This window comes from Agromyces sp. NPDC029043 (assembly GCF_055564615.1).
In genome coordinates this window covers 1-57,189 of sequence record NZ_JBVHVX010000020.1, presented here as the reverse complement: position 1 = coordinate 57,189, position 57,189 = coordinate 1, and the positions used below count along the sequence as shown (strand labels likewise).

The 57,189-nt window shown below is 65.6% G+C and carries 53 protein-coding genes (1 of these 53 only partly in view); 34 read left to right on the top strand and 19 right to left on the bottom strand.

The window, feature by feature from the left end:
* The 3 genes in view from ACZ4TW_RS19760 to ACZ4TW_RS19750 are tightly spaced (at most 58 nt apart) and all read left to right on the top strand, a layout consistent with a single transcriptional unit that may run on beyond the window.
* A protein-coding gene (locus tag ACZ4TW_RS19760; protein ID WP_465545562.1) for an FMN-binding glutamate synthase family protein crosses the window boundary here: on the top strand, positions 1-541 show its final stretch. 791 nt of this gene lie to the left of the window's left edge; 541 of the gene's 1,332 nt are visible here — the last part of the coding sequence; its start codon lies off the left edge, out of view; its stop codon occupies positions 539-541.
* On the top strand, positions 538-1,728 hold the full coding sequence (locus ACZ4TW_RS19755) for an NAD(P)/FAD-dependent oxidoreductase (protein WP_465545560.1): 1,191 nt from the start codon (positions 538-540) through the stop codon (positions 1,726-1,728). Before ACZ4TW_RS19760 ends, ACZ4TW_RS19755 begins: the two co-directional genes overlap by 4 nt.
* Before the next feature lie 58 nt (positions 1,729-1,786).
* On the top strand, positions 1,787-2,434 hold the full coding sequence (locus ACZ4TW_RS19750; protein ID WP_465545558.1) for a helix-turn-helix domain-containing protein: 648 nt from the start codon (positions 1,787-1,789) through the stop codon (positions 2,432-2,434).
* Between the two features lie 121 nt (positions 2,435-2,555).
* Here the strand turns inward: ACZ4TW_RS19750 and ACZ4TW_RS19745 are convergent, their stop codons facing one another.
* From ACZ4TW_RS19745 to ACZ4TW_RS19730, 4 genes are all read right to left on the bottom strand, one after another.
* Positions 2,556-3,854, bottom strand: coding sequence for an MFS transporter (locus tag ACZ4TW_RS19745; RefSeq protein ID WP_465545556.1), 1,299 nt, complete (start codon positions 3,852-3,854; stop codon positions 2,556-2,558).
* Positions 3,855-3,888: 34 nt separating this feature from the next.
* Positions 3,889-4,338 carry a MarR family winged helix-turn-helix transcriptional regulator gene (locus ACZ4TW_RS19740; RefSeq protein WP_465545630.1) on the bottom strand — a complete coding sequence of 150 codons (450 nt, stop codon included), beginning with the start codon at positions 4,336-4,338 and terminating at the stop codon, positions 3,889-3,891.
* A 196-nt stretch (positions 4,339-4,534) separates the two neighbouring features.
* Entirely contained in the window at positions 4,535-6,565 is a 2,031-nt protein-coding gene (locus tag ACZ4TW_RS19735; protein WP_465545554.1) for a TPM domain-containing protein, read from the bottom strand.
* A 68-nt stretch (positions 6,566-6,633) separates the two neighbouring features.
* Positions 6,634-7,437 (bottom strand): LLM class F420-dependent oxidoreductase, encoded by an 804-nt coding sequence (locus ACZ4TW_RS19730; RefSeq protein WP_465545552.1) that lies wholly within the window; start codon positions 7,435-7,437, stop codon positions 6,634-6,636.
* Positions 7,438-7,465: 28 nt separating this feature from the next.
* Between ACZ4TW_RS19730 and ACZ4TW_RS19725 the strand changes: the two genes are divergently transcribed.
* Positions 7,466-8,629 (top strand): MalY/PatB family protein, encoded by a 1,164-nt coding sequence (locus tag ACZ4TW_RS19725; RefSeq protein ID WP_465545550.1) that lies wholly within the window; start codon positions 7,466-7,468, stop codon positions 8,627-8,629.
* 89 nt (positions 8,630-8,718) lie between these two features.
* Here the strand turns inward: ACZ4TW_RS19725 and ACZ4TW_RS19720 are convergent, their stop codons facing one another.
* Positions 8,719-9,372, bottom strand: coding sequence for a class I SAM-dependent methyltransferase (locus ACZ4TW_RS19720; protein WP_465545549.1), 654 nt, complete (start codon positions 9,370-9,372; stop codon positions 8,719-8,721).
* A gap of 108 nt (positions 9,373-9,480) precedes the next feature.
* Between ACZ4TW_RS19720 and dinB the strand changes: the two genes are divergently transcribed.
* Positions 9,481-10,689: a DNA polymerase IV gene (dinB, locus tag ACZ4TW_RS19715; RefSeq protein WP_465545547.1), complete on the top strand. Its 1,209-nt coding sequence runs from the start codon at positions 9,481-9,483 to the stop codon at positions 10,687-10,689.
* Between the two features lie 26 nt (positions 10,690-10,715).
* Here the strand turns inward: dinB and yczE are convergent, their stop codons facing one another.
* Positions 10,716-11,285 carry a membrane protein YczE gene (gene yczE / locus ACZ4TW_RS19710; RefSeq protein WP_465545545.1) on the bottom strand — a complete coding sequence of 190 codons (570 nt, stop codon included), beginning with the start codon at positions 11,283-11,285 and terminating at the stop codon, positions 10,716-10,718.
* A gap of 247 nt (positions 11,286-11,532) precedes the next feature.
* On the opposite strand from yczE, the gene ACZ4TW_RS19705 reads away from it, so the two are divergent.
* From ACZ4TW_RS19705 to ACZ4TW_RS19675, 7 genes are all read left to right on the top strand, one after another.
* A complete protein-coding gene (locus ACZ4TW_RS19705; protein WP_465545543.1) occupies positions 11,533-13,050 on the top strand; it encodes a CitMHS family transporter in 1,518 nt (505 codons plus the stop codon).
* A 30-nt stretch (positions 13,051-13,080) separates the two neighbouring features.
* The gene (locus ACZ4TW_RS19700) at positions 13,081-14,742 is read left to right on the top strand and encodes a sensor histidine kinase (RefSeq protein WP_465545542.1); all 1,662 of its coding nucleotides are present in this window, start codon (positions 13,081-13,083) and stop codon (positions 14,740-14,742) included.
* Positions 14,739-15,398, top strand: coding sequence for a response regulator (locus ACZ4TW_RS19695; protein WP_465545540.1), 660 nt, complete (start codon positions 14,739-14,741; stop codon positions 15,396-15,398). Before ACZ4TW_RS19700 ends, ACZ4TW_RS19695 begins: the two co-directional genes overlap by 4 nt.
* Positions 15,399-15,408: 10 nt before the next feature.
* Complete coding sequence (locus tag ACZ4TW_RS19690; RefSeq protein WP_465545538.1) at positions 15,409-17,775, top strand: phosphoketolase family protein; 2,367 nt, start codon at positions 15,409-15,411, stop codon at positions 17,773-17,775.
* Positions 17,776-17,853: 78 nt separating this feature from the next.
* The gene (nhaA, locus tag ACZ4TW_RS19685) at positions 17,854-19,689 is read left to right on the top strand and encodes a Na+/H+ antiporter NhaA (RefSeq protein WP_465545536.1); all 1,836 of its coding nucleotides are present in this window, start codon (positions 17,854-17,856) and stop codon (positions 19,687-19,689) included.
* Positions 19,690-19,794: 105 nt separating this feature from the next.
* Positions 19,795-21,093, top strand: a complete 1,299-nt coding sequence (locus ACZ4TW_RS19680) for a TrpB-like pyridoxal phosphate-dependent enzyme (protein ID WP_465545534.1) — start codon at positions 19,795-19,797, stop codon at positions 21,091-21,093.
* A gap of 16 nt (positions 21,094-21,109) precedes the next feature.
* A complete protein-coding gene (locus ACZ4TW_RS19675; protein ID WP_465545532.1) occupies positions 21,110-21,862 on the top strand; it encodes a DUF429 domain-containing protein in 753 nt (250 codons plus the stop codon).
* A gap of 73 nt (positions 21,863-21,935) precedes the next feature.
* Here ACZ4TW_RS19675 and ACZ4TW_RS19670 read toward each other — a convergent pair whose 3' ends face one another.
* Both ACZ4TW_RS19670 and ACZ4TW_RS19665 read right to left on the bottom strand, forming a co-directional pair.
* The gene (locus tag ACZ4TW_RS19670) at positions 21,936-22,295 is read right to left on the bottom strand and encodes a hypothetical protein (RefSeq protein ID WP_465545530.1); all 360 of its coding nucleotides are present in this window, start codon (positions 22,293-22,295) and stop codon (positions 21,936-21,938) included.
* A gap of 222 nt (positions 22,296-22,517) precedes the next feature.
* A complete protein-coding gene (locus ACZ4TW_RS19665; RefSeq protein WP_465545528.1) occupies positions 22,518-23,093 on the bottom strand; it encodes a GNAT family N-acetyltransferase in 576 nt (191 codons plus the stop codon).
* Between the two features lie 80 nt (positions 23,094-23,173).
* Between ACZ4TW_RS19665 and ACZ4TW_RS19660 the strand changes: the two genes are divergently transcribed.
* Complete coding sequence (locus ACZ4TW_RS19660) at positions 23,174-24,085, top strand: hydroxymethylglutaryl-CoA lyase (protein WP_465545526.1); 912 nt, start codon at positions 23,174-23,176, stop codon at positions 24,083-24,085.
* A 165-nt stretch (positions 24,086-24,250) separates the two neighbouring features.
* Here the strand turns inward: ACZ4TW_RS19660 and ACZ4TW_RS19655 are convergent, their stop codons facing one another.
* From ACZ4TW_RS19655 to ACZ4TW_RS19645, 3 genes are all read right to left on the bottom strand, one after another.
* Complete coding sequence (locus ACZ4TW_RS19655) at positions 24,251-25,678, bottom strand: acyl-CoA synthetase (protein WP_465545524.1); 1,428 nt, start codon at positions 25,676-25,678, stop codon at positions 24,251-24,253.
* 17 nt (positions 25,679-25,695) lie between these two features.
* Positions 25,696-26,325: an SRPBCC family protein gene (locus tag ACZ4TW_RS19650; protein WP_465545522.1), complete on the bottom strand. Its 630-nt coding sequence runs from the start codon at positions 26,323-26,325 to the stop codon at positions 25,696-25,698.
* 65 nt (positions 26,326-26,390) lie between these two features.
* Positions 26,391-26,999 (bottom strand): helix-turn-helix transcriptional regulator, encoded by a 609-nt coding sequence (locus ACZ4TW_RS19645; RefSeq protein WP_465545520.1) that lies wholly within the window; start codon positions 26,997-26,999, stop codon positions 26,391-26,393.
* Positions 27,000-27,053: 54 nt separating this feature from the next.
* Here ACZ4TW_RS19645 and ACZ4TW_RS19640 point away from each other — a divergent pair, with 54 nt between their 5' ends.
* Positions 27,054-27,914, top strand: coding sequence for an MSMEG_1198 family transcriptional regulator (locus tag ACZ4TW_RS19640; RefSeq protein ID WP_465545518.1), 861 nt, complete (start codon positions 27,054-27,056; stop codon positions 27,912-27,914).
* Positions 27,915-28,027: 113 nt separating this feature from the next.
* Here the strand turns inward: ACZ4TW_RS19640 and ACZ4TW_RS19635 are convergent, their stop codons facing one another.
* Together ACZ4TW_RS19635 and ACZ4TW_RS19630 are read right to left on the bottom strand one after the other, a co-directional pair.
* Positions 28,028-29,125, bottom strand: coding sequence for an inositol-3-phosphate synthase (locus tag ACZ4TW_RS19635; RefSeq protein WP_465545516.1), 1,098 nt, complete (start codon positions 29,123-29,125; stop codon positions 28,028-28,030).
* The gene (locus tag ACZ4TW_RS19630) at positions 29,118-29,768 is read right to left on the bottom strand and encodes a PadR family transcriptional regulator (protein ID WP_465545514.1); all 651 of its coding nucleotides are present in this window, start codon (positions 29,766-29,768) and stop codon (positions 29,118-29,120) included. Before ACZ4TW_RS19630 ends, ACZ4TW_RS19635 begins: the two co-directional genes overlap by 8 nt.
* A 166-nt stretch (positions 29,769-29,934) precedes the next feature.
* Here ACZ4TW_RS19630 and ACZ4TW_RS19625 point away from each other — a divergent pair, with 166 nt between their 5' ends.
* The 4 genes from ACZ4TW_RS19625 to ACZ4TW_RS19610 all read left to right on the top strand — a co-directional run bounded on the left by ACZ4TW_RS19625 (position 29,935) and on the right by ACZ4TW_RS19610 (position 35,306).
* Positions 29,935-30,321, top strand: a complete 387-nt coding sequence (locus ACZ4TW_RS19625; protein WP_465545513.1) for a DUF5318 family protein — start codon at positions 29,935-29,937, stop codon at positions 30,319-30,321.
* A gap of 185 nt (positions 30,322-30,506) precedes the next feature.
* Positions 30,507-32,780, top strand: a complete 2,274-nt coding sequence (locus tag ACZ4TW_RS19620) for a transglycosylase domain-containing protein (RefSeq protein WP_465545511.1) — start codon at positions 30,507-30,509, stop codon at positions 32,778-32,780.
* Complete coding sequence (locus tag ACZ4TW_RS19615) at positions 32,746-34,371, top strand: glycosyltransferase family 87 protein (RefSeq protein WP_465545509.1); 1,626 nt, start codon at positions 32,746-32,748, stop codon at positions 34,369-34,371. The genes ACZ4TW_RS19620 and ACZ4TW_RS19615 overlap by 35 nt, the downstream gene beginning before the upstream one ends.
* Complete coding sequence (locus ACZ4TW_RS19610; protein WP_465545508.1) at positions 34,368-35,306, top strand: hypothetical protein; 939 nt, start codon at positions 34,368-34,370, stop codon at positions 35,304-35,306. The genes ACZ4TW_RS19615 and ACZ4TW_RS19610 overlap by 4 nt, the downstream gene beginning before the upstream one ends.
* 25 nt (positions 35,307-35,331) lie before the next feature.
* Here the strand turns inward: ACZ4TW_RS19610 and ACZ4TW_RS19605 are convergent, their stop codons facing one another.
* Both ACZ4TW_RS19605 and ACZ4TW_RS19600 read right to left on the bottom strand, forming a co-directional pair.
* Positions 35,332-35,919 carry a GNAT family N-acetyltransferase gene (locus ACZ4TW_RS19605; protein ID WP_465545506.1) on the bottom strand — a complete coding sequence of 196 codons (588 nt, stop codon included), beginning with the start codon at positions 35,917-35,919 and terminating at the stop codon, positions 35,332-35,334.
* The gene (locus ACZ4TW_RS19600) at positions 35,916-37,373 is read right to left on the bottom strand and encodes a hypothetical protein (protein ID WP_465545504.1); all 1,458 of its coding nucleotides are present in this window, start codon (positions 37,371-37,373) and stop codon (positions 35,916-35,918) included. The genes ACZ4TW_RS19605 and ACZ4TW_RS19600 overlap by 4 nt, the downstream gene beginning before the upstream one ends.
* A 271-nt stretch (positions 37,374-37,644) precedes the next feature.
* Here ACZ4TW_RS19600 and rpsF point away from each other — a divergent pair, with 271 nt between their 5' ends.
* From rpsF to rplI, 4 genes are all read left to right on the top strand, one after another.
* The gene (gene rpsF / locus ACZ4TW_RS19595; protein ID WP_465545502.1) at positions 37,645-37,926 is read left to right on the top strand and encodes a 30S ribosomal protein S6; all 282 of its coding nucleotides are present in this window, start codon (positions 37,645-37,647) and stop codon (positions 37,924-37,926) included.
* A 114-nt stretch (positions 37,927-38,040) separates the two neighbouring features.
* A complete protein-coding gene (locus ACZ4TW_RS19590; protein ID WP_465545500.1) occupies positions 38,041-38,562 on the top strand; it encodes a single-stranded DNA-binding protein in 522 nt (173 codons plus the stop codon).
* A 27-nt stretch (positions 38,563-38,589) separates the two neighbouring features.
* Positions 38,590-38,847: a 30S ribosomal protein S18 gene (gene rpsR / locus ACZ4TW_RS19585; RefSeq protein ID WP_465545498.1), complete on the top strand. Its 258-nt coding sequence runs from the start codon at positions 38,590-38,592 to the stop codon at positions 38,845-38,847.
* A gap of 18 nt (positions 38,848-38,865) precedes the next feature.
* Positions 38,866-39,318 carry a 50S ribosomal protein L9 gene (rplI, locus tag ACZ4TW_RS19580; RefSeq protein ID WP_465545496.1) on the top strand — a complete coding sequence of 151 codons (453 nt, stop codon included), beginning with the start codon at positions 38,866-38,868 and terminating at the stop codon, positions 39,316-39,318.
* An 88-nt stretch (positions 39,319-39,406) separates the two neighbouring features.
* Here rplI and ACZ4TW_RS19575 read toward each other — a convergent pair whose 3' ends face one another.
* Positions 39,407-39,979: a hypothetical protein gene (locus ACZ4TW_RS19575; RefSeq protein WP_465545494.1), complete on the bottom strand. Its 573-nt coding sequence runs from the start codon at positions 39,977-39,979 to the stop codon at positions 39,407-39,409.
* 885 nt (positions 39,980-40,864) lie between these two features.
* Between ACZ4TW_RS19575 and dnaB the strand changes: the two genes are divergently transcribed.
* The 9 genes from dnaB (at position 40,865) to ACZ4TW_RS19530 (ending at position 47,693) form a co-directional block, all read left to right on the top strand.
* A complete protein-coding gene (dnaB, locus tag ACZ4TW_RS19570; RefSeq protein WP_465545628.1) occupies positions 40,865-43,033 on the top strand; it encodes a replicative DNA helicase in 2,169 nt (722 codons plus the stop codon).
* Between the two features lie 495 nt (positions 43,034-43,528).
* Complete coding sequence (locus ACZ4TW_RS19565) at positions 43,529-43,792, top strand: hypothetical protein (RefSeq protein ID WP_465545492.1); 264 nt, start codon at positions 43,529-43,531, stop codon at positions 43,790-43,792.
* Between the two features lie 67 nt (positions 43,793-43,859).
* Positions 43,860-44,234, top strand: coding sequence for a hypothetical protein (locus ACZ4TW_RS19560; RefSeq protein WP_465545490.1), 375 nt, complete (start codon positions 43,860-43,862; stop codon positions 44,232-44,234).
* Positions 44,235-44,245: 11 nt separating this feature from the next.
* A complete protein-coding gene (locus tag ACZ4TW_RS19555; RefSeq protein WP_465545488.1) occupies positions 44,246-44,806 on the top strand; it encodes an antirestriction protein ArdA in 561 nt (186 codons plus the stop codon).
* The gene (locus ACZ4TW_RS19550; RefSeq protein WP_465545486.1) at positions 44,806-45,105 is read left to right on the top strand and encodes a hypothetical protein; all 300 of its coding nucleotides are present in this window, start codon (positions 44,806-44,808) and stop codon (positions 45,103-45,105) included. Before ACZ4TW_RS19555 ends, ACZ4TW_RS19550 begins: the two co-directional genes overlap by 1 nt.
* A 449-nt stretch (positions 45,106-45,554) precedes the next feature.
* The gene (locus ACZ4TW_RS19545) at positions 45,555-45,842 is read left to right on the top strand and encodes a helix-turn-helix domain-containing protein (protein WP_465545485.1); all 288 of its coding nucleotides are present in this window, start codon (positions 45,555-45,557) and stop codon (positions 45,840-45,842) included.
* Positions 45,843-45,878: 36 nt separating this feature from the next.
* Positions 45,879-46,793 (top strand): hypothetical protein, encoded by a 915-nt coding sequence (locus tag ACZ4TW_RS19540; protein WP_465545483.1) that lies wholly within the window; start codon positions 45,879-45,881, stop codon positions 46,791-46,793.
* 31 nt (positions 46,794-46,824) lie between these two features.
* Positions 46,825-47,181 (top strand): hypothetical protein, encoded by a 357-nt coding sequence (locus ACZ4TW_RS19535; RefSeq protein WP_465545481.1) that lies wholly within the window; start codon positions 46,825-46,827, stop codon positions 47,179-47,181.
* Between the two features lie 17 nt (positions 47,182-47,198).
* A complete protein-coding gene (locus tag ACZ4TW_RS19530) occupies positions 47,199-47,693 on the top strand; it encodes a hypothetical protein (protein WP_465545479.1) in 495 nt (164 codons plus the stop codon).
* A 219-nt stretch (positions 47,694-47,912) separates the two neighbouring features.
* On the opposite strand, the gene ACZ4TW_RS19525 is transcribed toward ACZ4TW_RS19530, so the two are convergent.
* Positions 47,913-48,509 (bottom strand): hypothetical protein, encoded by a 597-nt coding sequence (locus tag ACZ4TW_RS19525; RefSeq protein ID WP_465545477.1) that lies wholly within the window; start codon positions 48,507-48,509, stop codon positions 47,913-47,915.
* Positions 48,510-48,701: 192 nt separating this feature from the next.
* Between ACZ4TW_RS19525 and ACZ4TW_RS19520 the strand changes: the two genes are divergently transcribed.
* Together ACZ4TW_RS19520 and ACZ4TW_RS19515 are read left to right on the top strand one after the other, a co-directional pair.
* Entirely contained in the window at positions 48,702-48,845 is a 144-nt protein-coding gene (locus ACZ4TW_RS19520) for a hypothetical protein (RefSeq protein ID WP_465545475.1), read from the top strand.
* A 127-nt stretch (positions 48,846-48,972) separates the two neighbouring features.
* Entirely contained in the window at positions 48,973-53,850 is a 4,878-nt protein-coding gene (locus tag ACZ4TW_RS19515) for a DEAD/DEAH box helicase (protein WP_465545473.1), read from the top strand.
* A 173-nt stretch (positions 53,851-54,023) separates the two neighbouring features.
* On the opposite strand, the gene ACZ4TW_RS19510 is transcribed toward ACZ4TW_RS19515, so the two are convergent.
* Positions 54,024-54,869, bottom strand: a complete 846-nt coding sequence (locus tag ACZ4TW_RS19510) for an SMODS domain-containing nucleotidyltransferase (protein WP_465545471.1) — start codon at positions 54,867-54,869, stop codon at positions 54,024-54,026.
* A complete protein-coding gene (locus ACZ4TW_RS19505) occupies positions 54,866-55,378 on the bottom strand; it encodes an SLATT domain-containing protein (RefSeq protein WP_465545469.1) in 513 nt (170 codons plus the stop codon). The genes ACZ4TW_RS19510 and ACZ4TW_RS19505 overlap by 4 nt, the downstream gene beginning before the upstream one ends.
* 336 nt (positions 55,379-55,714) lie before the next feature.
* On the opposite strand from ACZ4TW_RS19505, the gene ACZ4TW_RS19500 reads away from it, so the two are divergent.
* On the top strand, positions 55,715-57,010 hold the full coding sequence (locus ACZ4TW_RS19500) for a protein NO VEIN domain-containing protein (RefSeq protein ID WP_465545467.1): 1,296 nt from the start codon (positions 55,715-55,717) through the stop codon (positions 57,008-57,010).
* Positions 57,011-57,189 lie beyond the last annotated feature (179 nt).

Here is a 57,189-nt window from a genome sequence, read left to right as displayed (position 1 = left end):
CGCCACCCAGGACGTCTTCATCGAGCATGTCGGCATCCCCACCCTCGCGGCCATCCCGCAGGCGGTCCAGGCGTTGCAGGAGTTGGGAGTTCACCGGGAGGTGCAGCTCATCGTCTCCGGCGGTATCCGCAACGGTGCCGATGTGGCCAAGGCCATGGCGCTCGGTGCCGACGCCGTCGCCATCGGCACCGCCGCCCTGATCGCCCTGGGCGACAACGATCCGCGCTATGCCGCCGAGTACGAGAAGATCGGCTCTGCCGCAGGCTATTACGACGACTTCCAGGACGGAAAGGATCCGGCCGGCATCACCACGCAGGACCCGGAGCTCTCCGCACGATTCGACTCGGTCGAGGGCGGACGTCGCCTCGCCAACTTCCTGCGCGTGATGACCATGGAGGCCCAGACCATCGCCCGCGCCTGCGGCAAGGCGCACCTGCAGCACCTCGAGCCCGAGGATCTCGTCGCCATCACCATCGAGGCGTCGGCCATGGCCCGTGTCCCGCTCGCCGGCACCTCCTGGATTCCGGGGGCTGGGCTGTGACCACCGAGACCGCATCGGTCGTCATCGTCGGCGGCGGCCTCGAAGGGGTCGCGACCGCGTGGGCGCTCGGGCAGCGAGGTATCTCTGATGTCGTCGTGTGCGAACGGGATACCGTCGGCGGTGGCATGACCGGCAAGTCGTCGGGCATCGTCCGGTGCCACTACGGCGTCAGCTCCCTGGCCGCGATGGCGGCGCTCGGGTTGGAGATCTTCGAAAAGGCCGAGGAGATCTTCGGTACCGACATCGGGTTCCGGCAGACCGGCTATGTCGTCGGCGTCGGTGAACCCAACGTCGAGAATCTTCGGAAAAGTCTTGCCGCACAACGCGCCGTCGGTGTGCAGACCGAGTCCATCGACAAAGACGACGTCGCCCGCATGTGGCCGACCGCCGACCTCGAACCCTTCGCGGCGTTCGGCTGGGAGGAGCGCGGCGGGTACGGCGACGCCTATCAGACGGCCCAGGCGTTCGCGGCCTCCGCACGCGCGGCCGGCGTCCGAATCCGGCAGGGCACCAGCGTCTCCGGACTCATCGTCGACGGCGATCGGGTCACCGGCGTGACACTCGCCGACGGGTCGTCGATCTCCGCGGAGACCGTCGTCGTCGCGACCGGCGTCTGGACCAAGCCGTTCCTCGCCGCCCACGGCGTCGACGTCCCGATCGAGGTACACCGCGAACAGATCGTGATGATCCAACCGGGAGAGGACCTCGGTGATATTCCCGTCTTCTCGGATCTGGTGTCGCTGCAATATGTTCGGCCCGATGTGCGCGGTGAGATCCTGTTCGGCAACAGCGATCTGGCCGAGCTGGAGATCGCCGATCCGGACAATTACGTGAACCGGGCGCTCGAGGAGTTCGTGGATCTCACGGTCGACAAGGTCGGCACCCGCTTCCCCGGCTTCCCCGATCCGGCCATCACCTCCAGCTACGCCGGCTGCTACGACGTCACCCCCGACTGGAACCCGATCATCTCCCGGGGCCCGCTCGACGGACTCGTCATCGCGGCCGGGTTCAGCGGTCACGGCTTCAAGATCTCACCGGCCGTCGGACGCCTGGTGGCCGACCTCGTCGTCGACGGGCGCAGTGCCGATCCGCGAATCCCGGAGTCGGACTTCCGGTACGCCCGATTCGCCGAGGGGGATCTGCTGAAGACGCGGTTCCCGTACGTGGGGGCCGGAGAGATGCGCTGAGCGGAGAACTGCCGTGTGTCTCATGACAGTGAACACCGCCGGTGCCTATGCTGACGGGATGGCTGACGACCCGCTGCTCCGCAATCAATCCGGCACGGCCCGGGACCGCTCCGTCGACACTCCTGTCGAAGAGCTCGAACTCGAGACCGCGATCGCCGAGAACGTTCGACGGCTGCGTCGTCAGGAGGGGCTCTCCGTCGGCGACATGGCGGTGAAGGTGGGCATCTCCAAGGCGATGCTCTCGAAGATCGAGAACGCCCAGACCTCCTGCAGCCTCAGCACTCTTGCCCGGCTCGCCACCGCCTTCGACGTCTCGGTCACCTCACTGTTCCGCGGTGCGGATCTCGAGCGGTCGGCAGTGTTCGTGAAGGCGGGCGAAGGTCCGGCGATCATCCGCGAGGGCTCCCGCGAAGGTCACGAGTACGAACTGCTCGGCTCCCTGCGCGGTGAGCACAAGCGGCTCGAATGCCTGATGGTGACGCTCACCGAGAAGTCGGTGACACAGCCGCTGTTCCAGCATCCGGGCACCGAGTTCATCTACATGCTCGAGGGCACCATGGACTACGCGCACAGCCGCTCGGTGTACCGGATGAACCCGGGTGACGCCCTGCAACTCGACGGAGAAGGAGCGCACGGGCCGGTCGAACTCGTCGACCTGCCCGTGCGCTTCCTGTCGGTGATCGCGTTCCCGGACACGATGACCTGAGTTCTCCCCGGACACCGAGCGGGCACACACTCGCATCGAGCGGGCACGCACCCGTGCCGAGCGGGCACACACTCGCATCGAGCGGGCACGCACTCGACCGAGCGGGCACGCGCCCGGCTGCTCAGTACTCCTCGGCGCCGATCAGTGCGGCGTCGTCGGCCACCTCGTGCGAGTCGGCGGCCGTGTTCCGGACGAAGCAGATCGCTCCGATGGCGACGACGCAGTAGGCCGTCGCGAACCAGAACGGTGCGGCATACGAGCCGAACCAGTCGGCGAGGTGTGCGACGAGCACCGCGGCGATTGCCGCACCCATCCACCGTAGGAAGCTGTACCCGGCACTGGCCACCGACCGCGGCGTCCGCGGATCGCCCGCGGACATCGCGACACCGGTGAACAGGGTGTTGAGCACACCGGACGGCAGACCCGACAGGATGACGGCCAACCCGATCAGCCACACCTGCGACTCCAGCGTGCCGATCGCGGCGAGTGCCATGACCACGGCGTAGGCCGCGATCGCGGTCATCACCCCGCCCTTCTGGCCGATGCGGTCGGCGAGGGCGGGCGCGATGAAGACACCGGCGAGCGCGGTCAGCAGACCCCAGCCGAAGAAGATCAGACCGGCGTAGATCGGGCGCAGGCTCATGGCGATCGGCGCCCAGGCGATGACGGTGAACAGAGCCCCGGTGTAGAACGCCGAGCCGATCGACGTGACGAACAGGGTGCGGTTACGCAGGGCCTTGAGCGGGTCGATGATGGTGACCCTCGGACGTTCGCTCGACGGACCGTCGGTCGGCAGCAGGAACGCACAGAGAGCGGCGCCGATGAGCATCAGGATGGCGGTGCCGGCGAACGGTGCACGCCAGGTCCACTCGCCGAGAACCGCGCCGAGCAGCGGGCCGACGGCCAGGCCGGCGCCGAGCGCAGCCTCGTAGAGCATGATGCCGCCGGAGTGATTGCCGCCCTTACTTCCGCTCGCGCCCACGATGAACGCCAGTGCGGTCGCCAGGAACAGTGCGTTGCCCAGACCCCAGATGACGCGCAGAGCGATCAGCTGATCGATGTTCCCGGCGAAGGCGGAGACACCCGCGGCGATGACGATCAGCACCAGGCCGACGGTCAACGTGCGCTTGGGGCCGAAGCGGTATGCGGTCCAACCGGTCAGCAGCATCGCAACGCACTGGACGCCGACGTACACGCCGAATAGCAGAGTGAGCTTCTCCGGCGGCGCGTTGAGTGCTTCGGCGATGCTGTGCAGGATCGGGTCGACCAGGCCGATGCCCATGAATGCGATGACCGCGGCGAACGCCGTCACCCAGACGGTACGCGGCTGCTCACGGAAGGTCTCCATCAGGGAGGGTGTGTGGTCGGGAGAAACATCCGACGACGACTCGTCGGTCTCCTTGTTGCTGATGACGGTCACTTCTACCTCGAAATCGATTGTCGTATAAGGGTTTCTAGCGGGCTGCACTGCTGGTGTCGGGCGTCTTCTCCAGGTGTTCCTGCAGGGCTCGCAGCGCGGGAGCGGCGGCGGAAAGTGCCGCCCGTTGCTCCTCGGTGAGGGCTGCGAGCGCTGCGGTGAGCACCTCGTCTCGTTGTCCCCGGACGCGGTCGAGAACCTCTCGGCCGTGCTCGGTGACGGAGACCAGAACCGCCCGCCGATCCTCCGGGTCCGGCGACCGCTCGACGAGGTCGTTGCGGCGCAGGCCGTCGATCAGGGCGGTGGCGGTGGGCATCCGGATCGATTCACGGTCGGCGAATTCGCCCATCCGCATGGGACCATGATCGATCAGGGTGACCAGCGCCGATGCCTGAGCGGCGGTGTACTCGGGGATCGGGGTGTGTCGTCGGAGCGCAAGATAGAGCCGCGTCAACGACGGGCGGATGGCTCCGGCAAGGTCATACACATTCTCCGACACACTTAGTAACCCTAATACTTAGGGACACGAAATAAAAGTCTGGTCATCGATCGTGCACAACCTCACACCGATCGGGCACGCACCAGCAGTGAGTGGGCGTACTTTCGCGCCGAGTGGGCTCAGCGCGCCCACTCACGCTCAGACTGTGCCCGCTCGACGCTGGGGTGTGCCCGCTCGATGACGGTCAGAACCGACCTCCGGTGCCGATCCGCCCCGACGACCCGGACCCACCGAACGAGCCGGGGCTGCGGCCGCCGCTGCTGTAGCCACCGCCGCCGAAGCCCCCGCCGAAGCCGCCACCGAAGCCACCGCCCCGCATCCCGCCGCGCAGGAAGCTGTCGACGAGGATGCCGGTGAGTACCGCGCCGCTCGCCGAACCGCCCGATCGCTGCTGGGGAGGCTGCTGGCTCTGCTGCCACTGTGCGACGTCACCCTGCGCCGACATCAACGCCTGATCCGCCAATCCGCCTGCGCGACGGGCAGATTCGATTGCCGCGGCAGGGTCGCCAGCCGCGCCCGCGTTGGCCTCGGTCAGCAGACGTTCCGCTTCGGCGAGGCGAGTGCGGGCCGTCGACTGGATCGCGCCGCGTCGGGTGGCGATGAAGTCCGATGCCGCGCTGACCTTGGCCTGGGCGGAGGCGAGCGATGAGGTGAGCAGTTCGGCCCGCCGCTGGCGGTCCGCCGATGCCGCGCGTGCCTTGTCGAGGGCGTCGTCGAGCACGGCGTCGGCGTCGACGAGGGTGCTGAACGTTCCCAGCGGGTCGGCCGCGAAACCGGTGCGGGCGTGCCCGACCGCGGTCTGCGCGGCCATCACCGCATTCGCCAGCTCGGGCCCGCCGTCGATCCCGAGATTGGCGGCCTCGGCGAGCTCACCGTCGACCTCCTCGATGAGCGCAGGCATCCGCGTGTGTGCGGCCGTGATGTTCTCGTCGGCGTGATCGATGGCGTCGAGCAGTCTGCCGGCCTGCTCGATCGCGCCTTCCGCCGAACGGATCGCCGCGACCGCCGGACCCTGCTCGCCGGCCGGATGTGAGATGGCCTCGCGCCCCTGGTCGGCGCTGCTCTCGGCGAACCTGATCTGCTCTTCCGCCAGCTCCGGGTTGTGCGCGATTGATGCGAGCGTCGGCTCGCCGTGCTTGATGACCAGCGCACCGAGCTGTGCCCGCGATCCCTCGAGGCGCGCCCGCAGCGCCACCAACGACTGCGTGATGGTGTCGAATCGCTGCGGCGCGTTGATCAGCAGGTTGCGCATCTCGTCGAACGCCTTGACCTGCCCGTCCAGCTCGGCGTCGACCTCGGTGCAGGTGGTGATGATCTGTACCAGCATCGAGCGCTGTTCGTCGGGCGTCTCGGGGATGTTGTCGTCGAGACGCTGTCGCAAGGAGAACGACGACGCGAGTCCCTGCTTCGCGTTCGCCAATGCCTGCGAAAAGGGTTGGGTCTGCGCCTGACCGAACTCGCCGACGGCCAGCTTCAGCTCTTCCTCACTGGTGCGGATGGCGTTGTCGGTGTCGGTGAGGATCTCCCGCGACCACGGGTCGAGTACCTCCAGCGGCTGCGCCGCCAACTGATCGGCAGTCAGTTCGGACTCCTGCTCACGCAGACCCTCGACGCCCTGCTCGATCCCGCGACGCTTCCGACGCCGCGAGTACAGCAGTGCGCCGCCACCACCCACGACGACGACACCGCCGGCCACCCCGGCTGCGATCAGCCCGGTGTGCGACGGCGCCAACGCATCGGAGATCCCGGTGGCCGCGGCAATCCCCGCCTCCGCCCAGTCGCTCTGCGCGAGCTGCGGCCGGATGTCGTTGATGGCGATGTCGTTCAACGCGTTCTGGTCGAGATCGTCGATGCCGACCGGCGCGTTGAAGTAGTACGACCGCGCATCCGTCGCCACCGCGAGGAGCACGTCGCGGTAGCCGAGGTCGCTGGCGGTGACGGTCTGCGAGGCCCACTGTTCGGCGGACAGGTCATCGAAGGTCTTCACATACGCGACCCACAGCTGGACCTGATGATCGGTGCCGAGCTGCTCGATCCGGTTCTCGAGATCTGCTCGCTGCCCGGCGGTCAGCACATTCGCCGGGTCGTACACCTGGGTGGGCAGGCGCACCGGCGCCTCCGCGGTCGCGGGAGCGGCGAAGAGCGCGGAGAACAGCACCACGAACAGCGTCGCGGTCAGTGCGCCGAGGGCACGGGCGTGCATGCGGACAGACATGGCTTCAAATCTAGCCGCAGCGCCCGTGGGCCGGGGATGGTCGCCCAGATGATGGCGCGGGGTCAGGGTCAGGAATCGCGCCACCGGATGAGCGCCTCGAGGGTCGACATGTCGTAGTCGGGTCCGCCGACACCGATCGTGATCGTCGAGATCCCGGCGGCGGTCAGCTCATCGGCGTTGCGCAGGGCGTCGTCGACGCTCCCGCCGCGCACCTCGACGCCGGCCGAATGCTCGATCTCCTTGGGGTCACGCCCGACCGCCGCGCAGTGCTCGTCGAGGATCGCGACCTTGCGCAGGTACGCCTCCTTGTCGACGAAGTAGTGCCACATGTCGGCGTGCTCGGCGACATACCGCAGCGTCTTCTTCTCGCCGCCACCGCCGATCAGCACCGGGATGTCGCGGGTGGGCGGCGGATTCAGCTTCTCCAACCGCGCCTCGATCCGCGGCAGCGCCTCACCGAGCGCGTCGAGCCGTGAGCCCGCGGTCCCGAACTCGTAGCCGTACTCGTCGTAATCCTTCTCGAACCACCCCGATCCGATGCCCAGGATCAATCGGCCATCACTCATGTGGTCGACGGTCCGCGCCATGTCCGCCAGCAGGTCCGGGTTGCGGTACGAGTTGCAGGTGACCAGTGCACCGATCTGCACGCGCGAGGTCTGCTCCGCCCACGCACCGAGCATCGTCCAGCACTCGAAGTGCGGGCCGTCGGGATTGCCGTAGAGCGGATAGAAGTGATCCCAGTTGAACGCGATGTCCACCCCGAGATCCTCCGCGCGTCGGACGGCGTCGCGGATCTGCCGGTACTCGGGCGCTTGCTGCGGCTGGATCTGGACGCCGACGCGGATGGGGAAGTCACGAATAGTTGAGGCCATGGGATCCATAGTGCACAACAATGCAGGAGTGACGACTCCGGATTTCCCGACCGCGCCCGCCTTGTCCGATCTTCGACGACGCTCCAGCGCGAAATGGCAGACCTACCCCGACGATGTTCTCCCGATGTTCATCGCCGAGATGGACTTCAGCCTCGCACCGCCGGTGATCGATGCGATCGTCGCGCAGGCGCGCAGTTCCGACATCGGTTACGCCGCCGACGCCGGCCGGGTCGGGGAGGTGTTCAGCACCTTCGCCCGACGACGCTGGGGCTGGGAGTTCGACGCCGACGATGTGCGCCTCACCACCGACGTCAGCGTCGCCATCGTCGAGACGCTGCGCGTGGCGATAGAACCCGGCGACGGGGTCATCATCAATCCGCCGATCTACCCGCCGTTCTTCGAGTTGGTGCCCGAGGCGGGTGGTCGTGTCGTCGAGGTACCGCTGCTCGACGACGGCGCGTATCGTCTGGATCTCGGTGGCATCGAGTCCGCGCTCGCCGATGGCGCCAAGGCCGTATTACTGTGCAGCCCACACAATCCCGTGGGCCTGTGTCATCCGCGCGAAGACCTGGCACGGCTCGCCGATCTCGCGCTGCGGTACGGCGCGACGGTCGTCTCCGACGAGATCCACGCACCACTGGTCCACCACACCGCGGACTTCATCCCGTTCCTGGCCGTCGGCGATGCCGCCCGCCGCGTGGGTGTCGCACTCCACTCGGCGAGCAAGGGTTTCAACGTCGCCGGGGCCAAATGCGCGTTGATGATCGCCACCGATGAGCGCACCCGCGCGATGCTCGACCGCCAGCCCGAGGAGGTCGCCTACCGCACCAGCATCCTCGGACGCGCCGCCACCGAGGCCGCCTTCGAGCACGGCGACCTCTGGCTCGACACCGTCATCGGAGTCATCGATGAGAACCTGACACTCCTGGAATCGGCTCTGGCACAGCAGGTTCCGTCGGTGACGATGCGACGACCCGCCGCGTCGTATCTGGCCTGGCTCGACTTTCGGGCCACCGGACTCGGCGACAATCCCGGGCTCGCGCTGCTCGATGAGGCCAAGCTCGCCACCCACTACGGTCCCGCATTCGGCAAGCAGGGCAAGGGATTTGCACGCCTCAACGTCGCATGCGCACCTGAAGTGGTGGTGGAGGCGGTGGGCCGGATCGCGCGCGTCGTGCACGGTGCCGCCTGACACCTCGTCGCACACCCACCACTTGTGCGCAGACACACCGCCGTTTTGGTGGTGTGTACCTGCAAAAGTGGTGGGTGTGGTCTGCGCCGCTAGCGAATCCGCCGTGCCCGCAGAATCACGTCGTGCGTGTGATGCCCTCCGCCCGCCGCGATCCCGCGCTCCCGCGTCTCGTCGGTGACGATCTCCCAGTCCGGATCGTCGGCGATCCGCGCGGCTACGTCTCCGGGGAAGATGTAGGCGTCGGGATCGCGGCCGTGCGCGCGGATCCCCGTCGGCTCATGTGCGGACATCACCAGCGATCCGCCCGGCGCGACCGCTCCGAGCAACCGGGCGACGGTCGTCTCGTCGCCGGCCGCGATGGGGAAGTACTGCGCGGACACGAGGTCGAAGGTGCCGGGCGCGGGTACGTCGTCGGCGTACAGATCCACCTGTGCCCAGGTGATCGCGCCGGTGGTGTCCAGCGAGCGTGCCCGCTCGATCGCGACGCCCGAGATGTCGATGGCCACCACCGTCCAGCCCCGTGCGGCGAGCCAGCGTGCGTCGGCGCCTTCGCCGGAGCCCACGTCGAGTGCGGTGCCGGGTGTCAGCGCGCCGGCCTCTGCGATCAGCGCCGGATTGACGTTCGACGTCCACAGCCTGTCCGCCGAGCTGTACCGCTCATCCCACTCGGCGGCGGTGCCGGTGTCGCGGGCGGCGTTCGCCGCGGCGGTGGCGGCGAAGTCCTGATCGGAGTCGTGGTCCATGTGGCCGACGGTAGCGGTCACCCGCGCGCCCGGGCCATGACCTTGCGAACTCGGCAAGAATCCCCGCGTGGCCACCGATTGTCACACCCGCATGCGAACATATGTTCTATGCGAATCGATCGGGGCCCACGCAGTGAGTCGACGATCCTCCATGCCGATCTCGACTCGTTCTACGCGTCTGTCGAGCAGCGCGACAATCCGCATCTGCGCGGCCGTCCGGTGATCGTCGGCGGGGGAGTGGTCCTCGCCGCCAGCTATGAGGCCAAGGCCTTCGGCATCACCACGCCGATGCCCGGCCATCAGGCACGTGCGCTCTGCCCGCGCGCCGTCGTCGTGCGTCCCCGGTTCGACGCCTACACCGAGGCCAGCAAGGCGGTGTTCGAGATCTTCCGGGATACGACGCCACTGGTCGAGGGGATCTCCGTCGATGAGGCGTTTCTCGACGTCGCCGGGCTCGCCCGGTTGTCCGGTGAACCGGCGGCCATCGCCCATCGCCTGCGCGAGCGCGTTCGCGACGAGGTCGGCCTCCCCATCTCCGTCGGTGTGGCCCGCAACAAGTTCCTCGCGAAGGTCGCCTCCGCCGTGAGTAAACCCGACGGTCTGCTGGTCGTCCCCGCCGGTACCGAGCTCGCCTTCCTGCATCCGCTCCCGGTGCGGCGGTTGTGGGGTGTCGGCGCTGTCACCGAGGCCAAGCTGGCCGACGCGGGAGTCAGCACCGTCGGGGATCTCGCACGCATGGGGGAGCGCGGCTTGCGCCCCATCCTCGGCCCCGGCTCCGCCCGGCACCTGTTCGCCCTGTCGATGGCGACCGATCCGCGCCGCGTCGACGCCGGACGTCGTCGCGGGTCGATCGGGTCACAACGGGCACTCGGGCGCCGGCCGAAGGCACCGTTGGAGATCGAGGTGACGATCGTCGCGATCGTGGAGCGGCTCGCCAAACGACTGCGAACGGCCGAAAGGGTTTGTCGCACCGTTGTTTTGCGGCTGCGCTTCAATGACTTCAGCCGCGCGACCCGGTCGCGCACCCTGATCGAGGCGACCGACCGCACCGACGTCATCATGTCGACGGCGCGCGCCCTCCTCGACGATGCGATGCCCATGCTGCTCGACCGCGGCTGCAGTCTCGTCGGCCTCTCGCTGACCAACCTCGACGCCCACGACAGCATCCAACTGGCACTGCCGTTCGAGGCAGATCACTCCGAAGAACTCGACGTCGCCATGGATTCACTGCGCAACCGATTCGGCCGCGACGCCGTCACGCGTGCCGTCCTCATCAACCGTCATCACGGAGATGATGCGCCGATGCTGCCGGACTGATGCGGCGGACTGATCGCGTGCGCACCCTAGAGATCGACGGTCGGCACCAACGACAACGCGCGCACCGCAACGCTCACCGCCGGTCCGATCAGCAGCGCGAAGGCCACGGTGCCGATGCCCACCACGCCGCCGAGGAAGAACCCGATCACCAGCACGGTGCCCTCCACGGTCCACCGCGAGACGGCGATCGACCAGCCGAACCGACGATGCAGCCCGGTCATCAGGCCATCGCGCGGACCCGGCCCCATCCCGGCACCCAGGTAGAAGCCGCTGCCCAGGCCGACGACGGCGATGCCGCCGAACATCAGCGCCAGGTTCACCCACAGCGAGTCGAACTCCGGCATGAACCGCAGCGTCACGTCGATCGCGGTGCCGATCAGCGCCACGTTGGCCAGCGTCCCGAGACCGGGTTTCTGCCGCAACGGAATCCAGAGGACCAGCACGCACGCGCCGACGATGTTCGTCACGATCCCCACCGACAGGCCGGTCAGGTTGCCGATCCCCTGCGCGAACACCGTCCACGGTGAGTTGCCCAACCCCGTCACGACCAGCATCGCCTCGCCCGTACCGAACAACCACAGGCCGAGCACCAGCATCGCCGCGCGCCGCGGACCGGGGATCCATCGGCTGAGCTGCGGTGTGGGCGGAGTGGTCACGTCTCGCATCAGATCAGCGCGAACCCTCGGTGCGCAAACGGGTTTCGCGCGCGAAATGCGCGAAACGAGTCTTATGCGCCCAAGCGTGACTGTGACCTGCATTACCTCAACACTCGTCCTGTAACGGGAGTCATCCACATCACATCCCCGGCACCCGTCAGTTCGGACAAGCAGAAATGAGAAAGCAATGTTGGTAGCACTCGGCCTCGGAATGGTCGCGACCTTCATGGCGCTGATCATCACCAAACGCGCCACCCCCGTCGTGGCGCTCATCCTCGTACCCGTCGCCTTCGGACTCTTCGCCGGCGCCGGCCTCGACATCAGCGACATGATCAAGGACGGGATCAAAGAACTCGCACCCACCGCGGCGATGCTGTTCTTCGCCATCATCTTCTTCGGGATCATGATCGATGTCGGGCTCTTCGACCCCATCGTGCGGCGCGTGATCAGGATGGTCGGTCATGACCCGGCACGTCTCGTCGTGGGCACCGCGGTCCTCGCGATGGTCGTCTCCCTCGACGGCGACGGCTCCACCACGTTCATCATCATGACCGCCGCACTGCTGCCGCTCTACCTCAAGCTGGGCGTGAGCCCCGTTGTGCTGACCGTCGTCGCCGGCTTGGCCAACGGCACCATGAACATCCTGCCGTGGGGCGGACCCACCGCCCGCGCCGCCAGCGCACTGAAGATCGAGACCAACGACGTTTTCGTCCCGATGCTCCCGGCCCTCGGTGTCGCGCTGCTCATCGTCCTCGCATTCGCCTATCACCTCGGTGTGCTGGAGCGTCGTCGGATCGGTCAGCTCGAGATCAAGGATTCCCTGCTCGTCCCGTCCGAGGAGGTCCTCGTCGCCGCCGGTGGTGGCTCGGGCACCAGCACCCCGCCGACGTCGCGCCGATTCGGCCGCCGCAGCGGTTCGTCGGGCAGCGGGTCGGCCGGGTCGTCGACGAACGACGACGACCTGACCGCCACACGCGACCTCCCGCTCGGCGACTCGCAGCGCAACGGCCACGACGTGCACGTCGAGGAGTACAACGAGAACGGCGAGACGACCTTCACCGGCGTCCTCGATCCCAACCGGAAGACGCTGCGTCCCAAGCTGTTCTGGTTCAACGCCGCGCTGACCATCGCGCTGCTGGCCATCCTCGGCGCCGATATCGTCGCCATCCCGGTGCTGTTCATGATCTTCGCGGCCATCGCCCTGGCGGTGAACTTCCCGCACGTCAAGGATCAGCAGGAGGCCATCACCCGGCACAGCTCGAGCATCGTCTCGGTGGTCGCCATGGTTCTCGCCGCCGCGGTGCTGACCGGCGTCTTCAACGGCACCGGCATGGTCGACGCCATCGCGCACTGGCTGGCCGAGGGCATCCCGGATTCGATGGGTCCGCACATGGCCGTCATCGTCGGCCTGCTGTCCATCCCGCTCACCTTCCTGATGAGCAACGACGCCTTCTACTACGGTGTGCTGCCGGTGCTCTCGGAGACCGCGTCGCGCTATGGCATCGATCCCACCGAGATGGCCCGCGCATCCATCACCGGCCAGACCGTCCACATGCAGAGCCCGCTGGTCCCGGCGATCCTGCTGCTGGTGGCACTCGCCGGCGTCACCCTGGCCGATCATCACAAGAAGGTGCTCTGGCGAGCCGTTGTCGTCTCGCTGGCAATGCTCGTGACCGGAGTGCTGGTCGGAGCGATTCCGTTCTGATCGATGCTCCCGCGACCTAACCTGGGTGGCATGCGATTACGGACGCAGGTGCTGCTCCTGCAGCTGGCCGTGATCGCACTGAGCCTCGGTGCCGGGTTCGGCCTGGTGATCGCCGGAGCCGACGACCGGGTCCGGGATGAATACGCACAGCGGGCGCTGGCCATCGCACAGTCGGTGGCCAGCGCCCCTGGCGTGCGTCAGGCGGTCGCCGCCCAAGCGGGCACCACCCTCGACCCGGCCACCCTCGCCGCCGGCGTCCTGCAGGCCGAGGCCAACGCCGTGGCGCGACGGACCGGAGCGCTGTTCGTGGTGATCGGCAACCGCGACGGCATCCGCCTCGCGCACCCGGAGGACGAGGAACTCGGCAAACACGTCTCCACCGACCCGACACGCGTGCTCGCCGGGCAGGTCGACGTCACCACCGATCGCGGCACCCTCGGCGAATCGGTCCGCGCCAAGGTTCCGGTCTTCGGCGGAATCGGATCGTCGGGTCCCGTCGTCGGATTCGTCAGTGTCGGCGTCTCCACGCAGAAGCTGGCCGACGACACTCGTCGCGACATGATCGCCACCGCCCTGATCGGGGCGGCCGCGTTGGGTGTCGGCGCCGTCGGCTCGGTCCTGTTGGCGCGACGCTGGCGCCGACTCACGCTCGGACTCGAACCCGACGAACTCACCGAACTCGTCCGCGAACAGCGTGCGGTGTTGCATTCGATGGCCGACGGCGTGGTCGCCGTCGACCCCGACGGCACCATGCGCATCATCAACGATCACGCCCGCACACTCCTCGACATCGACGCCCCGATCGGCACCCACATCGACGACATCGGCCTCACCCCGCGCATCGCCGACGTCCTGGCCGTGCCCACCGCGAATCCGGTTGCCGCCACCGTCGACGACCGTGTCGTCCTGGTCAGCTCCCATCGCGTCGCGGCCGACGGCCGCGATCTGGGCATGGTGCTGCAGGTCATCGACCGCACCGACGTGGAAAGGCTTACCCGCGAAGTGGATTCGATCCGAACCATGAGCTCCGCGCTGCGCGCGCAACGACACGAGACGGCCAACCGCTTCCACGTGCTCGGCGGACTGCTGCGCCACGGGCACTCCGACGCCGCGCTCGCCTACCTCGACGAACTCACCGGCGCGAACGGCGCCGAGTCCAGCCTCGCCGGGCTCGAGAACATCGCCGAACCACACCTGCACGCATTCCTCGACGCCAAGTCCAGCCTCGCCCGGGAACGGGCCGTCACCCTGCGCCTCGGCAGCCAAACCTGGGTCACCGGAACTCTTCTCGATCCCGTCGTCGCCACCACCGTCATCGGGAACCTCGTCGACAACGCGATTGATGCGGCCTCCGTACCGGGAGAAGGCGGCACCGTGGAGGTCGAACTCCTCTCCGACGGCGACACGCTGTTCGTCACCGTCGCCGACTCCGGGCCCGGCATCGTCTTCGACGACCCGGACCGCATCTTCGCCGACGGCGAGACCACCAAGGTCGACGCCGCGGTACCCGGCGGACGCGGCCTCGGGTTGGCCATCGCCCGCCGGATCGCCCGCCGCATCGGCGGCGACATCACCATCGGTGATCCGGGCCGAAACCCGCAGCCGGACAACGAACTCGGCGGTGCGATCCTCATCGCACGGCTGCCCGGGATATTGTCCCCGGAGACGGACACGGACGGAGCAGGCGGATGACCGACCTGGGCGTACTCATCGTCGACGACGATTTCCGCGTCGCCGCACTCCACTCGGCGATCGTCGACGCCGTGCGCGGCTTCCGGGTCGTCGCGCGCGCCGGTTCGGTTGCGGCCGCACGAGAGGCCATCGCCGATCATCCCGAGGTCGACCTCGCCCTGCTCGACGTTTATCTTCCCGACGGATCGGGCATCGACCTCATCTCCGAGTTGCCCTGCGACTGCTTCATCGTCGGAGCCGAAACCGACGCCGCCGCCGTGCGCAAGGCCACGCGAGCAGGTGCGTTGGCATACCTCATCAAGCCGTTCGAGGACACCGATCTCGCTCGGCGCCTCGGCGGCTATGCGCAGTACCGACGCGTGCTCGACGCAGATGCCGTCGATCAGTCCGCCGTCGACAATGCTTTGTCCGCGTTACGTTTCGGCACGCGACAGGCCGAGCGGAGCGAGGCCGGCTCCCCCACCGAACAGCGCATCCTGGAGTTGTTCGTCGGTGACGAGCGACTCATGGCCGACGAGGTCTCCGACGCTGTCGGTATCTCCGCGCCGACGGCTCGCCGTCACCTCGCGAATCTCGTCGCCGCCGGCAGGCTCGAGATGTCGCTGAAGTATGGCACCACCGGCCGCCCCCGACAGGAATACCGTCGCACCACCTGAGGAGACACACATGACCTACGCCGATACCGACCTCGACGCCGATCTGCGGTGGTGGGCCGCCGCGAACTACCTCACCGTCGCGCAGATCTATCTGCAGGACAATGTCCTGCTCACCGAACCACTCGCGGTGGAGCACATCAAACCCCGACTCCTCGGACACTGGGGTACCAGCCCGGGCCTGTCCGCGATCTACACGGTGCTCAACCGGGTGATCCGGGAGACCGACTCGGACTGGCTCTACATCACCGGTCCGGGCCACGGCGGGCCGGCATTGGTCGCGAATGTGTACCTCGAGGGCACCTACACCGAGATCTACCCGCACATCACCCGCGACGCCGCTGGCGTCCGGCGGCTGTGCCGCCAATTCTCCACTCCCGGAGGCATTCCCAGCCATGTGAGCGTACAGACGCCAGGGTCCATCCATGAGGGAGGTGAGCTCGGGTACGCGCTCGTGCACGCCGCCGGCGCCGCCTTCGACAACCCGGATCTCGTCGTCGCGTGCGTCGTCGGTGATGGAGAAGCCGAGACCGGTCCGCTCTCCGGATCCTGGAAGATCCCCGCCTTCCTCAACGCCGCACGCGACGGCGCCGTCCTGCCGATCCTGCACCTCAACGGCGCCAAGATCGCCGGGCCCACCGTGCTCGCCCGCAGCACCGACGAGGAGGTCGGCGATTATCTGCGTGGCCAGGGGTGGCTCCCCATCTTCGTCGAGGGGACCGATCCGCACGAGGTGTTCCCGGCGCTCAAGGAATCAATCGAGGGCGCGCACAACATGATTCGTGACATCCAGGGCGAGGCACGCGCCGGTGGCCTCACGCCCAACACGCGCTGGCCGGCCATCGTGCTGCGCACGCCGAAGGGATGGACCGGTCCGCACGAAGTCGACGGCAAACTCATCGAAGGCACCCACTGGGCACATCAGGTGCCGCTGTCGGGAGTCCGCGAGAACCCCGAACACCTCGCCATCCTGGAACGCTGGCTGCGGTCCTACGACCCCGACGAGATCTTCGACGACGCCGGCACCGTCGTCGATGACATCGCGAGCCTGGCACCCGAGGGCGACAAACGGATGGGTGCCACGCCGCACGCCAACGGCGGCAGACTCCTCACCCCCCTCAAGCTGCCGCCCATTGCGCGTTACGCCCTCGAGGTCGACAAACCCGGCGCCACCATCCACGAGACGACCCGCGTCCTCGGCGAGTACATGCGCGACATCTACACCGAGAACGCCACCCCCGACGACGGCGGCAGCTTCCGCCTCTTCTGCCCCGACGAGACGTCGAGCAACCGGCTCGGCGCGGTCTTCGAGGCAACCGACCGCTGCTGGCAGCTGCCCAGCACCGACTACGACGACGGACTCTCCGCGTCGGGCAGGGTGATGGAGGTCCTCAGCGAGCACCTCTGCCAGGGGTGGCTGGAGGGCTACCTCCTCAGCGGCCGCCACGGACTCTTCGCCACCTATGAGGCGTTCGCCATGGTGAGCGCGTCCATGGTCATCCAGCACACCAAGTGGCTCCAGCACGCGGGCACCCTCGATTGGCGGGAACCCGTTGCGTCACTGAACATTCTGCTGACCTCGACGTGTTGGCGCAATGATCACAACGGCTTCTCCCACCAGGGTCCCGGACTCATCGACGCGGTGCTGCCGCTCGCGCCGGGCGTCGTGCGGGTGTGGTTGCCGCCGGATTCCAACTCGTTGCTCTCGATCTCCGAGCACTGCTTCCGCAGCCGCGATCACGTCAACCTGATCGTCGTCGACAAGCAGCCGCACCTGCAGTATCTGTCGCTGGAGGAGGCCAACGATCAGGCCGCGGCCGGATCGTCGATCTGGGAGTGGGCGGGGACCGAGGGGGACAGCGAGGATGATCCCGACATCGTCCTCGCCGCCGCCGGTGACGTGCCGACGCAGGAGATCCTCGCGGCCGCGCAGTTGCTGCGCGAGTGGACGCCGTATCTGCGGGTGCGGGTCGTCAACGTGATGGATCTGATGGCGTTGCTCCCGGGTAACGATCATCCGCACGGCATGACCGACGACGAGTTCGTCGACCTGTTCACCCTCACCGGCCACGTCGTCTTCGCCTTCCACGGGTACCCGCGCGCGGTGCATCAACTGCTGCACGGGCGCCCCGACGCCGACCGCTTCCACGTTCGCGGATTCTCCGAACAGGGCACCACGACGACACCCTTCGACATGGTGGTCCTCAACACCATGAGCCGCTATCACCTGGTGTTGGAGGCGTTGCGCCGCGCCCGACGAGTCCCCGAACGCAGCGACGAACTCGCCGAGTTCTGCCACCGCCAGCTGGCCCGCCACCACGAGTACGTGCGCGAACACTTCGAGGATCTCCCCGAGATCCGCGACTGGACCTGGTCCTGAGCGCTGCGCCGCAAAGAGGATGTCGCAAAACGGGATGTCCCAGAAATAAATCCGACGACCCGAAAGGTTGACCCGGCCATGATGCCGCGCCGCCTGCACCGTGCCGCCGAGTTCGTGCGTACGGAGTCGGGCAGTGCCGCACTCCTCGTCGCGGTCTCGGTGATCGCCCTGATCTGGGCGAACTCGCCGTTCTCGGAGAGCTACACCGCGCTGTGGCACACCGATGTCGCTCTCACCTTCGGGTCGCACGGCATCGACATGAGCCTGCATCACTGGATCAACGACGGCCTGATGGTGGTGTTCTTCTTCCTCATCGGCCTCGAGGTGCGCCAGGAGTTCGCCGTCGGGTCCCTACGGGATCGACGACGCGCCCTGGTCCCGTTGGTGGCCGGCGTCGCCGGCGTCATCGCGCCCGCCCTGATCTACCTCGCCATCGCCGGCCCCGACGCCGCACGCGGCTGGGGTGTGGTGGTCGGCACCGACACGGCGTTCCTGCTCGGCATGCTCGCGATCGTCGGACCGGCGATGTCCAATCAGCTCCGCTTCTTCCTGCTGACGCTGACCGTCGTCGACGACTTTCTCGCCGTCTCCATCATCGGTGTGGTCTACACCGAGAACCTGCGCATCGGGCCCCTCATCGTCGCGCTGGTGTCGCTGGTCGGCCTCTGGCTGCTGAGCCGAACCTCCGAATGGCGCAGTGCGCCCTACGTCGTCCTCGTGCTGATCCTGTGGGTCGCGACCCTGAAGTCCGGTATCCATCCGTCGCTGGCGGGTATGGCCGCCGGGCTTCTGGTGCCCGCGTTCCACACTCAGCGCGGCAGCGTCGAGACGGCCAAATCGTTGTTCCGCGATTACTGGCAGTCGCCGCAGGCCGCCGTCGCCCGGTCCGCGCGACGCGGTCTGGCGCGCTCGATTTCGGTGAATGAGCGTCTCCACGACGTGCTGCGCGGTCCGGTGTCGCTCGTTGTGGTCCCGATCTTCGCGCTGGCCAACGCGGGCATCGATCTGCGCGGCGGTGTCCTGGGCGCATCCTTCGCGTCGACCATCACCTGGGGCGTGGTGGCCGGACTCGTCCTCGGCAAGTTCGTCGGTATCTCGTTGGGTACCTGGGGGGCCATCAAACTCGGCCTCGGTCGGCTGCCGGACGGTGTCGGCAGAGGCAGTGTCCTCGGCGGTGCCGCCCTCTCGGGCATCGGATTCACCGTGTCGCTGTTGATCATCGGCCTGGCCTTCGACGACCCGAGGCAGGCCGGTGAGGCGACGGTGGGCGTGCTGCTGGCGATGGTGCTCGCGGCACTGCTCGGATGGTCCGTCTTCACGCGGGCGCGCGTCAAGTGGGGCGAGACCTCCGCCGATCTCCCGGTCACGTTGACGCCGGTGGTCAACCCGACCATCGATCACGTCCGTGGACCCGACGACGCCGAGCTCACCGTCGTCGAGTATCTCGATTTCGAGTGCCCCTTCTGCGCCCGCGCCACCGGCATGTGGCACGACGTGGCGCGGCACTTCGGTGACCGCGTCCGCTACGTCGTGCGACACCTGCCTCTGGAGGACAGCCACCCGCACGCCCTGCTCGCGGCCATTGCCGCGGAAGCGGCTGCGGCGCAGGGGAAGTTCTGGGAGATGCACGACGTCCTGTTCAATCATCAGGCCGAGCTGGAAGCCGACCATCTCATCGCGTACGCGGAGGATCTCGATCTCGACGTCGAACGGTTCATCGCCGACATGGACAGCGCCGATCTCGCCGACCGTGTCGCGCTGCATGCCCAGAGCGCGCAGGACAGCGGCGCCCGCGGCACCCCGACGTTCTTCCTCAACGGCACCCGGCATCGCGGTCCCCATGACGCGCGCACGCTGATCGCCGCACTGGAGGAGCAGGCAGATGCGGTGTCGGCGACGCGTCGACGGTCCTGACGGGCGCGGTGGCCGCCGCACCAGACGAGGACCGGACGCACATCCGCCCCGACGAAGTTCCGGACCTTGCGGCGCCGGCTCGGTCACACGATTATGGTGGTCGGCATGACGCTGAACGTGGACGCCGCGAATCCCGACCTGATCACCGTGGACGTGCCGACGCACTGGTACAACCTCGCCGCCGAGCTCGACACCCCGATTCCCCCGCACCTGCACCCGGGCACCAAGGAGCCGGTCGGTCCGGAGGATCTCGCCGCGCTGTTCCCCGCCGGCCTGATCGCGCAGGAGGTCTCCGCCGAGCCGTACATCGAGATTCCCGAACCCGTCCGGGAGATCTACCGCATGTGGCGGCCCTCGCCCCTGATCCGTGCCCGCCGATTCGAGCAGGCGCTCAACACCAAGGCCCGTATCTACGTCAAGTACGAAGGCGTCAGTCCCGTCGGCAGCCACAAGACCAACTCGGCTGTGGCGCAGGCGTATTACAACCATCTCGACGGCGTGAAGCGGCTCACCACGGAAACCGGTGCGGGCCAGTGGGGTAGCGCGCTGGCCTTCGCCGGCGCCCAGTTCGACATCGACGTCGAGGTGTGGCAGGTCCGTGCGTCCTACGACTCGAAGCCCTACCGCGGTTTCCTGATCCGCACCTACGGCGGCACGCTGCACCCGAGTCCGTCGGATCTCACCGAGTCCGGCCGCGCCATGCTCGCCAAGGATCCCACCACCACCGGCAGCCTCGGTATGGCGGTCAGCGAGGCCGTGGAGGTGGCCGCCGGCGACCCGGACACCCGCTACGCGCTGGGTTCGGTGCTCAATCATGTCGTGTTGCATCAGAGCGTCATCGGTCAGGAAGCCGTCGATCAGTTGTACGCGGTGGAATCCGGCGCCGACGTCGTCTTCGGTTGTGCCGGTGGCGGTTCCAACCTCGGTGGGCTGGCCTTCCCGTTCCTGCGGGAGAAGATCCACGGCCGGTCCAACCCGAGAATCGTCGCCGCCGAGCCCGCGGCCTGCCCGTCGATCACCGAGGGCGAGTACCGCTATGACCACGGCGACGTCGCGGGTCTCACCCCGCTGCTGAAGATGCACACACTCGGCATGGATTTCGTCCCCGATCCGATCCACGCCGGTGGCCTCCGCTATCACGGCATGGCGCCCGCGCTCAGCCACACCGTCGAACTGGGCTTCGTCGAGGGCACGGCGATCAACCAGCACGACGCGTTCTCGGCCGGGGTGCAGTTCGCCCGCACGCAGGGCATCGTCCCCGCTCCCGAGTCCACCCACGCCATCGCCGCCTGCGCCAAGCACGTCGCCGACTCCGACAAGGAAGAGGTCGTGGTGATCGGCCTGTCCGGGCACGGTCAGCTCGATCTGCCGGCCTACGCGGAGTTCATCGACGGCAAGTTCTGAGCGGGCCGCACCGTCGATGCGCACCGTCGGCGTCGATCTCGCCGCATCGCCGAAGCACACCGCGGTGGCGGTCATCGAGTGGTCGTCCAGCGAGGCACGCCTCGTCGACCTGATCATGCCGGCCGACGACGCGTGCATCGTCGAGATGGTCGCGGGTGCGGACAGGATCGGCGTCGACGCCCCGTTCGGCTGGCCGGACGAATTCGTGGAATTCGTTGTCGCACAACACCGCGGCGAGCTACCCGCGGGCCGGCACCTCGACGACATCGATCACCGGCGCCCGCTGGCCTTGCGCCTCACCGACAGGGTCGTCGTCGAGAACGGTTGGGGTCGGCCGCTGAGTGTGTCCGCCGATCAGATCGCGCACGTGGCGTTCCGCGCGGCGGGACTGATCGCGGATATCGCCGTCGACGATCGCGTCGATGGATGGGCCGTGGAGGCGTATCCGGCTGCGGCACTGCGACACTGGGGGCTGACATCACGCGGGTACAAAGGGTCGTCGAACCGCGGGCGGCTCACTCAACTGGTCGACGACCTCACGGAGAAGGCTCCGTGGCTCGATCTGTCGGGTTTCCGGGAACACCTCACATCAGACGACAACGCCTTCGACGCGGTGATCACCGCGTTGATCGCGCGAGCGTCAGCACTCGGACTGACCCACCCTCCCGCAGCGCCGCAGCGTCCGATAGCACTGCGGGAGGGGTGGATTCACGTCCCGATCGGTGATCTGTCCGCACTGCTCACGGGGCGTTCTGATCGGCCTTCGTGAGGATCATGTACTGCGCGGAGATCTTCTTGTACGTCCACGAGCAACCCGGCCCGACCTGGGGTGAACGTCTGTATCAGCGACGATCGAGGATGATCTTCACGAAGGTACGGCCGTCGTAGAAGCCCCAGGCGCGATGTGCGCGGTCGTAGCGGGGGGTCACGCGGTGGCCGCGGTAGTTGAACGGGCGCAGGTTCGGGCGGTGGATCGTGATGACCCGGTCGCGTCCGGCGTTGTTGTTCTGCTGCCGCTGCTGGTTCTGGTTCTGGTTCTGGTTTTGGTTCTGCGGTTGCTGCTGGCTCTGCTGCTGGCCGGGCGCCGCGGCGGACGCGGTACCCGCGCTGACGCCGATGCCGGCGGCCGCGGCGGTCAGTGCGCCGGCGGCGAGTACACCGGCGGTGAAACGGCGGCTGCGAGAGATGGTGGTGGTCGACATTGACGTCTCCTCATGTTCGGCCGGACCCGGGGGAAGGTCCTGACGCGCACTCGGCGCGGTGAACATGAAACTAGGGAGGAAACCTTCGAGCGTCGTACGCCCCCGCTGTACGTCGACTGTGAGGTGCCGCCGGAAATAAGTGCGGTCTATGAGCACCGCCGCGTAGATAATCTCCGCGACGCTCCCCAGGGACCGTACTTATTTCCCGGCGGCGGCGAGAGCTCAGTCGAGATCGTGGCGCATCAGCACCCGGGGGAACCGGTTGAGGACCGAGTCGGTGTCGGTCACATACGTGAAGCCACCGTCCTCGAACATCTTCCGGGTGCCGACGTAGGCCATCGTGAGATCGACCTTCGCGCCGTCGTTGTCGACCGGATACGCCTCCAGCGCCGGTGCACCGTTATCCCGCGCGTACTGCACCGCGCCGTCGACGAGATGATGCGCAATGCCCTGCTTGCGATGCCCGGGCCGCACCCGGATACACCAGACACTCCACACGTCGAGATCGTCGACGTGCGGGATCTTCCGGTTTGTCGCGAAGGTCGTGTCCCTGCGCGGCGAGACCGCCGCCCAGCCGACCACCTCGTCGGCGTCGTCGTAGACGAGGATGCCCATCGGAATTCCGCTGTCGCACAACTCTTTGACGTACGCACCACGTTCCTGCCGGTGCAGCGACTGATTGAGTTTGCCCGGAATCCGGTAGCTGAGGCACCAGCACACGTTGGAGTCGGGCTTCTTCGGCCCGAGCATCGTCGCGATGTCGTCGAAGTCCGTCGCGGGCCGCATGGTGAACGCCATGCCTCCACGATGACCGCGGATCCGCTGCGCTTCAACTGTCAGGTTCGGTCCGCAATATGCGCGTTCGGTAGAGTGCGACCATGAGCGAGGTCACCGAAGTCACCGTCGTCGAGGTGTCGCCGCGCGATGGATTGCAGAACGAGTCCGTGCGGCTGACGACCGATCAGAAGCGCGAATTGATCTCCCGCTCAGTCGGTTTCGGCGCGCGTCGCATCGAGGTATCCAGCTTCGTGCACCCGGGGAGGGTGCCGGCCGTGGCCGACGCCGACGACCTGTTCGCCCTCCTGCCCGACGACGACATCGCCTACAGTGTACTGATCCTCAACGAACGTGGCCTCGACCGTGCTCGTGCCGCCGGCGTCCGCGAGATCAACGCCGTTGTGCACTGCACCGATACGTTCAGCAACCGGAATCAGGGTACCGACATCGCCGGCGGTATCGAGATCTGGAAGAACATCGCGCGCACCGCACGGGAGGCTGGCATCACCGCGAACCTCACGATCGCGGTGGCCTTCGGCTGCCCCTTCGAGGGTGAGGTGCCGGTCGACGTCTTACGCAAGGTGCTCGACGGCGTCCTGTCCGAGCCGCCGACCGAGCTGTCGCTGGCCGACACCATCGGCGTCGGGGTGCCCATCGACGTACGGGAGCGCTTCGCGGTCGCCGCGGAGATGGTCCCCGCGGGCACCGCCCTGCGCGCGCACTTCCACGACACCCGGGCACTGGGCATCGCAAATGCCCTGACCGCGGTCGAGTCCGGAGTCACCATCCTCGATTCGAGCCTCGGCGGGATCGGCGGATGTCCGTTCGCCCCGGGAGCGACCGGGAACATCGCGACCGAGGATCTCGCGTATGCGCTGGGGCGCTCCGGCGTGACGCACGGACTCGACGTCGATGCGCTGATGGATGCGGGACAGTGGCTCGAGGAACTGTTCGGTCGGCGCCTCCCGGCGTCTGTGCTGCACTCGGGTGGATTCCCGAGCACGGCACCGTAGCGCGAACCCCAATTTCCGCCCTCCTCAGCGAGTTCACTTTCGTATACCGACCCGAGGCTCCTCGGCTGGGTGGTTTTTGGGGTGGGGGGTTGGTGCTTCGCACTCGTCTGCGGGGTCGGAGCTCCTCCTACGGGCGGATTGTGGGTGACCTCCAGCGAGCCCCGGCTAACCCAGCAGCTTCTTCTGCACCTTGCCCATGGCGTTGCGGGGCAGCGCATCGACGAAGCGAATCTCTCTGGGGCGCTTGTGATGTGACAGCTCACCGGCGACCAGCTCGATCAGCTCGGCTTCCTCGGCGCCGTCGCACACGACAAACGCGACGATGCGCTGCCCGAGATCGGCATCCGGGACACCGATCACCGCCGCCTCGCTCACCGCTGCGTGCCCGAGGAGCACTGTCTCGATCTCGCCCGCGCCGATCCGGTAGCCCCCGGACTTGATCAGATCGGTGGCCTTGCGTCCGACGATCCGGTGCATACCGTCCGCATCGATCACCGCCACGTCCCCGGTCGCGAACCAGCCGTCGCCGACCCACGATTCGGTGGTGGCCTCAGGGCGATTGAGGTACTCCGTGGCGACCATCGGCCCGCGGACCTGCAGATCCCCGACGCTCTCACCGTCGTGAGGAACCTCGGAATCGTCGTCGCGCAATCGGGTTTCGACGCCGCGCACGGGGAGCCCGACCCAACCGGGGCGGCGTTCACCGTCGGCGCGGGTGCTGACGGTGATCAGGGTTTCGGTCATCCCATAGCGTTCGACGATCTCGTGGCCGGTGAGGCGCCGGATGTCGTCGAACACCGGGACCGGCAACGGCGCACTCCCGGATACCAGCAGTCGTGCTGACGAAAGCTGCTGCGCCGAAACAGGATCGGCAGCGATGCGGGTCCACACGGTGGGGACGCCGAAGAACATCGTCGCGCCGGCGCGCGCGGCTTCCGCGTAACGCTCGGGGGTGGGTTTCTGCGTATGGATCAACGCGCCGCCCCGCCGCAGCGGTCCCAGCACGCCGAGGATCAACCCGTGCACATGGAACAGTGGAAGTCCTTGTGCCAGAACGTCCTTCGAGGTCCACTCCCACGCCTCGGCCAGCGCGTCCAACCCGGCGGCGATGGCACCGCGGGTGATGGGCACACCCTTGGGTAAGCCGGTCGTCCCGGAGGTGTAGAGGATCAGGGCCGTCGACGACGACGGTGGCTCCGGATGTCGGTGCCATGACTTCGCATAGCGCCGCACCGGGATCACCGGCAGCACCGGGACGGTGGTCTCGGCGGCCTCGCTGCCCCGCCCGGCTCCCGGCGCCGCGCCCAGCCACGCCTGGGCACCCGAGTCGCGCAGGATGTGCTCCACCTCGCGCTTGCCCGAATCCGGCGGCACCGGCACCACGGTGACGCCGGCGATCAATCCGCCGAGCACCGCGAGCACCGTCTCCGTCGTCGGGTGAGCGAGCACGGCCACCACGTGCGCGCCGAGGATCCGTTCGGCCACGGCGGTGGCCACACCCACCACGTCCTCGCGGGTCAACGTGTCGTCGCCGATGGTCACGGCGTCGTCGGACAGGTCAGGGGCGGCGGGTGTCAGCGTCGGGAACAGCACGCATCCACTGTCCCACGTCAGCCCTCCGCGGATTGCGCCAGCTTCTCCGCCCGCGCCTTGATGCCGCGCAGCATCTTCCGCTCCATCAGCAGCGAGCCGGGTTCCATCGGTAGCATCCCGGCGCGATCCATCAGGCGCGGCAGCCGGAACCTGTTGCGACTGATCAATCGGGTGCCGCCGTTCCCGTCGTCGATCATGACGAAGCTCCACACCCAGTTGCCGTCGGCGGACCGCCAGGCGATCGCATGCGGCGGATCGACGAGCTGCACCAGCATCCGGTTGGGTCCGAGGTCGATGGCGTCACCGAGGCGCGGATGCTGGAACTCCTCGAGGATCTCGTCGGTGCTGTGCATGCCGAGGCCGAGCAGATTCTCGATCCAGTCATACGTGTACGCACCGCCGCGAGGTGCCGGTCCGATCTGGGTAAGCCACGGGTACACATCCGTCGCCGGCGCATCGATGCCGATCGCCCGCGTCGACATGCCGTCGGGTTCGGGGAGGAGATCGTCTCCGGGCAGCGTCGACGACGCCTCGTCGTCGGTGGCACCCCAGGTCAGAATGGGTGACCGGAGGAAGGTCACGTAGGACACCACGGCGCCGATGAGGAACACGACGACGCCGGCGACGATTCGCAAGCCGGTACGCATGACTCCCATTCTCGTCCGACACCATCGGACGTGTCAGGGCCGCACGACCCAAATCCGCCGCGACCTCACTGTACCGTCGACGATTCGACCCACCCGTCGCGCATCAACTGCAACAGCAGTTGCGACTTGTTGGCCACCGGGCGTCCCGCGTCGTTGTAGCGGCGCATCACCCGCCGGAAGTGTGATCGCACCGTCGACTCGGCGATGTAATGCTGTTCCGCCGTCTCGCGAACCGTCGCACCCAGCGTGTAGGTCACCACCACCTCGCGCTCCCGTCTACTCAGGTGGACCCGCCCCGGCACCGAGGACTCGGTGCATCCCAGCGTCCGCAGCACCTGCTGCAACCGGCCCACCGCAAACGGCGAGTCCGCGATCGACGATCCCACCGCCCGATCCACATCGACGCCGATCCCGATGACATGTGCCTTGCGCAACAACGGATTCGACGACACCTGCCGCACCCGCACCGACGTGCGCACTACTACCGCCAGACATCCCGGGTGCAGTGCCCGCGCCGCGTCGAGGTCGATCACGGCGCTGCGGTACCCGAGTCGCTCGAGGAGTGCCACGAGCGCGACGTCGACGAGGTCATGCTCGGCGGCGACGGCCACGGTCACCGTGGACGGCAGCGGGGTGACGGGGATGTTCAGGGTCTGGTTGATGTCGGCGGTCATGGCGGGCTCCTCGTAGCGTGACGCTGACGTGCGCAGCGTCCTCAATCAGCGTCGGTGAGCGGGCAGGCGCAATCAGCCGTCCTGACCACATGCGTGCCACGAGTTCGGGTCAGCGTTCACCCAACCGGGCGAACCGGATGCGTAGTCACGCACGCGTCACAGGAATCGGGCAAGATCTTGCCCATGCAAGGACTGAGAATCTTGGTTGCCTCACCACTGGGCCACGTCGTGGCGAAGCCGCTCGAGGCAGCATTCGACGACGCCACCGTCGGGGTCGCGACGACCGCCGACGAATTCGTGCGTTCGGTGGCAGGTCGGGTTCGTTACGACGTCGTCAGCGCGGACCTGATCTGGAATCAGCCGGAGATGGAATGGGCGTTCGACGGGCTCGACGCCATCGATGCGCTGAGCCAGGCCGATCGACTCGCGCCGGTGATCCTGGCGACGCAGGGCCACAGCATGGAACTCGATCATCTCGAAGAAGCACGACTGCGTCCCGAGGTCTCCGGTGTCGTCGCGAAGTCCGACGGCTTCGGCGCGTTCATGACGGCGGTCCGTAACGTCGCGCTCGGCCAGCGGCTCACGGAACCGCCGCCCGTCGGCGGACGCATCCCGCTCTACGAACTCTTCGTCGGTCAGCGCGGCCACACCGCCGGCCGGCTCGCCGGCGCCATCGCCTCGGGCAACGCCACCGACAACGCGAGCCTCGCGGTGGCCGCGAAGGTCTCGCCGAACACCGCGAACAAGGTGACCAGCCACTATCTGGGTCCGATCATCGAGAAGCGCGGTGAGCACGATCCGATGCTTCCCATGACCCAAGCCGCCGTCTACCGGTGGTGCGGTCTGCATGCGCGCTACATCGTCAGCTGGTGCCGCCGCAACGGTCACACCGACGTCCTGGGCGGCGTGCGGTAGTCGGCAACCCGCGAAACCAGAAGTGAGACAACAACAGCGCCGCACACCGAAAGGTGTGCGGCGCTGTTGTCTACAGCAAGCTAGTGCCGTTGACAGTCACGTACTGCGGCAGATCAGGCATCCGCTCCGATGATGAACGCCTCGAGCTGCTGGCGTGCGACGTCGTCGGCGACCTGCACCGGCGGGCTCTTCATCAGGTAGGCCGAGGCCGGCAGGATCGGGCCACCGAGGCCGCGGTCCTTGGCGATCTTGGCGGCGCGCACGGCGTCGATGATGATGCCGGCCGAGTTGGGGGAGTCCCAGACCTCGAGCTTGTACTCCAGGTTCAGCGGCACGTCACCGAAGGCACGGCCCTCGAGGCGGACGTAGGCCCACTTGCGGTCATCGAGCCACTCGACGTGATCCGACGGTCCGATGTGGACGTTCTTGTCGGCGATCTTGCCGGCCAGCGGGCCGGTCAGGTTCGACGTGACGGCCTGGGTCTTGGACACCTTCTTGGACTCCAGACGCTCACGCTCGAGCATGTTCTTGAAGTCCATGTTGCCGCCGACATTGAGCTGGTAGGTGCGGTCCAGGGTGACACCGCGATCCTCGAACAGCTTCGCCATGACGCGGTGGGTGATGGTGGCACCGACCTGGCTCTTGATGTCGTCGCCGACGATGGGCAGACCCGCGTCCACGAACTTCTGTGCCCACTCCGGGTCGGAGGCGATGAACACCGGCAGGGCGTTGACGAAGGCGCAGCCCGCGTCGATCGCGCACTGCGCGTAGAACTTGTCGGCCTGCTCCGAGCCCACCGGCAGGTAGCTCACCACGACGTCGACCTCGGCGTCCTTGAGCGCCTTGACGACATCCACACCGGAGCCCTCGGCCTCGGTGATGGTCTCGAGGTAGTACTTGCCGAGGCCGTCGAGGGTGTGGCCACGCTGGACCGAGACACCGGTCGGCGGGACGTCGGCGATCTTGATGGTGTTGTTCTCGCTGGCGAAGATCGCGTCGGAGAGGTCGAAGCCGACCTTCTTGGCGTCCACGTCGAACGCGGCGACGAACTCGACGTCACTCACGTGGTACTGGCCGAAGCGGACATGCATCAGACCGGGGACGGTCGAGGTGTCGTCGGCATCCTTGTAGTACTGCACGCCCTGGACCAGGGATGAAGCGCAGTTTCCTACGCCCACAATGGCCACGCGCACCTTATTGGGCTCACCCATGGTCGGGTTCTCCTTCTTTTGACGGGACTGCGGCGGTTTGCCGCGTCGCCGGTTCTTTCCTGGTTGCGGTTTCCTCCGGATCGGAGGACATCACGGTCTCGGCCTCCGGGGCGTCGTCGACGCCGGAGGCTTCTGCCGCGATGAGTTCATTGAGCCAGCGGACTTCCCGCTCGCTCGATTCCAAGCTCAGCTCGTGGAGCTGACGGGTGTAGCGGTCTCCGGCGCGGGAGGCGCGTCCGACGATCTCGCGCAACCCTTCCCGCCGTTCCTCGACCTGTCGACGACGACCTTCCAGAATCCTCATCCTCGCAACCGCCGGTGTCCGGCTGAAGAAGGCGAGGTGCACACCGAAACCGTCGTCGGTGTAGTTCTGGGGTCCAGTGTCGGCAACGAGTTCGGTGAACCGTTCACGACCCTTGTCGGTGAGCTGATACACCCGCCGACCGCGTCGGACCTTGGGTCCGGCGCCGGGATCGGTCGCCTCGTCGATGAGGCCGTCGGCCTGCATCCGACGCAGCGTCGGATACAGCGAGCCGTACGAGAACGCGCGGAACGCGCCCAGCAGGCCGGTGAGCCGCTTGCGCAACTCGTAGCCGTGCATGGGGGACTCGATGAGCAACCCGAGAATCGCCAGTTCCAACACTTCAGGTCACCACCTTTCCGCCACCTCGTGCTCGACCTGCCGAGACTTGACCTGTCGACACAACACTACGTGCCGATGCATTTGCCAATGTATCGCACCGATATAAATGACGCCACCAGTGGTTGCCGCATCCTCCGTCGGCACGGACGGCGGTAGTCTGACAACCGTGCGCCAGATCGTCGACTACAGCCTTCAGCGAAAGTCGCGGCTGTCCGACGTCCACTCGGGTCGGACGGCCGTCGCCGACGTCTGCGACGCCAACCCGTACCTGCTGCGCGCCGCGAAGTTCCACGGCCGCCCCAGCGAGACGCTGTGCCCGATCTGCCGCAAGGAACAGGTCACCCTGGTGTCCTGGGTCTTCGGCGACAAACTCGGCCAGGTGTCCGGATCGGCGCGTACGCCGGAGGAGATCACCAAGCTCGACGCCACTGCCGAAGAGTTCAGCGTGCACGTCGTCGAGGTCTGCCGGACCTGCAGTTGGAACCATTTGGTCCAGTCGTACGTTGCGGGTTTGCCGCCACGATCGACGCGCACTCGACGCGTGGCGAAATAGCGTTCGCGTAGCGCTGCGGCCGGTGCGGCCGATATGGCGGGAGTGCACCGGGCAATCTCGAATCCGTGCTGACGGCTTTTGCCCGACGTCGGTGACGTGCGTCAGAGTGTGTAGGTAAGCGGTAGGCGGAGAAGTACTGTGAAGAGCGGCTTGAGTGAAGTCAATGTCCCGCGGGAAGGTGGACGATGAGCACGACGCGTGGCGCGTCCCCTGATCCGAAACGGACGACGGGCGCCAAAGCCCGTTCGGCGAAGGCAACCGAAGATCAGAAGAAGACCAAGCAGCGTCGTCTCGCCTGGGGTGTCGGCATCCTCGGCGCATTCGTCCCGCTGGTGGCCCTGCTCGGTGTCCTCGTCTTCCTCGGCACCTATGTGACGGCCAATGTCCCCGCCCCGGGCGATATCAAGCAGAACCAGGTCGCGACGATCGTCAACTCCGCGGGCAAGACCATCGCCAGGGTCGTGCCGCCGGAGGGCAACCGCACCGACGTGAAGATCGAGGACATCCCCAAGTCCATGCAGGATGCGGTGATCGCCGCCGAGGACCGCGAGTTCACCAGCAACTCCGGCTTCTCCATCCGCGGCCTCTCGCGCGCGGTGTGGGGCAAGGTCACCGGTAACGAGACCGCCGGTGGCGGCTCGACGATCACCCAGCAGTACGTCAAGAACGCACTCGTCGGCGACGAGATCAGTTATCAGCGCAAGTTCAAGGAACTCGCGATCGCGACCAAGATGTCCAATGAGTGGTCCAAGGACGACATCATGGCCGCGTACCTCAACACCATTTACTTCGGTCGCGGCGCCTACGGTGTGGCCGCCGCGTCGCAGGCCTACTTCCGCAAGCCGGTCCAGAAGCTGACCGTCTCGGAGTCGGCGTTGCTCGCCGCGGTCATCCGGTCGCCGTCGTACTACGACCCGAATATCGACCCGCAGGCCGCGGAGGCCCGCTGGAATTACGTGCTCGACGGCATGGTCGCGACCCGCTCGCTGACCTCAGCCGAGCGCGCCGAGACAGTTTTCCCGAAGGTGTCGGCGCCGCCCACCGGCGACAGCAATGACACTCCCGGCCCCAACGGTCTGATCAAGCGCCAGGTCCTCGCCGAACTCAACTCGCTCGACATCACCGAGCAGCAGGTCAGCACCGAGGGCCTCAAGATCACGACGTCGATCGACCCCAAGGTGCAGAGCGCGGTGGTCGATGCCGCGAAGGAGAAGCTCGACGGCGAGCCCGATGATCTGCGGACCGCGATCGTCTCGATCGATCCGCGGACCGGTGGCGTGCAGGGCTACTTCGGCGGCACCGACGGCCAGGGCTGGGATTATGCGCAGGCCGGCCTGCAGACCGGATCGTCGTTCAAGGTCTTCGCTCTTGTCGCGGCGCTCGAGCAGGGCATCCCGCTGTCGAAGGTGTACAGCTCGGCGCCCTATGAGGCGACCGGTGGCCACACCATCGAGAACTCCGACGGCGAGAGCTGCGGGTCGTGCAATCTGGCGACGGCGATGAAGATGTCGCTCAACACCGTGTACTACCGCCTGATGATGGATCTCGACGGACAGGCCCAGGCCGTCGCCGATGCCGCGCACTCCGCCGGCGTCGCGCGGAGCTTCGGCTCCGTCGAGAAGACGCTGCAGGAGAAGAACGGTCACCCCGAGGGCGGCGTCGTGCTGGGTCAGTACCCGTCGCGCGTCATCGACATGGCTTCGGCCTACGCGACCCTCGCGGCGTCGGGCATCTACCGCACGCCCTACTTTGTGCAGAAGGTCGAGACCTCCAGCGGTGAGGTGCTCTTCGAGCGTCAGCCCAACAAGGGTGAGCGGGTCATGCCGGCCAAGGTCGCCGACAACGTGACCGCCGCCCTGGAACCGATCGCCGCGTACTCCAACGGCAACTCGCTCTACGATTCGTCGCTGGGATCGCGTCCGTCGGCCGCCAAGACCGGTACCGCGCAGCTCGGTGACACCGGCAACAACAAGGACGCCTGGATGGTCGGGTACACCCCGCAGCTGTCCACCGCGGTCTGGGTCGGCACGGACAAGGGCACCGCACTGGTGAACTACGGCGGATCGTCGATCTACGGCAGCGGGCTGCCCGCACAGATCTGGAAGGCCGCGATGGATTCGGCCCTCGAGGGCGAGTCGATCGAGCAGTTCCCCGAGCCTGCCGCGGTCGGCGGTCAGGCCGGTGTGCCCTACGAGCCGCCGCCGGTGACCTACGACAACGACACCCGCACCAACAGTCGCAACGGTCGCGCCACGACCCGTGACCGGCCGACGCTGCCGGACACCGGTACCGGCGGCGGCGGAGGCGGCATCACGCTCGCACCCGGTGTGACGATTCCGGTGCCCGGCGCCGCCGAACAGGGCACCGGCAACGGTGACACCAGTGGTGGCACGGGCGGTGACGGCGACGGAGATACGGGGACCGGTGACGGAGGAACCCCTGAAGCTCCCATCGGCTGACGCGCCGGAGGAGACCTCCGACGACGATGCGTGGGTGGCGCCTGCGTCCTTCGCGGCCGATGACCGCATCGCGCGCGATCGCGTCCTGCCGTCGTGGTCCGATCCGATCGTGCGCGCAGCCAGTTCCGTGGTGGGCGGCCCGATCGGGCGGCACGCGGCGATCGGACGCTCACGGTTGTGGACGCCGATCCGCGTCCTGTTCCTGCTGACCCTGTGCGTATTGGCTCTCGGGTGGTTCAGCAAATCCGCGTGCCTGCAGGAGTCACCGGTCCGCACCGCCGACGGTGCCACGTCGGAAATGCGCCTCAACTGGGACGACCAACGCCAGTTCACCAACCTCTGCTACTCCGACGTGATCGCCCTCTACGGTGCCGAGCACCTCGATCGCGGGGCGTTCCCGTACCGCACCTACTGGTACGAGAAGGGCTCCGACGGGCAGCAACAGAAGCGGTACATGGAGTATCCGGTGCTCACCGGCCTGTACATGTACGGCGCCGCCCAACTCGCGCAGTGGTGGGGTGACGCGCACGAGAAGTGGGGCGTACCCGGAGCCATGGACGTGGTGCTCTTCTTCAACCTCGTCGCGCTCGGCCTGGCGCTCTTCTGGATCGTCACCATCTGGGCGACGGCCCTCACCGCGCGCACCCGGGTGTGGCTGCCCTGGATGGCGGCACTGTCACCGCTGGTGATCGTGCACATCTTCACCAACTTCGACGCGATCGCGATCGCGATGGTCGCCCTCGCGCTGTTCGCATGGTCGCGGGAGAAGCCGGTGCTCGCCGGCCTCGCCATCGGTCTGGGCACCGCCGCCAAGCTCTACCCGGCACTGCTGCTCGTGGTGCTCGCGATCCTCTGTCTACGCGCGGGCAAGGTCCGCGAATTCGCCGCGACGGCCCTCGCCGCCGTCCTCACGTGGGGTCTGGTGAATCTGCCGATCCTGATGCTGTATCCGGCGGGCTGGCGAGAGTTCTTCCGCTACAACGCCGATCGCGGTGCCGACGCCGACTCGATCTATCGCGTCATCTCCGACGCCGCTGGTTTCACGTGGAACCATGGCACCCTCAACGCACTGTCGTTGGGGCTCCTGGTCGTGGTGATCATCGGCCTGGTCTACATCGGCATCCGCGCGCCGCAGCGCCCGCGGGTCGCGCAACTCGCCTTCCTGCTGGTCGCCGGCTTCCTGCTCGTCAACAAGGTGTGGAGCCCGCAGTACTCGCTCTGGCTCGTCCCGCTGGCCGTTCTCGCGATCCCACATGCGCGGCTGCTGTTCGCGTGGATGGTGGTGGACGCGCTGGTCTGGATTCCGCGGATGGCGCTGTTCCTCGACGGCGACCGGCTGTGGTTGCCAGACGGGTGGTTCACCTTTGCCATCGTGCTCCGCGCACTCATGGTGATCGCGCTGTGCGTCGTCGTCGTCTGGCAGATCTGGAATCCGCGGGAGGATCTGATCCGACGCGGAGCGCGCGGCGAGACCCTCGACGATCCGGCCGGCGGCGTCCTCGACGGTGCGCCCGATCGACTGACGTGGTCGCCACGTCGTCCGGCGCTCGCGGTAGGGTCGCCGGGAACCTCAGCAGGAGAAGCACAATGACGGGAAGCAATCCGCCGGGACCGTACGGTCCGCACGATCCGAACGGCCCGCAGGATCCGAATGGTCAGCAGGGCCCCTACGGGCAGCCGGGCGCACCCTCTGGTCAACCCGGGTACGGCCAGCCGGGCGCACCGTACGGACAGCCGGGCGCGCAGTACGGCCAGCCCGCGAATCCGTACGCTCAGAACCCGTACCCGTACACCCAGACCCCGTACGGTCAGCAGCCTCCGCAGGGCGACCCGAACCAGTACGCACCGACTCAGATGGCGCAGATACCGCCCGGCCAGATCGGCCCGCCGACCCCCGCCGGCGGAGCGCCCGGTGGCGGCTCCAAGAAAGGACTGTGGATCGGTCTCATCGCGGCGGCGGTCATTGTCGTCCTGGTGATCGGCGGGGTGCTGTGGGCGACCGTCGGCGGCGGCGAGGACGAGACCGCGGCGCCCGCGACCTCCTCGGCTCCCACGACCATTGACGCCACCAGCACCGAGGCCACGAGTTCTGCGGCATCATCGGCGCCGTCGTCTGCTCCGGCATCGGGTGCCGCCGCGACGACGCCGGTCGCCACGAGTTCCGACGCGGAGATCGTGGCCTACACGAAGGCCTTCCTCACCGACTTCACGACCTACTCCCCGGGCAACGTCGAGCGTCCACGCAAGGCCTATAACCAGGTGTGTACCGACGTCGCCTCGGCATCCGCCAACGCGCAGAAGGCGCTGGCGGGGTTGGACCAGCGTAAGGAGACCTCTCGGCTGCAAGGTGATGTCACCGCGGCCATCGCGAGTACCGGCCGAACGCCCACCGAGGTACCGGTCAACTTCACCCTCATCCGCGAGCAGACCCTGGACGGGAAAACGCAGACCGATACCGTCATCGGCGTCGTCAAGGTGCGGCCGGGTGCAAACACGTGCGTCATCGGCGTGAAGTCCAACGACTGACTCACCGACGCCGCCGGCCGGGCGGTCAGCTGTTTCGGGAAAGCCGGTCGAGCAGGCCGACTTTCGCGGCCGGCCAGTCGTCGTCGGTCATCGCGTAGAGGGCGGTGGTGCGCCAGCCGTCACCGAAACGACGGTGTTTGCGGAGCAATCCCTCGAAGCTCGCCCCGAGTTTGCTGATCGCCGCGCGGGACTGCGCGTTGCTCTCATGGGTGTGCCAGACGACTCGCACCGCCCCGCAGTTCTCGAAAGCGTGATGCAGCAGAAGGTATTTCGCGGTCGGGTTGACGGCGGTGCCCTGCGCGGACTCGGCGTAGAAGGTGTAGCCGATCGCGACGGTGAGGTTCGCCCGGTCGATGTCGTAGTAGCTCGTCGAACCGACCAGACGGCCGTCGACATTGTCGATCACCGCATACGCCACCCGACGATCCGGATCGGCGAGGGCATCGGCGATATACCGATGCGCCGACTCGAGATCGGTCGGTACCCCCGGTGACCACGCGAAGCGTGCCGGATCGTCGACGACCTGCGCGAGGCCCGGCGTGTCGTCGACCGTCAAGGGGCGCAGGGTGACCCGATCCCCGACGAGCGGGCCGCCGCCGATCCAGCTGCTCATCGCGACGACATGGCCAGCTCGGGAGTGGCGGACCGGGCCCGTATTCCCATGGACGCCAACGGTTCCCGCAGCGGGGTCCGCACGAACGCGACGATGAGGTAGGCGAGCAGCGCCGCATGGACCCACACACCGACGTTGACACCGGTGATCACCCACCACTGCATCGGCGACCCGGACGTGTAGATGCCGAAGAGGCGGAAGATGGTGAGGTCCAGGGCGACGTCCGCGGCAAGATAGGCGACGATGACCGGCCACCGCACCTTCAGCAATACGAAGAACGGCAGGATCCAGAGGGTGTACTGCGGCGAGTGCACCTTGTGGAAGAGCATGAAACCGGCCAACATCGACGCGCTCACGCCGATCCACGGGAAGACGCCGTCGCGCTGATAGGCGCGCCACCCGAGATACATCGACACGGCGAACGCGCCGAGGATCAGGATGGGCGACGCCACGCCGACGATCGAGTTGTAGGTGTCGGTCTGCCCGCCGGTGAAGTGGCGCAGCCCCCAGTACCAGATCGAGTTGGTGTCGACATCGGACTTGCGCTTGCCCTGGAAGGAGAGCGCGGCCTTCCATCCCTCGAAGCCGAGGATCATGAACGGCAGCTGGATCGCGATCACAGCGGCGGTCGCCGCTGCGACGATCCAGCCCGCACCCGCCCAGTCCAGGGCCCGGCGTGCGGGCGACGGAGCGTCGTCGTCGGCAGTGCGGGTCGAGGCGATACCCCCGGTGAGGACGTAGGCGGCCAACGGCAACACGAACAGACCCGGGTAGAGCTTCAGACAGAAACCGATCGCGAGGATGACGGCGGCGAGAATCCCGCTGGTACGTAGGGAGAGTCGTCGTCGACCGGTTCTCGGTGAATACGTCGATCCCCACGCCATGATCGCCACGGCACCCACCGCCGTGGCCACGACGGGTAGCTCCCAGTTGTGGAACGCGTAGAGCACCAGCGGGGGAGTTGCGGCCCACCACAACACATTCCAGCGGGTGAGGAACGCCAGCATGATGGTGATCGCGAGGCCGAACGGGACAAGGATCGCAACGGAATGCTGGAAGAACTCGGTGTCGGTGTGGGCGCCGATCGCGCCGAGCCACATCAGCAGACCGGACAGGACCGGATACTCGACGACGCCGCCGAACAACGTGCCGTCCGGGGTGATGCCGCCATGGATGTAGGGGAAGACGTGATTGTTGATGTCCCGGCCGATCCACAGATACATCAGGTCGGAGTAGCAGGGGATTGCCGCATTCGGATCACCCACCGGCCAGTGCGCGCTGCGGCCCTCGTCGAGGAACGGTTCGCCGCCGCACTTGATCTTGGCGTGATAGCTCCAGAACATCGCCAGGCACGTCAGCAGCAACGAGGCGACCAGGATGACCGCCAGTTCACCGCGGCGCGAGAACGAATGGCGCCCGATACGCAGAACCGGGGTGAAGCTCAGGGCGGACATGGCCTACAGGGTAGGGGGTGGGTGCGGTGCGATCCGAATCCCACCCTCGGCGTCGGCAGGCTCTGGCAGGGATACGCACGGCAGGCGTTCGAGGACCTCTCGGATCTGCTCCTGCGGTCTTCGTGACCGGAAGCATCCGTGGTGACGGATGTGAACACGATTTCGCTGGTCAGGGCTCGGTCATGTATCTTGGAGCGGTTGCCGACGCAGGCGACCCTCCTGCCACGGACAGTCCGTGGCCGACCTAGCCCATAGGAGGTGATGTGGTCTTATGCGTCACTACGAATTGATGGTCATCCTCGATCCGAATCTGGACGAGCGCACCGTCGCACCCTCACTGGATACTTTCCTCAACGTTGTCCGCAACGAAGGTGGATCCGTCGACGGTGTCGATATCTGGGGCAAGCGCCGTCTTGCCTACGAAATCCTCAAGCACAGCGAGGGCATCTACGCGGTTGTTGATCTCAACGCCGAGCCCAAGACGGTCACCGAACTCGATCGTCAGCTGAAGCTGAACGAGTCGGTGCTGCGCACCAAGGTCCTCCGGAAGTAACACCTTCTGAGCAGACCTCTGAACTACGTCGGTACCGGGCTCTAGGGTGAAACCCGAAGACTCCCGGTGCGCGTCGATCAGACGAGTGCCCAACCACGACCCAAGGGGAAAGACATGGCAGGCGACACGGTAATCACCGTCGTAGGCAACCTGACCGCTGATCCGGAACTGCGTTTCACGCCGTCCGGTGCGGCCGTTGCCAACTTCACGGTGGCGTCCACTCCGCGCACGTTCGATCGTCAGACGAATGAGTGGAAGGACGGCGAAGCGCTGTTCCTCCGCTGCAACATCTGGCGCGACGCAGCTGAGAACGTGACCGAGAGCCTCACCAAGGGAACCCGGGTCATCGTGCAGGGCCGCCTCAAGCAGCGCTCCTACGAAACCCGCGAGGGTGAGAAGCGCACTGTGGTGGAACTCGAGGTCGACGAGATCGGTCCCTCGCTGAAGTACGCAACCGCGAAGGTCAATCGTGCCTCGCGCGGCGGCGGCAGTGGCGGTGGCGGCGGATTCGGTGCGTCCAGCGGCGGCGGAAGCCGTAGCGGTGGCGGATCGAGCCAGCCGGCGTCCGACGATCCGTGGGGCAGCGCCCCCGCGAGCGGATCGTTCAGCGGAACCGACGAAGAACCACCTTTCTGAGATTTTGTACTGACTGGAGCAACACTTATGGCAAAGGCAAAGCCAAGCCGGAAGCCGCGCGTCGAAAAGGTCACCAAGGCCAAGGCGTGCACCTTCTGCAAAGACAAGAAGGCCATCATCGATTACAAGGACACCGCGCTGCTGCGTCGTTTCCTGTCCGACCGCGGCAAGATCCGTTCGCGTCGCGTGACCGGCAACTGCGTGCAGCACCAGCGCGATGTTGCTGTGGCCGTGAAGAACTCGCGTGAGGTGGCCTTGCTGCCCTTCACCTCGGCCAGCCGATAAGCAGAAGGGACAAGAGAAATGAAGCTCATCCTGACTTCCGCCGTGGAGAACCTCGGCGAAGCCGGTGACACCGTCGAGGTCAAGGACGGTTACGGCCGCAACTACCTGCTGCCCCGCAGCCTGGCCATCAAGGCCACCCGCGGTGCCGAGAAGCAGGTCGAGACGATCCGTCGTGTCCAGGAGGCCCGCGAGGTTCGCGGCCTGGAGCACGCCAACGAGCTGAAGCAGGCCCTCGAAGGCCTCGCCGACGTCTCGCTGGGTGTCAAGACCCACGACTCGGGCAAGCTGTTCGGCTCGGTCACCGCAGCCGACGTCGCCGGTGCGATCAAGTCGGCCGGTGGCCCGGCAGTCGACAAGCGCAACGTCGAGCTGCCCAAGGGGCACATCAAGTCGACCGGTAGCTACCCGATCGTCGTGAAGCTGCACCCCGAGGTCTCCGCGACTCTCGAGCTCGCCGTCGTCGCCAACTGACGACCCAAGGCGCACAACGCAATTCGCCGGTCACCTCCTTCGGGAGGTGACCGGCGAACTGCTTTCAGATGGTTGATCTCGAGACCACCTACACCGGCAACTGATTCCAATACTGCAATCGCGGCGGCAGATACCTCGGTGCCGGATTGTTGTTGTGCGCGGTGTCTCCGCTGGGGAAGAAGAACTTGTGCCACGCCGGCGTCAGGATGAACGCGCGTGAGCCTGTCAGGCACGCCACGACGTTGGGACGCGGTGCCGTGCACGTGGTGCCCATGATCGTCACGCGGTGCCCCACGGCGAGCGTGGGGGCACGGAAGCCCGCCTTGGAACCGAAGCGATACGACGGCGAGTACAGGAAGCGGTTCTGCACCCAGTACGGGCCTTGCTGATCTGCCGTGATGGTGACGCCCAGCGTCCCGGGCGGAGCGGTCGCGGGAGCCCCCTTGCAGCCCACGTACCGGTAGCGGGTGAACTGGCATGTCCAATTGCCGACTCGGACGAAGGACTTGCCGTCGTCGACGTAGGCGAGCGATCGGAACCTGTCCGGATTGACCGGGGTGTACCGGTCGAGTTGGAATTCGATCGGGATCGGTGGACCGGGAGGTGCGGCCGTCGCCGTCGGCGCGAGAGCCGACGCGACGGCGGCGATCACTGCGATCACCGATGCTGTGACGGCCCCCCGCCACCGTTGAGAAGTGGTATGCATCACTCCGTCATTCCACCACAGATGCTGCCGAATGGACGCCCTTTCCGGCTGCGGTGGCTGCTCAACCGAAACGCGCGTCCGCACCGTATACCCAGGTGCGGGCGCGCTGCGCAGCTGAAACCGCGTGTATCAGTTCGGGGTTTCGGCGATGGGTTTCAACGTGGAGGTGGCGGTGGGGATGCCGAGGACGACGTTGGTGACCTCGTTTCCGTACTCCTTTTCGGTCAGGACGACTCACGGCGGTGACGAGGAGGGTTCCGGTGATGGCGCGTCGCATGACACGAACCATTCCTTATGGGTTACCTAACCAGTCAACAAAACGGACATGTGACATCCGCAAATGGGTGTTGCGCGGGACACGCCCAATGTTCACCATTGGACCGGAACACGATGTTGAAGCTGCCGACAACACGCCGAGACGGCATGTCGACGTGACACGCCGACGAAACCAAAATCAATTGCTGTGGAATCTGCGTACGTCGCTGACCTGCAGATTCGGGCTACCTCACACCGAAAATCCCCAAGTTCTCCACAAAGGCTGCACACGGGCTCCTGCGTCGTTCACAGACCGTCCACACGTCATCAACAAGTTTGTGCACAAGACGGTTTGAAGGGGTTGCGTAAACGTCCTAATGTCGCACGACAGTGCATCGGTGCACTCAACTCCAGGGGAAATGTCGGGGGTGTGCGGTACACCGAAGGAAGCGCGCGGGTATCGCCGAAGTGGGTGCGGCCGCGTGAGTCGGGTTGCCCGGTTGGCGGGCGCGAATACGAGCGGTGAAGGGCGGACACCACGTGGCAGTCGTTGATGACCGCGGACATGACGCCCCTCAGGAGGATCTGCCTCCCGCCGAGGAATTCGGCCGTCAGCCCCCGCAGGATCAGACCGCGGAACAGTCGGTCCTCGGCGGCATGATGCTTTCCAAGGACGCCATCGCCGATGTCATCGAGAAGCTGCGCCCCGGCGATTTCTACCGTCCGGCCCATCAGGCCGTCTACAACGCCGTCCTCGAGCTCTACGGCAAGGGTGAGCCCGCCGACGCCGTCACCGTCGCCGCCGAACTCGAACGTGCTGGCGAACTTCGACGCATCGGTGGTGCACCGTATCTGCACACGCTCATCTCGACGGTGCCGACCGCGGCCAACGCCGGGTACTACGCGGAGATCGTGGCGGAGAAGGCGATCCTGCGGCGCCTTGTGGAAGCCGGAACGCGCATCGTGCAGTACGGCTACGCCGGCGGCGACGGTCAGGACGTGGCCGAAGTGGTCGACCGTGCACAGGCGGAGGTCTACGAGGTCACCGAGCGGCGCACCGCCGAGGACTACGTGCCCCTCGAGGAACTGCTCCAGCCGACGATGGACGAGATCGACTCGATCGCCTCGCGCGGCGGATTGTCCCTCGGTGTCCCCACCGGCTTCGCCGATCTCGACAAGCTGACCAACGGTCTGCATCCCGGACAGATGATCATCGTCGCCGCACGTCCCGGTGTCGGCAAGGCGCTCGCCCTCGACACGCCACTACCCACGCCCACCGGCTGGACGACCATGGGCCGCGTCGCCGTCGGCGATCAGATCCTCGACGCCCAGGGCCGCCCCACGCGCGTCGTCGCCGCGACCGAGGTCATGACCGAACGGCCGTGCTACGAGGTCGAGTTCAACGACGGCACCGTCCTCACCGCCGACGAGCAGCATCAGTGGGTCGCCGATCTCGACGGCGAACAGCAGACGGTCACCACCGACGTCCTGCGCGCCCACGTCGGCTGCGCCGTCGTCCGCAACACCCGCCCATTGGACCTGCCGCGCAAGCGATTTGCGTACGGGCCCTACACCGTCGCCGCGCTCGCCGGAATGGCCTTCGACGACCCGGAAATCGGCATGCGGATCGACGCCGAGGGCCCCGTCGACGTGATGACGCTGATGGCCGATCTCGGCGGTCGCATCCCCTTCGAGTACCTCCGCGGCTCGATCGCCCAACGTCGTGCCCTGCTCGCGGGCCTGCTCGACGCCCGCGGGATCGTCGACGAGGATGGCTGGATCACCGTGCCCGCCGCCACCCGCCACATGACGTCTGTCGTTGCGGATCTCGTTGCGGGCCTCGGCTACAACTACAAGCGCTCGGCCACCGGGTGGCTGCGCGTGGATGCCGACGACGATGTGTTCACCGTCCATCACAAGTCGGTGCGGCACAAGGAACTTCGACGCGCCGCCGGTGTTCGACGCGTCGTCGCGGTGCGGCCGGTGCCGAGTGTTCCGGTGCGCTGCGTCCAGGTCGACAACGACGATCACATGTACCTCGCCGGTGAGGCGATGGTGCCCACACACAACTCGACGCTCGCCATGGACTTCCTGCGCTCCGCGTCGATCACCCATCACCTGACCTCCGCCATGTTCTCGTTGGAGATGAGCAAGACCGAGATCGTCATGCGACTCCTCTCCGCCGAGGCGAAGATCAAGCTCGGCGACATGCGCTCGGGGTCCATGAACGACGACGACTGGAGCCGCCTCGCCCGCCGCATGGGTGAGATCTCCGAGGCTCCGCTGTTCATCGACGACTCGCCGAACCTCACGATGATGGAGATCCGCGCCAAGGCTCGACGCCTCAAACAGCGCCACGACCTGAAACTCGTTGTGGTGGACTACATGCAGCTGATGACCTCGGGTAAGAAGGTCGAATCCCGGCAGCAAGAGGTCTCGGAATTCTCGCGTTCGCTCAAGCTGCTGGCCAAGGAGCTCGAGGTTCCGGTCGTGGCGATCAGCCAGCTCAACCGTGGTCCCGAGCAACGCACGGACAAGAGGCCCCAGGTCTCTGACCTTCGCGAATCGGGATCGCTGGAGCAGGATGCGGACATGGTCATCCTGCTGCACCGCCCGGACTCGATCGAGCGTGACGACCCCCGCGCCGGCGAAGCAGACATCATCGTTGGCAAGCACCGTAACGGTCCAACGGCCACGATAACCGTTGCGCACCAACTACATTTGAGCCGATTTGTGGATATGGCGCGCGGGTAGTAATAAATGTAGGTTCTCATTCCACATTGCATTTTCTCATCGGAGTTTTCCTCTGATTGCATTCGTTCCTGGTGTTTCTCACCTTGTTTGCACTCTTGGTCTGTACCAGGCGCAAGGCAGCGTCTGCAGCAAGAGGGTAGCCGGGCGGTTTTGGGGCCGCACCGTCGTTCCTTGCGGCCTCAGGTGTGATCCAGGGTTGGAGCGGACGCGAGTGACCGGTGGCTCAGCCAGTTGACCGCATGCTCACGGGGTCGGACGGCGCATTTCATTGCACTCGCTTTCAAGGCGAGTGCATACAGGGTTTTACCAGGTCATGAGTTTTCCGAAGAGTAATGGTCAGACAAGGTTTCTGCAGGTTTGAGCAGGGGCGACACGGAATGTGTCAACTCTGTGTCAACTAGCCCGCCAGGGTGCCGGCCGATGGCAGGCGCCCGCGATCACCAGCGGCGCAGCCGCCGACAGGCCACCCTCGAACATCATCACCGAGGAGGACCCATGCCCACCACCACCGTCCCGCTGACCATCCGCGTGACGAATGATTTCGCATTCGGCCCGACCTTCCACCACATCCTGCACATCGACGCGCCCGTTCCCGCCGACGACGCCGACCTCACCGGTTGGATGATGTCCGTACTCTTCCCATACACCGGCGAGGGGCCTGACTATGCCCATATGGACGCCATCTATTCGGTCCAGATCATCGATGCCCCACCGGCTTTCGACCGCATCCTCGGTCTGTCCATCTCCGCAATGGGATAGGTACCCGGGCGGCGCAGCCGCCCGCGAATCACCCCTTGAACACCCACATTTCAAGGGAGGACCACCCATGACCACGCTTCTCTGCGACCCGTGGGTCGAGCGCATGATCACCGCCGGCCGACTGGCTCCCGGTGCCCGAGGCATGAGCCGCGCCGAGGCCGCCGACCAGCACAACGCCGCCAACGCGCTCACCCCCGCCGACCACGACTACCTGTACAGCCCTGGCCAGGCACAGACCGTCGCTCTCGCAGCGCTGTCGATGGTCGGCATCGACCTGCCCGCCGACACCCGCATCGTCCTCACCGACCGCGTAGCTGGCCGGTGCGGCAGCGCCTACCGGGCCAACGTCGGCCAGATCGAGGCCGCGGTCGAGGAGCACCGACTGTCCACTGGCGAGAACATCTCCGCCGACGCCCTGATCGCCGCCCTGCCGTGGGACTGAGAGGACTGACCATGACTACCGTCGCCACCACCAACACCCCTCGTATCTGGGCCGGATGTGAAAGCTGCTACTCGAACGGCCGCCTCGTCGGCGTCTGGATCGACGCCGTCGATGCAGTGGACACCACCGCCGAGCAGATCCACGCCGGCTCCGGTGTGGACCCCGCCGGCGGGGGGTGCGAGGAGTTCGTCTCCATGGACACCGACAACATGCCCACGACCGGCGAGCCGTCGCTGGAAGAAGCTGCCCGCTGGGGCGAGATCTACGAAGAGGTCGGCGACGAGCAGTGGCCAGCGCTGTGCGCCTGGGTCCGCAGCGGCTCGTACATCGCCGAAGGCAACACTGACTACCCGGTGATCTCCGACTTCGAGGAGGCCTACGCCGGTTGCTGGGACAGCTTCCGCGACTACGCCTTCGACCTCGCCGAGGACATCGCCCTGTTCGAGGGCTTGGCCGACGACCACGTCGCCGTCCGCTACTTCGACTGGGACTCGTGGATCAGGGACCTAGAAGTGGACCACAGCGTCGAGCGTGACGGACACGGCGGCGTCTACATATTCAGGAGCCTGTGATGATCACTCTCGACGACGCGCTCGATCTGTTGCCCGAGGCCTGGCACGACGACATCGCCGCCGACGCCGAATCCCAGGGCTGCGACGTGTCCTACGCCGTAGCCACCAGCGGCTTGCGGACAGAGACCATCGAGCGGGTACAGCAGCACTTCGCCACCAGAGCGGCCGACGCCGCCTGGCGGGCGCTCAGCGCCGGAGAGCAGCTCGACGAGTGCTTCCCGTCCTACGGGGGCATCGGCTGGCCCGACCTACTCGACGAGCTGGGCGTCGTCACGGTCCACGTCACCCAGACCCACTGACCGGTGCGCCGCCCGGCGCACCCGAGGGCCCCGGCACTGCGAGTGCCGGGGTCACCTCATTCAGCCAACCGACCCTACAGTGAAGTGCATCACTCCTATTGACATCGTGTGATAGGGTATGCGGCGGGTTATATCGAGTAAGGTGCCGCATCTGCCGAGCACCGCGAATCACCCTCTCCCGCAGCACTTCTCCGCTGTCGCATATCCCTGTTAGAAACAGTCCGACACCACAGGTTCGGCCCATTCGTGCACGTCACGGGCCGCTCGGACTTTCGCAGGAGGTATTCGCTTTTCATCCAAGCCGCCGCCATGTCGTCCATTTGGCCGACCCCACTTGCGTGGTACTGGATAATCCATGATTGTGTCGCTAGAGACACACCTAACCGCAACCATCACCACAGAGGAAGACATGCAGGGAAGCACGACACGGTCCGTGGGACGATGGTCGGGTGCCAGCACCCGACGACCGTCTCACGCCGCAGGCGCGGCGGGACCGCGTCGTGCGTAGAGAAGCACTAGCCAAGGCTCTGATAGCGGCCCGGGAACGTTCTGGACTGAACCAAAGCCAGCTCGCGCAGGCGTCGGGACTATCCCGATCTGCCGTCGTCCGACTTGAACGGGGCGACGCGAGTATCTCCAGCGATCGACTCTGGGATCTCGCAAAGGCGCTTGGTATGCGTCCTAGTCAGATCTACGCCGCCGCCGAGGCTGACGAGGCCGCCGCCGAGACCCTCTAACCCCCTGCATGTCTCCTCACACACCGAGGGGACACCATGCCACACATCGACCTTTACGCGATCTACCAGCTCGACAGGCGACAGCCGCCCGAGGCCCTGGCGGCACAGCTCACCGCCCAACTCAACACCATCGAGCCACGGGATCAGCTGACCTGCAATCGAATCGACACCGCCCGAGCGATCCTCGGCGACGCGCAACGCCGCGCCCGCTACGACGCACAGCTCGCCGATCCGAACGCACCAACACTCGATGAGGCCGCACTGGCCACCATCGCCGGGCGTCCAGTGCCCACCTCACCTCGCACCGGCGCATTCGCCGAGACGAAGACCAAGATCCTCGCCGGTGTCGTCGGCGTGCTGGTCATCCTACTGGTCATTGCCGTGACTGCGGTCGCGTGCAGCGGCGACGGATCGGCACCGACCGCGTCCCACGGCTCGTCTACGTCGAGCAGCAGCAAGCCGTCCATATCCTCGTCTTCGCAGGCGCCGTCGTCCAGCAGCCCCTCCGCCACCTTCGACCCTCTGGTCACCACTGGCGAGAAGTTCCCGTACACACAAGTCGGCGAAGTGACCAGCACCGCGGTGATCGACCAGGTGGCCAAGGTGTCCAACCCCGCACCCGGGTGCGCCGGCGAGTACTACGCCGCCACCATCACGATCACCAACGACAAGCCCCGCCACAAGGCCGCGCCCATGCAGGGTCGACTCACGCCGTACAACGCCGAGAAGCAGACCAACCACACCGCCCAGGACAACCAGCTCGCGCCCGGCGTCTCGCCCCTGTACTGCGAGACCGAGATCCCATGGCCGACCGCGCTGGTCATGCCCGGCCAGAGCACCACGGCCACGCTCTACGCCCGCGCCGAGGGAGTCACCGACCCCGTCGTCCTCAAGGTCGAGGCCAACACCGGGCTCGGCGTCTACGTCGAGATCCCCGAAGACCTTCGCTAGCCCACACCCACCAGATAGAAGGAGAACACCCATGAAGCTCAACCTCAAGCGAACCGTGGCCACCGCGGCGATCGCCGCCGCAGGCCTCGCCGGCACCGTCGGCGTCGGAGCACTGACCGCTGCACCGGCCCAGGCGAAGGTCGAATCCGGCCGGTACACCATCGTCACCGACACCTTCGGCATGCGCTCCTCGGGACCGGCCTACGTCCGCGGCAACCAGCTCGTCATCCCCGGCGCGCCCTCGCTGCACCTGCGCCAGACCCCTCGCGGGGCCTACGCCGACTTCGGGGCTACCCGGTACGTTTTTGTCAAGAAGGGCAAGAACTACTACGGCCGCACCGTCATGGGGCCGATCACCATCAGCAACGTCAAGCTCATCAAGCGCTGACCGGGAGCCTCACTGGCATGGGGAGAGACGCAGGCACAGCCAACCCGTTCCGACCGCCATGGACACCGCAGCAGCAGCAGATGTTCATGAACCATGTTCGGTACGCGCTGGACACAGACCAGAAGATCAACACGCGCTTCCTCACCGAGCTGCAGAAGACCTTGAACTACCCGGTTGGCCTCTACTCGCTGCAGACCAGAATCCTGAGGACTGCGAGAAAGCGTCAGAAGTTGGAGAGGGCCGCGAACCGACGAGTCGACAATGTCGAGCGGAACGACCGCGTCATCGCTCAGCGCAACGAACGCATCCGCAGCCTCAAGGCCCGCGAGTGGGCGAAGCCGATCGGCGGACTCAAGGAGTATCGAGCAGCCAAGAAGCTATCCAACGCGAATAGAGAGACAATGAAACGGATCAACAAGGACATCAGGCGATACGACCGACTGGAGAACCGGATCACTCGGTGCGAGAAGAAGATCGACGATCTCAACGCGAAGGTCTACCAGAACCTCTGAACCAACGCCCGACCCCGCAACCACGAGATCCCCGGCACTACGGTGTCGGGGAACTTCTTTTCGCGGCGGACCTTGTGTAAAACTCCGCATGATCCCAGATTCGCAGCCAACCTGCACCGGTGCCGCTCGGCACCACCTGCCACGATCGCCGAGCAGGAAGTCGGACCCGCCAATTACAAACTGGCGGGTCCGAATTCGTTCGTGCCCCGGAGCAGGCGGTCAGCCCACGAGGATTCCTGACTCTCGGCCCGGAGGCACGTCGATCCAGATCCCAGTGCCGACCGTCTTGCGAACCTTCTTAGGCGCCCGGTCGGTGTGGAAGTACCGCCGAGACGTCCCCGCGACGTGCTCCCAGTTCTTGATTGTCCGGACGTGCTCAGGGTGTACATATCCCTTGCATGTGGCCAGCAACAGGCCTTCCTCATCGACGAGCCGGTCAGCGTTGTCCACGCCAACCTTCCACACGCCCTCTATGCCACCTAGGTATCCCGTACGCGAGTAGTCCACTCCGGCATCGGTGCGTAGTCGGTTGCCCTGCAAGCTGTAGCAGTCGTTCCGCCGCAGCTCGATCACGCTGACTCGGAGGATCAAGTCGGCGATCACCGAAGGGTCGGCCACGTAGTGCGTCCGACCCGCCAGCGCCACGACTTCGTCGCGGTCAACACGGACCTGCTTGCCAGGTCCGACGTCGGTGAGCAGGCGCGCCTCCACCTGAGCCAGCACCTTGGGAGCGGTAATCGTTGGACTTCCGTCAGTATTCGTGAGGAGCGTCGTCAGCTCATCGGCGACCTGTCCTGTCGTGAGCAAGATTCCCATCTGTCGTTCTCCTTGTCATGTGCGGTGTCGACCTCGGGTGGCCATTCACTCGCACCCCACCATACATACCTGTTGTTTAAAACCCATAGGTATTGAGCATTCGGTATCGACTAGCAACGGCCTTGTGCTTGGAAGTCGACCCGACAGTTTCCGATCTGCGTTCTGCTGGTAGGCGTGGATGAGGATGGGGCGATGACTGAGGCCGAGATCGACGCCGAGCTCGAGCGCACGCAGCACATCGGCAACGCGATCAACGCACTGGCTCAGGTCGAACTGGTGGTTGGCGTCGACGATCTCCCCTTCGACACCGGCCGAGGCCCGGACTCGCGTCGCTGATTCAATGTGCTGTCCCGTTCTGTGACATCTGGAGGGGCCTGCGGGACAGGTGCAGCAAGCGAAGGGCAAGATTGACATCCGCGAGCACCGAGTCGAGGGAGCGTGAACTGTGGGGACGATCCACGAAGTGATCGAGGCGTTCAGGGAAGCGCCTTCCAATTCGGAGCGCGGAACCAAGTTCGAAAAGCTGATGGTCCGCTATTTCGAGCTGGACCCGCTGCTTGCCGAACGCTACGAGGCGGTGTCCCGTTGGATCGACTGGGAGGGACGGGATGGCCGTACCGACACTGGCATCGACCTTGTCGCACGCGACCGCGTCACCGGTGAGCTGACCGCGATTCAGTGCAAGTTCTACGAGGCCGAGCACCATCTCTCCAAGAAGGACATCGACAGCTTCTTCACTGAGCTAGGCAAGGCGCCGTTTACCAGCGGAATCATCATTTCGACTACAGATCGGTGGGGAAAGAACGCCGAGGACGCGCTGAACGGGCAGTCCAAACCCGTGCAGCGCATTGGCCTTGACGTCCTGGCGGAGTCGCCGATCGACTGGCAGATCGAATGGGCCGACGACGACTTCACCGTCGGCGTCGAGAAAGTCTCTCGCCACGAACCGAAGGAATACCAGCAACTCGCGATCGACAAGGTCTTCGACCGCTTCGCCTTAGGTAACGACCGCGGCAAGCTCATCATGGCGTGCGGTACGGGCAAGACCTTCACTGCACTGAAGATCGCTGAGCGCACTGCTACTGAGAACGGCGGTCACGCTCAGATCGTATTCTGCGTTCCGTCGATCTCGCTGCTGTCCCAGACGCTTCGGGAATGGACTGCCCAGGCATCAATGCCGTTGCGTGCGTTCGCTGTCTGCTCAGACCAGAAGGTCTCCCGAACGGCCGAGGACTCGCGCAACTACGACGTGGCCATCCCGGTCACCACGGACTCTGCGAAGCTCGCTACGGGTCTCGCCGATGCGGATTCCAGCAATGGCCTGACGGTCGTATTCACGACGTACCAGTCCCTGCCCGTCGTCTCTGAAGCCCAGTCGGTCGGTGTGCCGGCGTTCGACCTGATTCTCTGCGACGAGGCCCACCGCACCACCGGCGTGACTCTGACAGGCACCGACGAATCCAACTTCGTCAAGGTCCACGATTCGGACTTCCTGAAGTCCGCCCGACGCCTCTACCTCACGGCGACACCGCGTATCTACGACCAGAAGCTCAAGGACAAGGCTGAGGAGCACTCGGCCGAAGTCGCATCCATGGACAACGAGGAACTGTTCGGCCCGGAGTTCCATCATCTCGGGTTCGGCGAGGCTGTCGAGAAGGGCCTGCTCACTGATTACAAGGTCCTGGTGCTGACGGTCGATCAGTCGCTCGTCGCCGGCCCCATGCAGGAACAGCTCTCCGGTCCCGACAATGAGCTGAGCCTCGACGACGCGACCCGGATCGTCGGCTGCTGGAACGGCCTGGCAAAACGCGCCGGCGCCGCCATCGACGGCTCCACCTTCGCTCCCGGCGAGAACCCGATGCGCCGCGCCGTCGCCTTCGCCAAAGACATCGCTTCTTCGGAGTCCGTCGCGGACATGTTCCCCGCCGTGGTCGATGCCTACCGCGACACTCTTGACGACGAGGACAGCGACGACCCCGCCGACAACAACACCGACCTGTACTGCTCGGTGAAGCACGTCGATGGCACCTACAACGCCCTCGAACGAAACTCCCGCATCAACTGGCTCAAAGGAGTCAGCGAGCCGCTATCGGACAACGAGTGCCGCATCCTCACCAACGCCCGCTGCCTGTCCGAAGGCGTTGACGTCCCTGCCCTCGACGCTGTTCTCTTCCTGCACCCACGCAACTCGATCGTCGACGTCGTCCAAGCGGTCGGCCGCGTGATGCGCCTGTCCGAAGGCAAGGACTACGGCTACATCATCCTGCCCGTGGCTGTACCGGCCGAGATGAGCCCGTCACAAGCGCTGCAGGACAACAAGCGGTTCAGAGTCGTCTGGGACGTTCTCAACGCTCTGCGCTCCCACGATGAACGTTTCGACGCACACGTCAACGCCATCAACCTCAACGCGGCTGATACCAAGAAGACCGGCACCGGCACCGACTCCTTGATGGGTGGCCACATCGGACCCGCCGCCGGTGAGACCGAGACGATCGGTCCCGCCGATGACTCCCAGGCGACCGCAACCGACTCCGACTTCACTTCGCAGTTGGCGCTGTTCTCCCTGTCCCAGTGGCGGCAGGCCATCTTCGCTCGCATCGTCGACAAAGTCGGAACCAAAGCGTATTGGGAGGATTGGGCCCACGACGTCGCTGACATCTCGTCAGCACAGATCACACGGATCAAAGCGATACTTGCCCAAGGCGATCCAGCCATCGAAGCAGAGTTCGGCAAGTTCGTCGACGGCCTGCGGGACAACCTCAACGACTCCATCAGCACCGACGACGCGATCAGCATGCTGTCCCAGCATCTGATCACCAAACCCGTCTTCGACGCCCTGTTCAGCGAGCACGACTTCGCCTCCCACAACCCGGTCTCGATCGTCATGCAACGCATGGTCGACACCCTCGGCGACAGTGGCCTTGAATCAGAGACAGCCAGCCTCGACAGCTTCTACGACTCGGTGCGCCTACGCGCCTCCCAAGTAACCAGCGCCGAAGGTAAGCAGCGCATCATCGCCGACCTGTACGAACGGTTCTTCAAGATCGGGTTCGCCAAACAGGCCACTCAACTCGGCATCGTCTACACACCGGTCCAGGTCGTCGACTGGATCTTGCACGCCGCCGACACCGTCTCCCGTGAACACTTCGGTAAAGGACTCACCGACGAAAACGTCCACATCCTCGACCCGTTCACCGGCACCGGCACCTTCATCACCAGGCTCATGCAGACCGGCCTGGTCACCCCCCACGATCTCGCCCGCAAGTACACCCAGGAGTTGCACGCCAACGAGATCATGCTGCTGGCCTACTACGTCGCCGCAGTCAATATCGAGGCCACCTACCATGCCCTCGCAGGTAAGGCCGACACCACCGACTACCAGCCGTTTCCCGGGATCGTGCTCGCTGATACCTTCCAGATCAGCGAAGCCGACGACACCATGGACGCCGAGATGTTCCCGGCCAACAACGATCGCATCACCCGCCAACTCGGAACCAAGATCAACGTCGTCATCGGCAACCCGCCCTACTCCGTCGGGCAAGACAGCGCCAACGACAACAACGCCAACATCAAATACCCCACCCTCGACGGCCACATCGAGAACACCTACGCCGCCCGGTCAACGGCCACCAACAAAAACAGCCTGTACGACTCCTACATCCGAGCATTCCGCTGGGCCACCAACCGCATCGGCGACCAGGGCATCGTCGCCTTCGTGTCCAACGGCGGATGGATCGACGGCAACACCGCCGACGGCATGCGCCTCACCCTTGCCTACGACTACAGCAGCATTTACGTCTACAACCTCCGCGGGAATGCCCGGACTGCCGGTGAACTTCGTAAGAAGGAGAAGGGCAACGTATTCGGTGGTGGCGGGCGCACGACGATTGCGATCTTCATCGGTGTCAAAGACCCCGCCCATACAGGTCCCGCCACTATCCACTACCGCGACATCGGTGACTACCTCACCCGCGACGACAAACTCCACATCCTCGACACTGACTCGCTGCCCGCGATCGACTGGAACACCATCACTCCGAACGCCGCCGGTGACTGGATCAACCAGCGCGACGACACCTTCGCCACGTTCCCTGCCATCGGCGACAAGAAGGCGAAGCCAGGGGATGTGACAGTGTTCAACACGTTCTCCGCAGGTCTTCAGACTAACCGTGATGCCTGGGTGTACAACTACAGCCGCACCACGCTCGAAGAATCCATCCAGCGCCTCATCACCAACTACAACGCGGCGCTCGGCGACTTCCGGAAATACTGTGCAGACCGCGACATCACCAATCCCAAAGAATCAACCGTCACCGAATTCCTCAAAACCTCTTCGATCGCCGCTGATCCCACCCGGATCAAATGGTCATCGAGCCTCAAGCAGCATATGAGTCGTTCGACGACGCTGAGCTTCGCCCGCGATAGCCTCAGGGAGGCCTCTTACCGGCCATTTGGGCAGGAGAACGTCTACTTCGCTCCGGCACTCAACCACCGCCAGGGCGAGCTCCGACAGATCTTCCCGACGGCCCACCACGCAAACATCGGTGTGGTGTTAACTGCACCAGCATCGCATTTTGAGTTCACACCATTCGCTACACGGTTGCTGCCGAACCTTCACACTTTGGATACTTGCCAATACTTCTCGCGGTACACCTACCGAAAGCCGGTCGAGGATGCCGGGACATTAAACTTCTCGACAGACGAATTCGCCGTCGATGAGTGGGGCTATCAGCGCGTCGACAACATCAGCGACGAAATAGCGTCGCTATACCGAGCCGGGCTAGGCGACGATGTCACCAAAGACGACATCTTCTGTTTCGTCTACGGCCTGCTGCACTCGCCAACCTACCGCGAGACCTATGCCGCAGACCTCAAGAAGATGCTGCCACGCATCCCAACGCCGGAATCTCGCAACGATTTCGACACCTATGCCAACGCTGGCCGTCAGCTACTTACGCTGCATGCCGACTACGAGGACGTCGAACCGTACCCGCTCGACATCACTGTCAAGAAGGGCCACAGCCCCGACGACCCCGATACCTGGCGCGTGCAGAAGATGAAGTGGCGCTCCAAGACCGACCACTCCACGATCATCTACAACCCTCAGGTGACGATCTCCGGCATTCCAGAGGAAGCAGAACGCTACTTGCTTGGGTCACGGACCGCTCTGGGGTGGATCATCGAGCGATACCAGATCAAGCCTGACAAGGACTCCAAGATCGTCAACGACCCCAACGACTGGTGCGACGAGCACGACGACCCGACCTACATCGTCGACCTGATCAAAAAGGTCACCACCGTCGCCGTCGAGACGATGAAGATCGTCGATTCGTTGCCGTAGCTCGATCGTGTCAATCTCAGTAAGGGGTACGCGAGGACAAAGCTCGATCAATGCCCCGGCAGTTTGGCTGTCCGCAAGCCGGTCGGTGACCGGACAGCTGCCGCCGAGGTCCTAGGCAGCGGTGACGCGTGTTCGTATAGGTCGTTCGACGGGTATCTCAATCAACCCCCGACCTACGGACTTGCATCGAACAACGCAAGGATGTGCCCGACAGCCGACGCGTGATCCCCTGCGTCGGTTGCTTTTCGAGCAAGTGCCGTCAGCCGTGCGGCCCTCTCGACATCGATAGCGGCTTTCGCCAGCTCCGCTGCACTCGCTGCCCCTGTGGTGATTCGTCGGCCATAGTCCGTCGGATCGTTCATATCGCGAAGACCCACCGCCAACGATTTGAAGAAGTCTCGCAGGTCCCAGTCGTAGATGATCGGCTCGTTGTCTGCGGCGTAGCTCGCGGCTCGCATCTCTAGGTAGAAGGACGACAACGGCACATTGTTGAGCGTCTTCCACGTCTTGATCAGCCTTATTAAGCTCTTGGCTCGCCCGTTGGTCTTATGCTGTGCCTGGTTGACGTAGTCGAGATGCACCGCCGGATTACTCCGAATCCATCCAGTTCCATCAGGATCAGGGATGTCATAGTCGTCGGTGCTGCGGAAATACGCAGGAGTGATCTCAACGTCGGGCCCCCCATCGAGGTACGTGATCCGTACCGCGGGCCGGTCTACTGAAACCATGCACCCGGAGAATCCTCGCGAGAGCGATGATCGCAGAGTTTCGAGAGCAGGCGACGAATACATGGGCTTGAGCCCGGGCATGGTCACGAAGTAGTCGACGTCACTGCTCATCTTGAGCGCAGTCCCGTGGTGCCAAGATCCCGTTTCGCGCATTCGCACTATCGCCACGTCGCGTTCCAACCACTCTTCGAGTGATGCCCGGTGCCGTGCTGCTGCGGCCCGCCGATTGTCGTCCGGCGTTACCATCTTCAGGATCGACTCCAACGCGGACGACGCTGTTACATCACTCACCCTTGGTCAACCTCGAAGTCTTGACCGCCGCTGGATATGTTCTTTCTGGCGCGCTCGTAGGCCCGCTTTGGGATCGGGTCGGCGGCATGGTCAAGCTGCGACGCCCGCTTCGCCAACTCCTCCAGAAGGCCTCGGGAGTCTGCTACTGCACTAGTCGGTAGATCGATGTTGACGAACCTCCTCGCATCGTTGCGAAGACTGACATAGTCGTTGCCGCTTGTCTGAGCGCGCTCAGCAAACTTGTCAGGTCGCACGCCAGTCATGGTGGCCGCGACAATCGCGCCGATGACAGTCAATGAGCCGGCCAGAACTGCCGAGCAGTCGGCAAAGGTCAGGACTGCACCGAGAGTTCCCAGACCAGCGGCCAATATGCCGCCCGACCAATGCCATGCCCGCCATCGCTTTGCTGCCTCCAACTGTCCCTGCGAGCAGTAGACAGCGCTCTCGTGAATTCGCTTGGCCTCGGCCCGCATCTGTTCGACGGACTCATGTTCTGACGGCTCGGGCATTAGCTACCTCCAACGGGGACCAACTCCGGCTGCGTCCGGGATGACCTGCGGAGAGATCGTATCCGTGCGACCCCACATCAATCGGCATCTTGTTGACATTGCACCCATGTCGTCGGTTCTGGAGTGTCGGCGTCCATCTGGGGTACTCCCAGGTGAACACTCTGCGGGTGGCGGATTGCCGAGCATAACGGGGTCATTTGGCAGCTCTGCGACAGGTCGACCGCCGGGTCTAGACCTCATTTTCACGCGGTGGCCCTCACGTCTGTTCTGCCTCGGCAGACTTCACATCCTGGCGAACACGGGAGCGATATCATTTCGATCTGAGAGACTCAGGCCATGGTGATCCAGATCCGACTGAGCGACCGAGTCGACCACACCCCAGCGCAGATCGAGACCGATTCACTTCATCGATCCTGGTGCGGCTATGACGCTGAAGTCAGCGATGAGGTGCTATGGGAGCACAATCGTGGACGCTGGGATCTCAACGAAGGCAGGATCGCCGACGAGATCTACGCGACCTTCGTTCACGACGGACGAACAGTTGCCGTGTATCGGATCGACGGTCACGAGCGCGTCTCCGATCCTGGCCCCAAAGGTACCAAGATCGCTCTGATCGGAAGGCCACTCGCCGAGACAGACCCCGTTCACCGCAGCATGGTCAACAGGGCTGCGACGCACCGAGGCCGCAACGCAATCAACTATCTCCCCGACACCGATATCGACGAGGTCATCCCGGAGGTCGCCGGTCGCAGGGCGTTCCTGCTCACATGGAATCCCGACAATTGGGGATGGGCCGATTTCAGTCGGAGCGTCCTCGCCACCGACGGCGGCGGCGTTGTCGGAGAGAATTGGTCCACAGGTGGTCGAACAACCGGCATCTACCTAGGAGACCTGGTGTTCCTGCTACGCCAAGGTAAACGTGGTCGAGGCATCATCGGCAGCGGACAGGCGACGGACTTCTCGGGCGATGCTGGACCCGACGATGAGATCATCTACAACGGCCCGCATTGGGACGGCACCGGCACCTTGGCCAACTACGTCGACGTCATGTGGGACCGGCTCGTTGAGCCACTGGATCTGCTCCCGATCGAAGAGTTGAGAGAGGAGTTCCCGGACCAGAACTGGTCTCCGATGGCGAGCGGGACGCAGATCCGACCGGACGTAGTCGATGCACTAGAAGCAAAATGGGCGAGACACATCGGTGAGGTCCGATCGCGTCCGGATGACGGCCAAAGATACGCCGTCAATGCTGCACAGCGCAAGGCTATTGAGGACGCGGCGCAAGACTGGCTCATGCAGCACTACCGGAATGAGGGCTGGACAGTTCGCGACACACGGTACGGCAGGCCGTACGATGCCGTCGCGACGAAGAACGACCAGACGCTGTATCTCGAGGCCAAGGGAACCCAGAACAGCGGCGAGGCAGTGTTCGTGACCCGCGGCGAGGTGGAGCACGCCCGTAAACACCACGGACACTGCATCATCGGCATCTGGTCGGGTATGCGATTCACCGCGGATGAGACGATAGATCCCGATGCGGGCGAGACGGTCATCACGCCGTTCGAGCCCGACACCGGCATACTGTCCGCGCTCCAATATCGCTGGGAGTGGGCGTCCGCTACCGAGTCATAGTTGGGCAGATCCGATAGCGGCACTCACCAACGCGCCGACCTAGCAAGACGGCCTCAATCCGCCGAATATGGACGCAGGCATCTGGGCTCTTCGAGCTTGAGGGGGCAATGCCTGGTCAGCGTGCCGGTGTGTCGTTGAGGTAAGACGCCCCTGGTCTCCGGAAATCTGGATGTTGCGAA

Excerpts from the sequence above, each read along its gene's own strand:
- ACZ4TW_RS19750 (WP_465545558.1), top strand. The coding sequence starts at position 1,787 with ATGGCTGACGACCCGCTGCTCCGCAATCAATCCGGCACGGCCCGGGAC.
- ACZ4TW_RS19735 (WP_465545554.1), bottom strand. The coding sequence starts at position 6,565 with ATGTCTGTCCGCATGCACGCCCGTGCCCTCGGCGCACTGACCGCGACG.
- ACZ4TW_RS19730 (WP_465545552.1), bottom strand. The coding sequence starts at position 7,437 with ATGGCCTCAACTATTCGTGACTTCCCCATCCGCGTCGGCGTCCAGATC.
- ACZ4TW_RS19720 (WP_465545549.1), bottom strand. The coding sequence starts at position 9,372 with ATGGACCACGACTCCGATCAGGACTTCGCCGCCACCGCCGCGGCGAAC.
- dinB (WP_465545547.1), top strand. The coding sequence starts at position 9,481 with ATGCGAATCGATCGGGGCCCACGCAGTGAGTCGACGATCCTCCATGCC.
- yczE (WP_465545545.1), bottom strand. The coding sequence starts at position 11,285 with ATGCTGGTGCTCGGCCTGTGGTTGTTCGGTACGGGCGAGGCGATGCTG.
- ACZ4TW_RS19705 (WP_465545543.1), top strand. The coding sequence starts at position 11,533 with ATGTTGGTAGCACTCGGCCTCGGAATGGTCGCGACCTTCATGGCGCTG.
- ACZ4TW_RS19700 (WP_465545542.1), top strand. The coding sequence starts at position 13,081 with ATGCGATTACGGACGCAGGTGCTGCTCCTGCAGCTGGCCGTGATCGCA.
- ACZ4TW_RS19695 (WP_465545540.1), top strand. The coding sequence starts at position 14,739 with ATGACCGACCTGGGCGTACTCATCGTCGACGACGATTTCCGCGTCGCC.
- ACZ4TW_RS19690 (WP_465545538.1), top strand. The coding sequence starts at position 15,409 with ATGACCTACGCCGATACCGACCTCGACGCCGATCTGCGGTGGTGGGCC.
- nhaA (WP_465545536.1), top strand. The coding sequence starts at position 17,854 with ATGATGCCGCGCCGCCTGCACCGTGCCGCCGAGTTCGTGCGTACGGAG.
- ACZ4TW_RS19680 (WP_465545534.1), top strand. The coding sequence starts at position 19,795 with ATGACGCTGAACGTGGACGCCGCGAATCCCGACCTGATCACCGTGGAC.
- ACZ4TW_RS19675 (WP_465545532.1), top strand. The coding sequence starts at position 21,110 with ATGCGCACCGTCGGCGTCGATCTCGCCGCATCGCCGAAGCACACCGCG.
- ACZ4TW_RS19670 (WP_465545530.1), bottom strand. The coding sequence starts at position 22,295 with ATGTCGACCACCACCATCTCTCGCAGCCGCCGTTTCACCGCCGGTGTA.
- ACZ4TW_RS19665 (WP_465545528.1), bottom strand. The coding sequence starts at position 23,093 with ATGGCGTTCACCATGCGGCCCGCGACGGACTTCGACGACATCGCGACG.
- ACZ4TW_RS19660 (WP_465545526.1), top strand. The coding sequence starts at position 23,174 with ATGAGCGAGGTCACCGAAGTCACCGTCGTCGAGGTGTCGCCGCGCGAT.
- ACZ4TW_RS19650 (WP_465545522.1), bottom strand. The coding sequence starts at position 26,325 with ATGCGTACCGGCTTGCGAATCGTCGCCGGCGTCGTCGTGTTCCTCATC.
- ACZ4TW_RS19645 (WP_465545520.1), bottom strand. The coding sequence starts at position 26,999 with ATGACCGCCGACATCAACCAGACCCTGAACATCCCCGTCACCCCGCTG.
- ACZ4TW_RS19635 (WP_465545516.1), bottom strand. The coding sequence starts at position 29,125 with ATGGGTGAGCCCAATAAGGTGCGCGTGGCCATTGTGGGCGTAGGAAAC.
- ACZ4TW_RS19620 (WP_465545511.1), top strand. The coding sequence starts at position 30,507 with ATGAGCACGACGCGTGGCGCGTCCCCTGATCCGAAACGGACGACGGGC.
- ACZ4TW_RS19610 (WP_465545508.1), top strand. The coding sequence starts at position 34,368 with ATGACGGGAAGCAATCCGCCGGGACCGTACGGTCCGCACGATCCGAAC.
- ACZ4TW_RS19605 (WP_465545506.1), bottom strand. The coding sequence starts at position 35,919 with ATGAGCAGCTGGATCGGCGGCGGCCCGCTCGTCGGGGATCGGGTCACC.
- ACZ4TW_RS19600 (WP_465545504.1), bottom strand. The coding sequence starts at position 37,373 with ATGTCCGCCCTGAGCTTCACCCCGGTTCTGCGTATCGGGCGCCATTCG.
- rpsF (WP_465545502.1), top strand. The coding sequence starts at position 37,645 with ATGCGTCACTACGAATTGATGGTCATCCTCGATCCGAATCTGGACGAG.
- ACZ4TW_RS19590 (WP_465545500.1), top strand. The coding sequence starts at position 38,041 with ATGGCAGGCGACACGGTAATCACCGTCGTAGGCAACCTGACCGCTGAT.
- rpsR (WP_465545498.1), top strand. The coding sequence starts at position 38,590 with ATGGCAAAGGCAAAGCCAAGCCGGAAGCCGCGCGTCGAAAAGGTCACC.
- rplI (WP_465545496.1), top strand. The coding sequence starts at position 38,866 with ATGAAGCTCATCCTGACTTCCGCCGTGGAGAACCTCGGCGAAGCCGGT.
- ACZ4TW_RS19565 (WP_465545492.1), top strand. The coding sequence starts at position 43,529 with ATGCCCACCACCACCGTCCCGCTGACCATCCGCGTGACGAATGATTTC.
- ACZ4TW_RS19560 (WP_465545490.1), top strand. The coding sequence starts at position 43,860 with ATGACCACGCTTCTCTGCGACCCGTGGGTCGAGCGCATGATCACCGCC.
- ACZ4TW_RS19555 (WP_465545488.1), top strand. The coding sequence starts at position 44,246 with ATGACTACCGTCGCCACCACCAACACCCCTCGTATCTGGGCCGGATGT.
- ACZ4TW_RS19550 (WP_465545486.1), top strand. The coding sequence starts at position 44,806 with ATGATCACTCTCGACGACGCGCTCGATCTGTTGCCCGAGGCCTGGCAC.
- ACZ4TW_RS19540 (WP_465545483.1), top strand. The coding sequence starts at position 45,879 with ATGCCACACATCGACCTTTACGCGATCTACCAGCTCGACAGGCGACAG.
- ACZ4TW_RS19535 (WP_465545481.1), top strand. The coding sequence starts at position 46,825 with ATGAAGCTCAACCTCAAGCGAACCGTGGCCACCGCGGCGATCGCCGCC.
- ACZ4TW_RS19530 (WP_465545479.1), top strand. The coding sequence starts at position 47,199 with ATGGGGAGAGACGCAGGCACAGCCAACCCGTTCCGACCGCCATGGACA.
- ACZ4TW_RS19525 (WP_465545477.1), bottom strand. The coding sequence starts at position 48,509 with ATGGGAATCTTGCTCACGACAGGACAGGTCGCCGATGAGCTGACGACG.
- ACZ4TW_RS19520 (WP_465545475.1), top strand. The coding sequence starts at position 48,702 with ATGACTGAGGCCGAGATCGACGCCGAGCTCGAGCGCACGCAGCACATC.
- ACZ4TW_RS19505 (WP_465545469.1), bottom strand. The coding sequence starts at position 55,378 with ATGCCCGAGCCGTCAGAACATGAGTCCGTCGAACAGATGCGGGCCGAG.
- ACZ4TW_RS19500 (WP_465545467.1), top strand. The coding sequence starts at position 55,715 with ATGGTGATCCAGATCCGACTGAGCGACCGAGTCGACCACACCCCAGCG.